The 57,671-nt window shown below is 39.5% G+C and carries 44 protein-coding genes (2 of these 44 running past the window's edge); 10 read left to right on the forward strand and 34 right to left on the reverse strand.

All coding sequences use genetic code 11. The features are described from left to right. The 8 genes from BMY50_RS18600 to ispG all read right to left on the reverse strand — a co-directional run. Positions 1-973, reverse strand: the 5' portion of a protein-coding gene (locus BMY50_RS18600) for a complex I subunit 4 family protein (RefSeq protein ID WP_093327353.1). It extends 632 nt beyond the left edge of the window; the window shows 973 of its 1,605 coding nt (coding positions 1-973); it begins with the start codon at positions 971-973; its stop codon lies beyond the left edge, outside the window. A gap of 18 nt (positions 974-991) precedes the next feature. Next, positions 992-3,043, reverse strand: a complete 2,052-nt coding sequence (gene nuoL, locus BMY50_RS18605) for an NADH-quinone oxidoreductase subunit L (RefSeq protein WP_093327355.1) — start codon at positions 3,041-3,043, stop codon at positions 992-994. Then, positions 3,044-3,349, reverse strand: coding sequence for an NADH-quinone oxidoreductase subunit NuoK (gene nuoK, locus BMY50_RS18610; RefSeq protein WP_093327357.1), 306 nt, complete (start codon positions 3,347-3,349; stop codon positions 3,044-3,046). It abuts the gene before it with no gap. Continuing rightward, complete coding sequence (locus BMY50_RS18615; RefSeq protein WP_093327360.1) at positions 3,346-3,897, reverse strand: NADH-quinone oxidoreductase subunit J family protein; 552 nt, start codon at positions 3,895-3,897, stop codon at positions 3,346-3,348. The genes nuoK and BMY50_RS18615 overlap by 4 nt, the downstream gene beginning before the upstream one ends. Beyond that, positions 3,897-4,457, reverse strand: a complete 561-nt coding sequence (locus tag BMY50_RS18620; RefSeq protein ID WP_202907883.1) for a 4Fe-4S binding protein — start codon at positions 4,455-4,457, stop codon at positions 3,897-3,899. Before BMY50_RS18620 ends, BMY50_RS18615 begins: the two co-directional genes overlap by 1 nt. A 109-nt stretch (positions 4,458-4,566) precedes the next feature. Beyond that, positions 4,567-5,643: an NADH-quinone oxidoreductase subunit NuoH gene (gene nuoH, locus BMY50_RS18625; protein ID WP_093327365.1), complete on the reverse strand. Its 1,077-nt coding sequence runs from the start codon at positions 5,641-5,643 to the stop codon at positions 4,567-4,569. A 421-nt stretch (positions 5,644-6,064) separates the two neighbouring features. Continuing rightward, complete coding sequence (locus BMY50_RS18630) at positions 6,065-7,798, reverse strand: thiamine pyrophosphate-dependent enzyme (protein WP_093327367.1); 1,734 nt, start codon at positions 7,796-7,798, stop codon at positions 6,065-6,067. Positions 7,799-7,889: 91 nt separating this feature from the next. Next, positions 7,890-9,896 (reverse strand): (E)-4-hydroxy-3-methylbut-2-enyl-diphosphate synthase, encoded by a 2,007-nt coding sequence (gene ispG / locus BMY50_RS18635; RefSeq protein ID WP_093327370.1) that lies wholly within the window; start codon positions 9,894-9,896, stop codon positions 7,890-7,892. Between the two features lie 47 nt (positions 9,897-9,943). On the opposite strand from ispG, the gene BMY50_RS18640 reads away from it, so the two are divergent. After that, positions 9,944-10,600 carry a YceH family protein gene (locus tag BMY50_RS18640; protein ID WP_093327373.1) on the forward strand — a complete coding sequence of 219 codons (657 nt, stop codon included), beginning with the start codon at positions 9,944-9,946 and terminating at the stop codon, positions 10,598-10,600. Positions 10,601-10,640: 40 nt separating this feature from the next. On the opposite strand, the gene BMY50_RS18645 is transcribed toward BMY50_RS18640, so the two are convergent. The 6 genes from BMY50_RS18645 to sov form a co-directional block, all read right to left on the reverse strand. Then, positions 10,641-11,252, reverse strand: a complete 612-nt coding sequence (locus tag BMY50_RS18645; RefSeq protein ID WP_202907887.1) for a SprT family zinc-dependent metalloprotease — start codon at positions 11,250-11,252, stop codon at positions 10,641-10,643. A gap of 158 nt (positions 11,253-11,410) precedes the next feature. Then, a complete protein-coding gene (feoB, locus tag BMY50_RS18650; RefSeq protein WP_093327379.1) occupies positions 11,411-13,513 on the reverse strand; it encodes a ferrous iron transport protein B in 2,103 nt (700 codons plus the stop codon). 17 nt (positions 13,514-13,530) lie between these two features. Beyond that, the gene (locus BMY50_RS18655) at positions 13,531-13,764 is read right to left on the reverse strand and encodes a FeoA family protein (RefSeq protein ID WP_093327381.1); all 234 of its coding nucleotides are present in this window, start codon (positions 13,762-13,764) and stop codon (positions 13,531-13,533) included. A 283-nt stretch (positions 13,765-14,047) separates the two neighbouring features. Further along, entirely contained in the window at positions 14,048-14,422 is a 375-nt protein-coding gene (locus BMY50_RS18660; protein ID WP_093327384.1) for a VanZ family protein, read from the reverse strand. A 173-nt stretch (positions 14,423-14,595) separates the two neighbouring features. Continuing rightward, entirely contained in the window at positions 14,596-14,976 is a 381-nt protein-coding gene (gene gcvH / locus BMY50_RS18665; RefSeq protein ID WP_093327387.1) for a glycine cleavage system protein GcvH, read from the reverse strand. A gap of 187 nt (positions 14,977-15,163) precedes the next feature. After that, a complete protein-coding gene (sov, locus tag BMY50_RS18670; protein ID WP_449406639.1) occupies positions 15,164-22,195 on the reverse strand; it encodes a T9SS outer membrane translocon Sov/SprA in 7,032 nt (2,343 codons plus the stop codon). 664 nt (positions 22,196-22,859) lie between these two features. Between sov and BMY50_RS18675 the strand changes: the two genes are divergently transcribed. The 3 genes from BMY50_RS18675 to BMY50_RS18685 all read left to right on the forward strand — a co-directional run bounded on the left by BMY50_RS18675 (position 22,860) and on the right by BMY50_RS18685 (position 25,403). After that, entirely contained in the window at positions 22,860-23,894 is a 1,035-nt protein-coding gene (locus BMY50_RS18675; RefSeq protein WP_093327390.1) for a c-type cytochrome, read from the forward strand. A 59-nt stretch (positions 23,895-23,953) separates the two neighbouring features. Further along, positions 23,954-24,421, forward strand: a complete 468-nt coding sequence (locus BMY50_RS18680; protein ID WP_093327393.1) for a DsrE family protein — start codon at positions 23,954-23,956, stop codon at positions 24,419-24,421. A 70-nt stretch (positions 24,422-24,491) separates the two neighbouring features. After that, positions 24,492-25,403 carry a molybdate ABC transporter substrate-binding protein gene (locus tag BMY50_RS18685; protein WP_093327396.1) on the forward strand — a complete coding sequence of 304 codons (912 nt, stop codon included), beginning with the start codon at positions 24,492-24,494 and terminating at the stop codon, positions 25,401-25,403. 59 nt (positions 25,404-25,462) lie between these two features. Here BMY50_RS18685 and BMY50_RS18690 read toward each other — a convergent pair whose 3' ends face one another. Both BMY50_RS18690 and BMY50_RS18695 read right to left on the reverse strand, forming a co-directional pair. Continuing rightward, entirely contained in the window at positions 25,463-26,272 is an 810-nt protein-coding gene (locus BMY50_RS18690; protein WP_093327399.1) for a DUF4249 family protein, read from the reverse strand. A gap of 165 nt (positions 26,273-26,437) precedes the next feature. After that, a complete protein-coding gene (locus tag BMY50_RS18695; RefSeq protein WP_093327401.1) occupies positions 26,438-28,762 on the reverse strand; it encodes a TonB-dependent receptor in 2,325 nt (774 codons plus the stop codon). Positions 28,763-29,207: 445 nt separating this feature from the next. Here BMY50_RS18695 and BMY50_RS18700 point away from each other — a divergent pair, with 445 nt between their 5' ends. Then, a complete protein-coding gene (locus BMY50_RS18700) occupies positions 29,208-29,669 on the forward strand; it encodes a hypothetical protein (RefSeq protein ID WP_093327404.1) in 462 nt (153 codons plus the stop codon). Between the two features lie 27 nt (positions 29,670-29,696). Here the strand turns inward: BMY50_RS18700 and BMY50_RS18705 are convergent, their stop codons facing one another. Both BMY50_RS18705 and BMY50_RS18710 read right to left on the reverse strand, forming a co-directional pair. After that, entirely contained in the window at positions 29,697-30,344 is a 648-nt protein-coding gene (locus BMY50_RS18705; protein WP_093327407.1) for a response regulator transcription factor, read from the reverse strand. A 423-nt stretch (positions 30,345-30,767) separates the two neighbouring features. Next, complete coding sequence (locus BMY50_RS18710; protein ID WP_093327409.1) at positions 30,768-31,538, reverse strand: hypothetical protein; 771 nt, start codon at positions 31,536-31,538, stop codon at positions 30,768-30,770. Positions 31,539-31,968: 430 nt separating this feature from the next. On the opposite strand from BMY50_RS18710, the gene BMY50_RS18715 reads away from it, so the two are divergent. Then, positions 31,969-32,352: a hypothetical protein gene (locus BMY50_RS18715; RefSeq protein ID WP_093327588.1), complete on the forward strand. Its 384-nt coding sequence runs from the start codon at positions 31,969-31,971 to the stop codon at positions 32,350-32,352. Positions 32,353-32,562: 210 nt separating this feature from the next. Here BMY50_RS18715 and BMY50_RS18720 read toward each other — a convergent pair whose 3' ends face one another. Beyond that, the gene (locus BMY50_RS18720) at positions 32,563-33,030 is read right to left on the reverse strand and encodes an SDR family oxidoreductase (protein WP_093327411.1); all 468 of its coding nucleotides are present in this window, start codon (positions 33,028-33,030) and stop codon (positions 32,563-32,565) included. 246 nt (positions 33,031-33,276) lie between these two features. Beyond that, entirely contained in the window at positions 33,277-34,221 is a 945-nt protein-coding gene (locus tag BMY50_RS18725; protein ID WP_093327413.1) for a DUF6268 family outer membrane beta-barrel protein, read from the reverse strand. Positions 34,222-34,359: 138 nt separating this feature from the next. On the opposite strand from BMY50_RS18725, the gene BMY50_RS18730 reads away from it, so the two are divergent. Both BMY50_RS18730 and tssD read left to right on the forward strand, forming a co-directional pair. Beyond that, complete coding sequence (locus BMY50_RS18730) at positions 34,360-34,737, forward strand: Ada metal-binding domain-containing protein (RefSeq protein ID WP_238383819.1); 378 nt, start codon at positions 34,360-34,362, stop codon at positions 34,735-34,737. Positions 34,738-34,976: 239 nt separating this feature from the next. Next, positions 34,977-35,492, forward strand: a complete 516-nt coding sequence (tssD, locus tag BMY50_RS18735) for a type VI secretion system tube protein TssD (RefSeq protein WP_093327415.1) — start codon at positions 34,977-34,979, stop codon at positions 35,490-35,492. Positions 35,493-35,499: 7 nt separating this feature from the next. Here tssD and BMY50_RS18740 read toward each other — a convergent pair whose 3' ends face one another. From BMY50_RS18740 to BMY50_RS18755, 4 genes are all read right to left on the reverse strand, one after another. Then, positions 35,500-37,983, reverse strand: a complete 2,484-nt coding sequence (locus BMY50_RS18740) for a DUF1963 domain-containing protein (protein ID WP_093327418.1) — start codon at positions 37,981-37,983, stop codon at positions 35,500-35,502. A 139-nt stretch (positions 37,984-38,122) separates the two neighbouring features. Beyond that, the gene (locus tag BMY50_RS18745; RefSeq protein ID WP_093327421.1) at positions 38,123-38,896 is read right to left on the reverse strand and encodes an HAD-IIA family hydrolase; all 774 of its coding nucleotides are present in this window, start codon (positions 38,894-38,896) and stop codon (positions 38,123-38,125) included. 178 nt (positions 38,897-39,074) lie between these two features. Next, a complete protein-coding gene (locus BMY50_RS18750; RefSeq protein ID WP_093327423.1) occupies positions 39,075-39,443 on the reverse strand; it encodes a DUF2784 domain-containing protein in 369 nt (122 codons plus the stop codon). A gap of 459 nt (positions 39,444-39,902) precedes the next feature. Next, positions 39,903-40,337, reverse strand: coding sequence for a hypothetical protein (locus BMY50_RS18755; protein ID WP_093327425.1), 435 nt, complete (start codon positions 40,335-40,337; stop codon positions 39,903-39,905). Positions 40,338-40,554: 217 nt separating this feature from the next. Between BMY50_RS18755 and BMY50_RS18760 the strand changes: the two genes are divergently transcribed. Further along, on the forward strand, positions 40,555-40,734 hold the full coding sequence (locus BMY50_RS18760; RefSeq protein ID WP_093327428.1) for a hypothetical protein: 180 nt from the start codon (positions 40,555-40,557) through the stop codon (positions 40,732-40,734). Between the two features lie 392 nt (positions 40,735-41,126). Beyond that, positions 41,127-41,813: an aquaporin Z gene (gene aqpZ / locus BMY50_RS18765; RefSeq protein ID WP_093327430.1), complete on the forward strand. Its 687-nt coding sequence runs from the start codon at positions 41,127-41,129 to the stop codon at positions 41,811-41,813. Between the two features lie 307 nt (positions 41,814-42,120). On the opposite strand, the gene BMY50_RS18770 is transcribed toward aqpZ, so the two are convergent. From BMY50_RS18770 to BMY50_RS18815, 10 genes are all read right to left on the reverse strand, one after another. Continuing rightward, complete coding sequence (locus tag BMY50_RS18770; RefSeq protein ID WP_139202292.1) at positions 42,121-43,098, reverse strand: terpene synthase family protein; 978 nt, start codon at positions 43,096-43,098, stop codon at positions 42,121-42,123. Between the two features lie 74 nt (positions 43,099-43,172). Beyond that, complete coding sequence (locus tag BMY50_RS18775; RefSeq protein WP_093327436.1) at positions 43,173-44,114, reverse strand: terpene synthase family protein; 942 nt, start codon at positions 44,112-44,114, stop codon at positions 43,173-43,175. A gap of 46 nt (positions 44,115-44,160) precedes the next feature. Beyond that, entirely contained in the window at positions 44,161-45,072 is a 912-nt protein-coding gene (locus tag BMY50_RS18780) for a UbiA family prenyltransferase (RefSeq protein WP_093327439.1), read from the reverse strand. An 18-nt stretch (positions 45,073-45,090) separates the two neighbouring features. Next, positions 45,091-46,290: a 4-hydroxy-3-methylbut-2-enyl diphosphate reductase gene (locus BMY50_RS18785; RefSeq protein WP_093327441.1), complete on the reverse strand. Its 1,200-nt coding sequence runs from the start codon at positions 46,288-46,290 to the stop codon at positions 45,091-45,093. Beyond that, positions 46,277-48,223: a 1-deoxy-D-xylulose-5-phosphate synthase gene (dxs, locus tag BMY50_RS18790; protein ID WP_093327444.1), complete on the reverse strand. Its 1,947-nt coding sequence runs from the start codon at positions 48,221-48,223 to the stop codon at positions 46,277-46,279. Before dxs ends, BMY50_RS18785 begins: the two co-directional genes overlap by 14 nt. Before the next feature lie 52 nt (positions 48,224-48,275). After that, entirely contained in the window at positions 48,276-49,247 is a 972-nt protein-coding gene (locus tag BMY50_RS18795) for a polyprenyl synthetase family protein (RefSeq protein WP_093327446.1), read from the reverse strand. Between the two features lie 324 nt (positions 49,248-49,571). Next, positions 49,572-51,452, reverse strand: coding sequence for a cellulase family glycosylhydrolase (locus BMY50_RS18800; protein WP_202907884.1), 1,881 nt, complete (start codon positions 51,450-51,452; stop codon positions 49,572-49,574). Between the two features lie 191 nt (positions 51,453-51,643). Further along, positions 51,644-53,218, reverse strand: coding sequence for a RagB/SusD family nutrient uptake outer membrane protein (locus tag BMY50_RS18805; protein WP_093327452.1), 1,575 nt, complete (start codon positions 53,216-53,218; stop codon positions 51,644-51,646). Between the two features lie 32 nt (positions 53,219-53,250). After that, positions 53,251-56,631 carry a TonB-dependent receptor gene (locus tag BMY50_RS18810; RefSeq protein ID WP_162276630.1) on the reverse strand — a complete coding sequence of 1,127 codons (3,381 nt, stop codon included), beginning with the start codon at positions 56,629-56,631 and terminating at the stop codon, positions 53,251-53,253. Positions 56,632-56,835: 204 nt separating this feature from the next. Next, positions 56,836-57,671 carry the 3' portion of a FecR family protein gene (locus BMY50_RS18815; RefSeq protein ID WP_093327457.1) on the reverse strand. It continues 307 nt past the right edge of the window, so the window shows 836 of its 1,143 coding nt (coding positions 308-1,143); the start codon falls outside the window, past its right edge; the stop codon is at positions 56,836-56,838.

Here is a 57,671-nt window from a genome sequence, read left to right on the forward strand (position 1 = left end):
ATGCATTCAAAGCGCCGTACAGAATGGAGACGACACCAATAAGCCCTAACCACCAAGCGCTGATCCACGCGATATCAGGAAAAATACTGAAGCAGATACGTAAGATACCATATCCGCCTACTTTTAATAGTATGCCCGCTAAAATAATAGATATAGGTGTGGGAGCCTCCACATGAGCATCCGGCAACCAAGTATGTAAAGGTACTATGGGCACTTTGATAGCAAAAGCTATAAAAAGGATAATGAAGCCCAATAATCTCGCTGAAACACCAAATAACTCATAATTTACCAGAGGAGAAAAGATAGATCCCTCACTAAAATTGGCCGGATTCATCATGTGCAACATATTAAAAGTATGATGCCCTGTACTTGGATCTGTCACTGAAAAATAGAGCCCGACCATTACCAATAACATAAATACAGATCCTAGCAAAGTATATAAGAAAAATTTAATAGCAGCATACTCTCTTCTCGCACCTCCCCATATTCCAATTAAAAAGTATAAAGGCAATAACATCACCTCGTAAAACACATAAAACAAGAAAAAATCGAGTGCGACAAAAACGCCCATTATGGCGGTATTCAGCAACATAAGTAAAGCAAAAAAGCCCTTTAACTGTTTATCAATATGCCACGATGCTATTACAGCAATGAGCATAACGAGCGCTGTTAAGAATAAAAACAGAATAGACAAACCGTCCACACCAACAAAATAATCAACTTCAAGTAGGCCTAAACTACCAAGGTTCAATCTTATCCACGGTAATTTTTCCACATATTGGTAAGTATCAACTGTGTTAACTCCTGCTAAGGCCCCATTGAACTGTCCATATAGATAAGCAGCAATCACCAATTGAACAACACAGGCGCCCAAAGCGAAATACTTATACATCGTTTTCAGCGATGTGGGCAGTATCAGCACAAAAACAGCAGCCAATAAGGGCAAAAAAATTAAAATGGATAACCAGTTCATATTAATTTATAAAAGAACCTAAAAAAATTTAAGGCAGAACAGTAACACAATTAAAAAAATCAAAAACATACTCAGCATATAGTGTTGTACCTTCCCATTACGAGAGCCTCTCAAGAAATTGCCTATTGCAAAAGACCATTTACCTGCTCCGTTCACCAGACCATCAATTAAATACCTATCCAGCCAAGCAGCAATGCTTGAAAGGGTTAGGGTTATCTTTCCCAACTTGTCGACGGTACCATCCACTAACTGCCGATCAACTCCATATAAAAACTTCGAGATAAGAAGAATAGATTTTACCACTAAATGGTTATATGCAAGATCTACATACCATTGCGATACTGAAAACCTATACAAAAACCCTGAGGACAACCTTATAGGATACTTTAGCCGCGCATACCATCTCCAAGCAACAAAAATGACAACAATGCTTAAGCCGTTTACCGCAGCGGGAACAACCGTATGATAAATATTTACCCGTTGAAGAGATTCTGTTATGTCAAAACCCTTGAGCACCCACACGTCTTCGAAGAGAAAAGGATTATATGAAAACAAGGGAAAGAGTGAACATATCCCCAAAAAAAACATAGGGTAAAGCATCCATTTAGGTGCTTCATGTAAATGCAGATTCTTAGTAAAAATTCTTTTCAATTGAAATTCTCCAAAGAATATTTTAAAGACAAATCTCGCTATATAAAACGCTGTCAAAGCACTCGTTAACAGTAAAGACAAGGGCAATATAATCCAAATTCCCTGATGAAGCTCTGCCCATTCGAAAGAATAAATCAAGATTGCATCCTTTGATAGATAGCCTGCAGATAATGGTAGACCAGCTAGCGCTAACGCTGCAACCAATGTTAAGCAGAAGGTTTTGGGCATAAATTTGCGTAATCCACCCATATTATTGATATCCTGTGTATCAAAATCCAGTCCGCTAATCCCTTTTAAATGATGCATTTCATGAATAATAGCCCCTGCAGCTAAGAACAATAAACACTTAAAGAACGCGTGCGTAACCAAATGAAAAATAGCCGTCCCAAACTGACCTATCCCAATGGCAACCATCATAAAACCAAGTTGCGAGATGGTGGAAAAGGCCAAGATCTTTTTTATATCCCGTTGTGTAAGTGCAATGGTAGCCGACATAAATGCCGTGAATGCACCAACGGCACTTATTAGCATGAGTACCACATCATCAAATAATGGCGATATACGAACGAGCATGAATACACCCGCGGCAACCATCGTGGCGGCATGTATCAGAGAAGAAACAGCCGTAGGGCCCTCCATCGCATCAGGTAGCCAAATATGAAATGGAAATTGAGCAGACTTGGCCATCGCCCCTAGAAAGAAAGCAATTCCAGCGATACTTAGCCAAGCAGCAGGCATTTCTCTGCCAGAAAAACCCCATGTCACACCATCATTTATAGCTTGTTTAACAACTCCATTGTCGCCAAATAACGTTAACAGGTCTAAAGTACGAAACTGACTATAAACGATCGCTATTCCAATGAGGAACCCTAAATCTCCTATTCTGTTAATTAGAAAAGCCTTTTTATTAGCCTTAATTGCAGCTTCCTTCGTAAACCAAAATCCTATTAATAAATAAGATGCAAAACCAACCAGCTCCCATCCAATATACATGAGCAATAAGTTATCTGCCAGCACAAGTCCTAACATAGCGAAGCAGAACAGACTGAGATACATCCAATACCGATGAATGCCCCTATCTCCTCTCATATAACATATTGAATAAATGTGAACAGGTAAGGCGATCGTACAAACCAACAGCAGCATCAATACCGATAAATTATTGAGTACCAGGCCCACTTTAAACTCTTGTTCGCCGATTGTAAACCACGAAATCTGCTGATAAACGGCCTCTCTGTCCCAAATGTTAACAAATAAGAAAATAGCTGCTACCAGGCTAATGCTTATCATTAAGGTGGCAGGCAGACCACTTTTGATACTTTTCCCGCCTATTACCGAAATAAAGAAAGAACATAAGGGTGCAAATAATGCAAGTAACGCAATTAAAATCGGCAACGATATATAAGTTGAGTCTCCCATTTAATCTTTCAATTCGTTTATATCGTTCGGATCAATGCTTTTATAATGTTTATATACGTTCAGTACAATTGCCAATGCTACTGCTACTGCTGCCGCTGCCAACACAATAGCGAAAAGAGCAAATGATTGCCCTCCGTATAAGGTTTTATCATATCTTCCAAAGGCAACAAAATTTAATATAGCGGCATTAATCATCAATTCTATACCAACTAAAACCATAATGGCATTATTTTTTGACAAGGCAGCATATAATCCGATAGAAAAAAGCGACGCACTTACGACTAGGAAATGAGTTAAGGTAATCAAACTTTTTGCTCCTCCTTTCTAGCCAAATGAGCAGCTCCCATTAATGCCATCATTAAAAACACAGAAATCACCTCAAATGGAAGCACATATCGTGTCATGAGATTTATACCTAAATGATGTATCGTATTATCAGATGACAGGATAAGTGTTTGTTCAGACTTTGAACGAGTAATCCATTGTGGTTCATGCCCATTAAACTGCATGGCTATGGAAAGTAATAAAAAGAAAATTGCAAGCGAAATGAGTAATCCCTGCCATTTCGGCAAGGCAAACACCCCTTTAAAACCTTGTTTTACGTCACTCAATAAGACTCGATTAGATAACATAAAAGCAAATAACATGAGTACTAAAACACCTCCCACATACACGATAACCTGTGTTATAGCAATAAAGTCTGCCAAAGCGAATACATATAAACCCGCTAAAGAAAAAAGCGTAACGAAAAATAAAAAAATACTTCTTACTAAATTTTTCAAAGAAACAATCAATAGGGCAGAACCAATAGCTGTTGCCGCAAGCAAATAAAAGAGAATCAAGCTTATCATCATTATTTGCGTTTGGCTGCCTCCTTTTCAGCTTGTGAACGGGCCAATGCTGCGCGTTTCTCTTCTATTTCAGCTTCACTCATTTCAGAGAATTCATAAACCAAATCAGAGAGCTTAGCGAAACTACGATCATAATTATCAGTCATCGTGATACACTCGGTTGGACAAACAACTGTACATAATCCGCAATACATACATTTTGCCATATCAATATCAAATTTAGCAGCATATAAGCGTTTTACACTTCCGTCAGAAGTCTTTCCGATTACTTCAGTTGCTTTAATTGCTTCAATATCGATACAATCGACTGGACAGGCTTTGGCGCAAAGATCACAGACAATGCAATCATCTATTTCTACATCTAACTGATATCTTGCTATTTCAGGAATCGGTATTTCCTGCTTAGGATATTGTATCGTTGTTACACCCTGTTGTTTTTCAAAGTAATTTTCCTGTTTTATATCTAATTCCTCACGTGCTTTACGAGCAGCAAAAAGATGCTTAAGAGTTAAACTCAACCCTTTCGCTGCTGTAATAAATGCATGTAAAGTTCTCTTTAACATATTTATTTAACTTTCAGTTTCCTACAGCCAGCTTCCGGTCCCATAATCGTTCTCTGGTTGCCAGCTGCAAAACCTAATCAACAAACAACTATTTCGCTACTAAATCCCATTATCCCACCATCACCATAATTCGCCAAACACCAGAAATGGCCATACATAAAAAGGCTAATGGTGTTAATACCTTCCAGCAAAGGCTCATCAACTGATCAACTCTTAATCTTGGCAAGGTCCACCGTATCAATATTTGAAGGCCTACAATCAACAAGGTTTTTATTAATATCCATGCAATTCCCCACCACATACCAGTTGTCCATTCGGCCAATTTTACCGTCCCTATATTTGGCAAAGGGGTATTCCACCCGCCTAAAAATAATACCACGCCAATCATCGACACCAGAAACATCATACAATATTCTGCCAAAAAGAAAAAAGCAAAACGGAGTCCGCCATATTCCGTATGATATCCCGATACTAACTCAGATTCTGCTTCAGGAATATCAAATGGTGCCCGATTACATTCTGCAAGTGATGCTATGAAATAAATTATATAGGCGAGCATCAGATGTGGTGCCTGGAAAATATTCCAAGCTAAAAATCCTCCTACCTTGCTTACATCCCACAGTCCTAAAAAGAGTAATCTTTCATTACTTAAAACCCCCTGATTAATGGTAAGTTCTTGCATATTGAGCGTCTGGGTGATCATTACTGCAGCTATTAAAGCCAATCCGGCTGGTATTTCGTACGAAACAATTTGCGCTACAGCACGTAAAGACCCCAATAGAGAGAATTTATTATTAGATCCCCAGCCAGCCATTAGTACCCCGATGGCTTCGATTGAAATAATAGCAATCACGTAAAACAAACCTAAATTTAAAGCCGCAGGTGCTAAATCTGGAGCCCATGGCATCGCAGCAAAACCTAAGTAAACAGCAACAAATACAACAACAGGTGCAGCGGCAAATAAAAGCTTATCTGAATTTGCTGGTGAAATAAACTCTTTTTGTAATAGTTTTAAAATATCGGCTATGGTTTGTAAGCTTCCGAACTTACCCGTTTCCATAGGTCCTAACCTATCTTGTACAAATCCGGCTACCTTTCGTTCGGCATATACTGCGAACAATGTAAAGGCAGCCAAAAAACTAAACAAAATAATGGCGACTAAAATATATATGATGTAAAAGTTCAAGGCAAATCTTCACAATTGTATTAAATGCAAACTTAAGGATTAAGCTTGAAATTATTAAACGGAAAACAAACTTATTTTGAATGATTCTAATATTAGTTGTGAGTTGCCGGTTATGAGTTGTGAGTTATTAGTATCAAGACGTAAGACATAAGTATCAAGACTATATTCTATATTAGTTGTTAGTTGCCAGTTATTAGTATCAAAACGCAAGTAGCAAGACAGTTATTATTCACAATAAACCTATTTATTTGTTCAACTATTTAGCTACCCAACGATTCGACCATTTAACTATTCAGGTATTCAACTATTTAACGATTCAACTACTTAACTATTCAACCATTTAACTACCTATTAGGCCTGAGCGATCGGTATCAAGAGGTAAAACACGGGCTTCAAGAATTCATCACTCATCATTCACAATTCATAACTCCTTCAAATGTTTATAATTGCTTTTCACCGTCTCCAACACTTCATCCATTCGTCCATTTAAGATTAGTTTGCCCATGGTTATAGCATATCCTTTCATTTGAGAAAATTCAATTTTTGGCGGCATTGCTAGGGAGTTCGGGTTCGTTTTTACATGAATTAATACCGGTCCTTCATAAGTAAAAGCTTCTTCCAATATCTCGCCCACCTTTTCGGGCTCGCTAACACATAACCCTTTCATTCCCATAGCCATTGCTACCGTTGCAAAGTCAGGGTTGTACATATCCGTTTGCCATTGAGGTAAACCTGCCACTTCCATCTCCAATTTCACCATTCCTAATGATCTGTTGTCGAATACCACCACTTTAATTGGCAAATTATACTGAACAATGGTTGCCAAATCACCTAATAACATGGACAAGCCCCCGTCCCCACAAAAGGCAACGATTTGCTGGTCAGGACGAGCCAAAGCTGCTCCAATAGCTTGCGGCATAGCATTTGCCATGGAGCCGTGGTTAAAAGATCCTAATAGCTCTCTTTTGCCTGTGGCATTAATAAATCGAGCACCCCAAACACAGCTCATACCCGTATCAACGGTAAAAATCGCATCATCAGCTGCAATTTTATCAATTGTATCGGCCACAAACTCCGGTGAAATATTATCAGGTCGGCCTTGATCCTTCACAAATGTTTGTTGCGTTTCTTTAACTTTCTCATAAACTTTCAGTTGTGCATCTAAAAAGCTACGATCATTATTTTGGTGTATTAGTGGTAATAACGCTTCCAGTGTGTCTTTTATATCTCCCGTTAAACCCATTTTAAGTTTAGCTCTTCTCCCCAAGCGTTCGGTTTTCTCATCAATCTGGATAATTCCACAACTTTCAGGCATAAAGTCCTTATAAGGAAAATCTGTACCCAGCAAAAGAAGTAAGTCAGATTCATGCATTGCATGATAAGCCGACGGCAGCCCCAACAAACCAGTCATGCCTACTTCGTTTGGATTATCATACTGAACATACATTTTACCTCTAAAAGAATAGCCCACAGGAGCGTTTACTCTTTTTGCAAGCTCGACCACTTCATCATGAGCATTTTTACATCCAATTCCACAAAATATAGTGATGCGTTTATGGCTACTTAACAGATCAGCTAATTCCTGTAACACTTCTTTTCCAGGTCGTGATATGGATGTGCTACGCATTAATTTTGTCTCGGTTTGAATTTCTTCCGCCTTCGCCATGGCCACATCACCGGGCATGCCAATAACAGCTACTCCTTTTTTACTATAAGCATGCTGTAGGGCGGCTTGTAACATCCGTGGAAATTGCTTAGCAGTAGTAGCTATCTGATTATACACACTGCAATCATCAAAAAGTTTAATGGTATTTGTTTCTTGAAAATAATCGGATCCCATTTCATCTGTATGCATGGTAGAAGCAATGGCTAGCACAGGTGCTCCCGACCTATTTGCATCATACAGCCCATTAATTAAGTGCACATGCCCAGGCCCCGAGCTGCCCGCACAGCAGGCGATACCATTAAGCTCAGCTTCTGCCGCCGCCGCATAGGCTCCCACCTCCTCATGTCGAACATGTATCCATTGTAACTTACCATTCCTTCGAACAGCATCATTAAATTCATTTAAACTATCGCCTGTTACTGCATATACGCGCTTGATTCCAGCATCTAGAAGGGTTTCGACCAATTGATCGGCTACTTTTTTTGCCATAATAAATATCAAAGATTACGAGGATTATCTTATAAAAATCTATTACATAACAATAGAGCTTGGATTAAGTTTTTTATATACAAGCTGTTTCTCAGTTCACCTCCACCCAGTTGCCGTCGGTACGTATAATTTCAATAAGTTCATTTAAGGCCTCAGCAGATCCCACGTTCTTCTTAACCACTTCCTTTCCTCTATATAAAGTCACCTTATCTGGCCCGGCGCCCACGTATCCATAGTCAGCATCAGCCATTTCGCCCGGACCATTTACAATGCAGCCCATGATCGCTATTTTTAAACCCTTCAAATGATTCGTGCGATTTCGTATCATCTGGGTTGTTTCTTGTAGATCGAACAATGTTCTACCACAGCTTGGACAAGAAATATATTCCGTTTTAGATATTCGTGAGCGGGTCGCTTGCAAAATAGCAAAAGAGGCTGAAACAAGTTTATTCGTTGGGGTTGCAGCAGCATCTATCCAAATGCCGTCACCCATACCGTCAATTAAGAGCGCCCCCAGGTCTGTTGCCGCATATAACTGTAATTTAGATATAGGTTCTTCTGCGCTTTGAATATCTCCCACAGGACCTTTAAAATCATCCGGATGATAACTTCTCTTTATAATTACCGGCACGTCCAAGCCCCATTCCTGTAGTTTGAAGAAAAATTGTCGCTGATCGGCCATCCCATGTTCTTTAGTCGTTTCTAACAAGAAAACCAGTGTTTTGTCTAATGGAATTTGCTGAAATAATTCAAGTTCAAGATCGCCGTAACTTAACCTTATTAAATTTAGATGACTATCATGAGTGCTAGCATCAAGGTATTCCTGCAATGAATATAAGGGATGAGCATTTTCTTTGTTTTGTAAGGCTAACCAAGTCGGATAATTATACAGTTGCTTTAAATTCCCAGGCATTGTAAAGGATGGCAGGCTATCTCCGAAATAAACAAAATCTACCGATTGATCACCCATATGGAATTTATCCAAAAGCGGATCGTAAATATAACCCACGTCTTTTAATACCATCGGATCTACTAAACGTTTTCCGGAGAGGTCAACTACTACCCTTGGCACCATAGAGCCCCCAATGAATGCATTTACCTCGGTAGTATCCCGGCGGCCATTTAAGTTGTGAGTTGTGAGTTGTGGGTTGTGCGTAGTGAGTTGTGGGTTATGCGTTGTGGGTTGCGCTCTTTTTACATACCTATTTACCAATGCTTGGGCCACAGGTGCCTCTAATTCCGGTTCTTCTGTTAAAGAGACCCGAACTGTATCCCCCAACCCATCTTCTAAAAGTGTCCCAATACCCACGGCCGATTTTATCCTTCCATCTTCGCCATCCCCAGCTTCTGTTACTCCAAGATGCAATGGATAATTCATTCCTTCAGCCACCATTTTCTCAACCAAAAGCCTATAAGCCAATACCATCACCTGCGGGTTGCTCGATTTCATCGAAATTACCAGATTGTAGTACTGCAAATCTTCACAAATTCTAATAAATTCCAATGCCGATTCAACCATGCCTTCCGGTGTATCGCCATAATGGCTCATAATTCTGTCAGACAGCGAACCATGATTCGTTCCGATTCTCATGGCGGTACCGTATTCTTTACAGATTTTAACTAAGGGAGCAAATTTTTTGTGAATTCGTTCTAGTTCTGCCTGATAGGCTGTTTCCGTATACGACAATTGGTCGAATTTCTTTTTATCCGCATAATTACCTGGATTTATACGCACTTTTTCAACTATCCGCGCCGCCACTTCTGCCGCATTGGGAGTAAAATGTATATCAGCAATCAAGGGTACTTTACAACCACTTTTTAGCAGCTCTTTCTTTATTTCAGCTAAATTATTTGCCTCTTTAATGCTAGGGGCCGTAATGCGCACATATTCACAGCCGGCATCCACCATACGTAGCGTCTGCTCCACGGATCCCTTTGTATCCATCGTATCAATTGTTGTCATACTCTGAATACGTATAGGATTGTTCCCACCCATGGGAATATCACCAATAGTAACTTCCCGTGTTAACCAACGCTCATAGCTTGTCAATGATCTACAATATTTACCAGGAAGTGTGGGTGCCTTTGCTAAATCCATAATGCGCAATGTTTGGACAAAGTTAGGTATTTTTCCTATCTTTAACCATGGAACAACATATAACCTTACCTATATTAACAAATGAAGAGCAGCGGGTATTGGGCGCTTTAATGGAAAAAAGTAAAACCACTCCAGAATATTACCCATTAACATTAAACAGCTTGACCGCGGCGTGTAACCAAAAATCGGCACGCAAACCAGTGGTTCAATACGATGATAATACGATTGTGGCGGCCTTAGATACACTCAGAAAAAAGGGACTGGCGGCTACAGCCACAGGTGGTTCTAGCAGAACCATTAAGTACCGACATACATTAAGTGTTGTTTACCCTATCATTCCCGCGGAAGTAGCTATTTTATGTTTGCTACTTTTAAGAGGCCCTTTAACAATAGGGGAAATCAATAGCAATTCCGGCAGGCTTTATGAGTTCGAATCGCTGAGTGAGATTCAGGGCTTTATTGATAAGCTTAGTCATGAGGAGCCCGCGATGATTATTCAGGTGCCAAAAAGAACCGGCCAAAAAGAAGTGCGTTATATGCACCTATTCGGTGGTATTCCCGACTTCGATAGCTTCGAATTTAATGAAGCCACATCTACATTTTCAGCGGACACAACTGCGCTTGAAAGCCGCTTATCCAAAGTTGAACAAGAACTCACCGAACTGAAGGAGGCCTTTGAAAAATTGATGAAAGAACTTTATTAGATTAGTTGTGAGTTGCCAGTTACGAGTTTTGAGCAACTACTTACCCCATTACCTTCACTTCAGCTACTGGGCTGAAAAGATAAATGCGTCCAGAACCAATTTCCTCACAACGGAAACGGGTTCTCAGTTTTTCGCCCTTTTTAAACATCCTTCCATTTGGTAATATAAAAGAGGTTCCGTGGGGTAGCTCCTCTACCCTTGAATGTCCGGTTTTCGGTTTATCATAAAACTGTAAGGCACGAAATAAACCGAGATCACTACAGCTCGATGCCGCTGGGTTGTTTAGGTAAACATGTACCGCTTGCTGTATATCCTTTGGAAAAACTCCCAATTTAAAGAAAGGCTCCATCAACAACTTGAAGTTTTTCTTCCATTCGCTGCCATGTGGTTTTGCTTTTGCCTTATGTTCGTTCCACGTTTTTAAATGGGCGAATTCATGCACAGTTGTTACGAGGAAAGCATAGGGGTTTAGGTTATGGTTTATAGAAATCCGATGTCCTTTATCTTTAAAGGGTGAACGGTAATCCCCAAATTTAGACAATCTGCTTTTGCTAATTTTGAACATACAGGGTGCCTGATGAATCCAACGGGCAATAATAGGTGCCGCCTCTTTTGGCACATACTTTTCTAATGCACGAGCAGTTTTTTCGATCACCTCGATACTTTGTTATTAGTTATTGGTTTTTCGTTATTAGTTATTAGTATTAAGAGAAGCAAGACATAAAAGATGTAATTACCATTGTGAGTTCGAGTAGCACTTAACTATTTAGCTACTCGACGATTCAACTACCTAACTCTTCTCATTCATCACTATTTTAAAACTTGATAAACGATCAGTGATGCAAAATAGGCCAATGCTGTCATATAAGACAATTGAATAACGGGCCATTTCCAGCTTTTAGTTTCGCGATAAACGACAGCAACAGTACTTATGCACTGCATAGCAAAAGCATAAAATATCATCAGAGAGAAGGCTGTAGCAACTGTATAAACAGGCTCACCAGTTATTGTGTCCCGTGCGTTAAGCATCTTCTGTCTAATAGTAGACGTGTCCTCTTCAGGTTCCGCCACACTGTAAATAGTTGCCATTGTCCCAACAAAAACTTCCCGTGCTGCAAACGATGTAATCAGTGCAATTCCTATTTTCCAATCAAATCCCAACGGACGAATAACGGGTTCAATAGTTCTCCCTAAAATTCCAACATAAGAGTTTTCAAGCTTTTCTGATGACACCATATATTCTATTTCTTCAGGTGCAAACTTATCTGAATAGGTAGCCGACTGATATTTTTCCTCAATGGCATCCATGCGGCCCGGGGGCCCGTAAGTTGCTAATACCCAAAGTACGATTGACATCGCAATAATTACTTTTCCTACCTGCAGCACGAATGTTTTTACTTTTTCATACATCGTTAAAAACACACTTCTCCACCTAGGTGTCCGATATACCGGTAACTCTAAGATAAAATAAGAACGTTCTTTACTTTTTATTATTTTCTTCATCACCCACGCCACCACCACTGCTCCTATGGTACCGATCAAATACATGGCCATTAACGCTAAGCCTTGCAAATTGAAGAAGCCCCACAGCTTATCATTCGGAACAACTAATGAGATTAACAGGGTATACACCGGCAGTCTTGCAGCACAGCTGATGAGGGGAGTCACCATAATAGTGATAATACGATCTTTCCAGCTTTCAATGTTGCGGGCGGCCATAATGGAAGGTACTGCACAAGCTAAACCGCCAATCATAGGCACTACCGACTTTCCGTTTAGTCCTACTTTGCGCATTATTCTGTCCATCAAAAACGTTATTCTTGCCATGTATCCCGTGTCTTCCAGTATGGCAATGAAACCAAATAATATAGCTATTTGCGGGATAAACACTAATACCCCACCTAATCCTGCCAAGATCCCATCAAAAATTAGGTCAGCCAAAACACCTTCCGGCACATAATGCCTTCCCCACTCATCTAACCACGCAAAAAAGTTTTCGATAAGGCCCATTGGATATTCAGCCCAGGCAAAGATCGCTTGAAATATAAGCAGCAAAATTGCTATAAACGACACGAAACCCCAAACTTTGTGTGTTAGAAACTTATCAATTTTACCAGTAGGAGTGTCTGCAATATTTTTAGGTAATTGTGTTACCGTATCATTTAAAACACGGCTAATGAAATCATATCGCTCAATAGTTTCTCGCGTTTGAGATTTTTCAGAATGGAAGGCATTAACCTGTTCTAAAGACTCAATATGATTACTTTCATCGTCCGTGAGATAATCTAAAATTTCATGTTGATGTGCTAATAACAGCGCTACATAGTCTTGTTTTACCTTTATGTCATTCTTAATCTGTGCAATTAATTCCGGCGCTATTCCATTTACCGCAATACTTTCCTTTTGCAGCGCTATCGCAGGGGCATCGGCAATTGATTGTTTCAATAACTCGATGTTTTCATTTTTCCTTGCACTAATAGGAACGACCTGTACCCCTAGTTTTTGAGACATTTTATCGATATCAACCACGATTTTCTCTTTTCTCGCGGCATCTGTCATATTTAGCGCTAAAATTACGGGGATCTTTAAATCGGCAACTTGGGTAAACAGCAAGAGGTTTCTTTTGAGATTAGTTGCATCTACAACCACTACGATCAAGTCTGGATAGGAACTATTTTTTGGATTGGTCAGCACTTCCAGCACAATAGCTTCATCCTTGCTTTTAGGATAAAGGCTATAACATCCCGGCAAATCGATTACCTCCACTTGTTGTCCGTTAGAAAGCTTACAATGACCTGTTTTTTTATCTACCGTAATACCGGGAAAGTTTCCAATCTTTTGATTTAAACCCGTTAAACTATTAAATAAAGTCGATTTTCCCGTATTAGGATTCCCTACTAGAGCGATTTTCATGAATTAGCGTACCTTAACTAAACTGTTTTGATCAATTCTTCAACAATAATAGTTGCAGCCTCTTCTTTGCGTAAACTTAATTGATATCCCGACACAGAAATAGCAATCGGATCGCCCAAAGGCGCAACTCTTTCGAAAGTTATACGTTCGCCGGGTAAACACCCCATCTCCATTAACTTTACGGAAAGGTTGAGATCAGTAAAATCTTTGATGATACCAGATTTACCTGGTTTTAATGCTGTCAACTTCATTATTCACTAAATTGGCTCAAATGTACACTTTATTTAGAATGATTCAAAAAAAGAAGCATTAGATATGTTTTACCGGTGCCGATAATGACTTCGAATGGGAGGACACTTACATCCTTTTTTAAAGATACCACATGCCGTTAAGCTTAAAACTACGCTGAGCATGAAGAGAATGGTATAAATACGTTTCATATCCTTATTATTGGTTATTCGTTGTCAGTTATTAGCTCAGTAGCAAGACGTTAGTAGCAAGTATCAAGACAATTCATCATTCATTCGTCATTCATCACTTACTAAAATTTCTATGAAGCACAAGGTACGAAAAAAGCCCCATTCCAGTACCTACAACATCCACAAAAAAATCCCACCAGTCGCCGCTCCGATACGTAAAAAACTGGTATTGTAAAAACTCTGTCAAAAGACCAAAACCTGTAGATATGATTGCCACTACAATGAGCGTAGACCATTGTGGCCTTTGCGTATTATTTTTACTTGAAAAACCCAAACAAAGCAATACTGAAAAGACAAAGAAAAAACCTGTGTGCACCAACTTGTCCATACCGGGAAAGGCAGGTACTTTTTCCACAGTACTTTCCATTGGCAGACAGGTTAATAAGAGCACTACTATTGCCCATAGTATCGCCAAAACAAAATGCTTCATAAACAATCTTTCAAATTAAATTATATAGATACCCTCAAAACGGACGTATTATTGAGGTGAATAAGAATCTGCTTCTAAAAGGTAGGCCACGTCTTTACAAAACAATTAGGTTGCCCACACCACGCGTAAGCAACCTAATTGTTTATACAAAGTGGTTTTAAACGCCACCCGACTTAAGCATCAACAAGCTCTTGGTAAGCCTCAGCAGACAATAAACTCTCCAATTGAGTGGTGTCGCTTATTTTTACTTTCACGATCCAACCGTCGCCGTAAGGGTCTGCATTCACTAACTCGGGAGCGTCTTCTAATTTTTCATTTACGCTTAATACTGTTGAAGTTACAGGCATGAAAAGATCTGAAACTGTTTTCACAGCTTCGATATTACCGAAAACTTCATTGCCCGCTATTTCTTCACCTGTGGTAGGAATATCAACAAAAACAATATCACCCAATTCGCGTTGCGCAAATTCTGTAATACCGATGGTTGCCTCATCGCCTTCAACACGGATCCATTCGTGATCTTTCGTGTACTTTAATTCAGCTGGAAAATTCATTATTTTTTTGATTAATGCTTTAATAATTCCTCCATGTTATACCATAATATAACAAAGAAAATTAACTAGAATTTTTTTTGCCAAACTTAGATAAATTTGATTTCAAAAGCAATTTTCCTTTCGCGTTAAACGTTGGGCGAAACAGAAACGACGTCCTGTCCAACTTGCAACTCACAACATCCCTACCCTACTGAAGCAATATTCTTAAATTAAAGCCAAAATTACTATAGGCAGTAGCATAGGTCTGTGAAGTATACGGTTTTACCGAATTGCTATCAAAGAACATCCTGAGGTTAAACCGATTGTTGAACATATAATCAATAGACGGTCTATAGGTGATATTACGATTTCCTGAGGCCATTTCTGAGAACTCTGAATCGGAACGGTAAACCAGTGTTTTCATATCGTTAATAGCCACATCTAATTTGAACGTCAGGTCATTCGAAACTTTTCTATTGGCAAACCAACCGAACGGAAATCTAAAATTCGCCACTCGATACCCTGCCCCTAATATAAAACCTTCATCCAACAATTGTGCGAGCTGACTATTTTGTAAACTTAAACTTAATGTCCGTGCTTTACGGTATTCCGCATTCGCTGTTAAATTATTTTTAAAGCGAGCATTAACCCCTAGCAGCGGCAAAAACTGCTCTTGTAAAGTAATTTGTGAGAATTGGTATTGCGGCAAAAAATTACCATTTACATCTTTTACAGAAGAACCACCATTAACCTCTCCATATCTAATTAAAGTGGTGTAACCATTTACATTATATAACGTACGGTAGCCATGCACCAATTCCAATGACGATAGGAACTCGCTAAAGAAAGGATTTTTAGCTAAGCCGTTATACATAATACGCCAGTTAGGGATCGGTATCCGTGGAAAATTACCTAAACTCTGTTTGGATGCATTTTTTCCTGTATAAGCGGCCAAGAAAGCAGCCACTACCACATCTTGAGAAGCCCTGCCATACCCGTCCGCAAAACCTTCTGTCTCCCCCTGTGAGTTGGGATTCCGTTCTCCTAAACGTTTTGAAATAATCCCTCTATTTCTTTCAAAGGTTCTAAAAAGACCATCCTTGTTCGAGAAGGCTGTTAGTAAAGAGAAGAAAGATACGCTGTAATCTCCAGCAGTTACAGGCGTAACCTGTTGAAAGGTGCTCGTATTTTCGTCAAACAATATCTGTGTAGTAAAATTTTTATTCTCAACACGAGTAGCTGTCAGGTCCACGCGCAGATCCCTTATCGGCTCCAAAGTTGCTCGGATGCTTAGGTCTTCACGCAAAGATTTGGCATAAAACTGCGTCTGTAAGCTGTCCCTACTTAACCATCCATTGGCAATCGCTCGCCCAACAATATCGCTTTGACTACCAAATAGGAAACCTAATCCCGGTGCATTCATATCAAAATCATATCCAAACAAATTAGTTTTACCTAAATAACCTGGTAAAAACATACCATCTACCCTTGTATAGGCCGCATTTATATCTTTGAAACCCGAAATAAAATTGGCTAGGAATGTCGTTGCGTTATTTCCTCCATTTCCATTTTTCGCATTTCTGAAGAAACTAAATTTATTAAACAATCCAACTAAATTAAACCGCGGATTTAACTGTATGGTTCTGGAATTTTGTATGCTGTTACCAATATTTAAATTAGGATCGTTTATTGCTAAAAGTGGTTGGGTCTGCCAAACAAACTGACTCCCGTATCGGGCGGCAACATTAATCCAATCCAGACCCGGCAATTTATTTATTGGCACATCATATGTTAGGTTCATCATATGGTTATAATCGGTCGTCCTTCCCAGTCGCCAGAAATTCTCCCATAAAGTGTCTCGCTTCAATCCATCCAATCTTCCCTCAGGTTCATCAATGATGGAATAGTTAGTCGCGTTAAAATCGAGTTTTAATGAACGTGTAAGATTCCAGCTAATACCATAGAGCCTTGTCATCGTGAAATTTTTATTATAGAGTGTCCCTATATTTCCTGCTGGCAAATAGTTATCCGGAGAACTTCCCGTACGAAGTGTATTCTCCGTATAGAGACGTTGCACATCTATTCTAAAGTTTATAAAAGAAGGGAGCAGATTAAAATTTAGATCGCCTAACAGTCTAGTGTATTTATTTTTAAAAAGCTTCTTTAACGGCTCAATATATTTCTCTTTATTCTGTACATAATCATAGGAAAAAGAGGCCCGATAATTATTCTGTACCGATTTCTCCGTAAGATAATCGCGGTGATAGAATTGTGAAAAGGCATAAGAAGCGCTAAAATTCTCAATATCCCATAGTTTTACAGGTTTTTCATTATCCAATCGAAGCTTTCTAACATTCATAAAACTGAAGCTCTTACGTGTAGTATAATCTTGCGTAAGGCGCAGTAGCGAATCCCGCTGATCAGCATTCAACCCCGCCAAAGCCGACTTCATCTCAATATCAGGCATCAAAGGATTATATTCAGGCGTACGCTTTTGGTTAGAATAATTGAAGAAGAATGGGATTCTGATTCCTGTCCTTTCCGGAAAGAATTTTCCTAACTCCACTGTACTGGTAACATCAAAAAACTGATCGTCCGACCGATTGCGCTCTCCTATACGTTGATCTATGGCACCAAATCCTATAGTACTTTTGCTTCCCATTAAGGTAACATCTGCAAAATCAGCCAGCTTCGCATTTAATCGGGCTGTAGCGGCCCAACCGCCCTTATCATCATAATCCGTTAATCGCAGTTCATTGAACCAAACAATACCGGATTTCTCCAGGCCATCATCACTTGGATCTCCTTCTTTCTTCAAGGGATTTCTTACCCCTAACATGTAAAAACGGATTTTACTAATATCGGGCTGCCCCTTGATAGTAACTTTATTCGCTCCATCTGTAAAGCTATATGGAATATCAATCGGCCATGGACTTCCATCGGGCAACCTCGCTTTATTTCGTGCCTCCTTTGCGTCCTGAAACAACTTAATTTCAATATTCATTCTATTAGAAACTGGCCAGATAGCTTCCGGATCACGACTGCCGGGGATGGTTATCTCCAGTGGTATGTCATATTCATAGTAGTTATCCAAACCATCAATTCCCATCCGTAAAAACCCGTGTAAATCGCCCCCTTTCAACTGCTCACCTTCCGCATGGATAAACATCTGCAATCTCTTATAAGCCCTAAAATCATTGGTGGAAGTGCGATATGCCCCCTGCCCATATCCATCACTCAATCGATCAACCGTGAGTGATAATGCCTGTTCATTCAACTTCACATTGGTATTATAGTTACCATAATCTATCTGTCGCTCTATACCTGGAGGCACTACATAGGGTATTGGCTGCCTATTTCCATTTTCTTCTATATTTACCGCCGCTACTTCCAAAGTCGACTTATCTAATCCCGGTGTACCTAATTCAGGATCAGCAATCACTTTTGTAGGGGATTTCTCAGCATTAAAACGCCTCCACTCCCCTCTTACTAATTGTAATCTTGCCATACGCAGTACCGTCGTATCAACAAAGTTTGTCATAAACATTCTCACAAAACGGATAGACTTGAAATCTTGCACATCCCCCACTCTTGATTCAAAAGCGGTAATAGGAATTCTAAACTGATACCATTTTACTGTTTCTTTACTTCCATTAGCCAGTTCTACAGGTGCGTCGATCATATCCACAATAAAGTTTTTCCCCACCATCATGTCTTGTGGTTTAACAGAAACTTTATACTGGTAATATTCATCCACCTGGTTCATGGTATTATCCCTATTTACATCTTCTCCATCTGGCAATAAAGTAGAAGCAGCACCATCCACCCCTGTTTCACTTTGTGATTGCTGGGCTGTTTTACTGTTTCCGTCCGTTCCATTAAATCGCTCATATCGTTTTAAGATACCTGCATTTTGGGCATCCAACTCATTACTTCTATAATAGCTAAAGTTATCACTTGAAGGGTCATTGTTAAGCTCCTGAAAAGGTTGTGGGTTTAACGCTGCACTTGCCTGTCCTAAAAAATTTGAAAAATGATTACGTTCATCACCGTCGTTCAAGGCATCTAAACCTACGTCTTGCAATGCTCTCTGGTCGGGATTGTTAGCAAAAGCCTGCACCATCGGCTGAAGCTTAGGTACACGTCCCCAGTTAGTAAGATCCATCTGTGAATAATCACCATTAACAGGTAATGCATTTTCAACAGACCTTCTACCATCCTTTAAAATATCTTCCGAAATATTTCCCAGGTTGAAATAAAGATCTCCTCCCTGACCATTCTGTTTATAAATAAACGGATCCATCATCCACATCTCTATGAATTCAATGTTCTGCGATTCAAAATCAGGCGTTTGTATCTGCCTAAACATCCCTCCCCAGCGAGATTTAGGATTGGTTAACGTTCCATCATTATTCAGACCAGACGTAGTGTAATTATAAGGCCCTCTTATGTTAGGGTAAAAACTTAAATCGAGCGTCGACAGAAATAAGGGTTGCCCTGTAACTGTCTCTTTAAACGGAAACACTTCCTGCTCCAGCACTTCCCGTACATAGTGATTAGACAATTCCTGTAAATTGCCCCTAATATTAGGAGGTGTTAGGTTATTATTTCTATAAAATATAGGATCGATGTTATAAAAGGCTAGTCTTGCCCGGTTAAAACCGTATCGTAGATCATTATCAAATTGAGCTTCCGGAAACAATTGTGGCGTTCCTGAAATCTGCCAGCTGATTGCACCTTTTAAATCGATCAACGATCGGCTATTTTCAAAATCATCAATATAACTAGCACCATTACTTGATCCAGCGATATTGGTGGCCTTCGAATGCCCAGGTGTCAGGTTTGCAAACTCACCATAAAAAGAGATAGAAGATTCTTCCTTCGTGTTGATGAACGGAATTTTATCCACCATCCTCGTTAACCATCTAGAAGGAGCATTGTAATTTACATCAAAACCCCACATCGTATTTGAAATAGGCTCCTGCGCTAAATTTACCTTTTGTGTCAGCGGCCTTTCAGACAAGTTCATGATCGTACCACCTACTTGCAAATTATCATTTACAGTATAGTCCAAGCGTGTACCAAACATAGAGCGTTGCTGCATACCGAACAGTTCATTATTCTCCATTTTGATTCTAATTGCTTGGCCCGAACGCAGCATCGCTTCATTTAAAATTCGCACACGTCCGATGTCATAATCCACTGTAAAGTCAGCTCCTTCCTGTAAAGGGATACCACCTGCAAATACCTGTACAGAACCACGTGGAATGTTGATGGCACCCAATTGAAATTCAGAACCCGCTTCCGACTCATAGGTACCTTTCATAAGATACCTATTCTTATTAACGAACAGCTGTTGCGCGACCACTTTAACCGAGTCGTAAAGTTCTTGGAAGGCATATTTCTCAGCCAGCGTCTCCTCTCCAGGAGCGAATAGTTTTTTTAAGTCATTACCAAAAGGTTCCACTACCGGAAAAATCACTCTACCATTCTCCGGATCAATTGTTATACCTTCTAAAAAGTCAAAAACTCCGTCCGATTGCTTATCATTCTGTGGATTCAATCGATCAAACCCAGTCAGCTGTGTCCAGAGTTTATTAGTCGTATTTCTACCCTCAAACATGACAGGGCGTTCCACTCCGGTTTCATCTTCTAGCCTGAATATATTTAATATAAAGTTATTTCTTCCTACGCGATACGCTCCAATGGAATAGATGTTTTTCATCATCAAATCCCATATTGGCAAATTTGGTTTCAATACTTCATTTTTCAAGAGCTTTGTAAAGAGTACCTGCGGATTAGAGGGAGTAATCGGAATGTCTGTAGAAAATTCACCCACCTGATATTCTCTTCCATTAGCTGTATAACGATAAGCCACTGTCAACACCTGATCCGCATTGAGTGGCGTATTCAAAGAGATGTAACCTAGCCGAGGATTCAATGTAAACTCCCTTTCAGTTAGTTTTCTAGCATTCGTCAGGCGTGCAAAATTATCATTCGCCCCGCTGCTCTGAAACATACTGGCCACAGCATTTGAAGAACTGTACCTGGCATCCGGATATTGCTGTTGTAAAATTTGCAAGAGTCGGTTAGATTGTTCTGGGAAAGCAGGATCACCTACTACACCGGCTGCCGGCAGCGGAGAACCTCCAGGCTGGTTAAACATCGGATTCCAAGGTCTGTTCTCACCGAGGTCCATAAAACCTAATACATCGCGACTATTTTCAATGGCATTACTTCGATTCGTCACCCACACCTCAATCTGTGTAATGTTAACGTTCGTTAGTATCAAGGGAGCATTTGCCAATACCCTGCTATAATTATCACGAAAATATTGAGCAAGAAAATAGTGCTTGTTCTGTTCGTAATCATCCGCCTTCAAAGCGAATTCATTTTGTTGTGCTCCATTGGAAATAGTAATCTCTTTACTTTGAGAGCGCTGTTGTGAGAATACGCTCGTTACACCCAACTTTCCAAACTGTAATTGTGTTTTTACCCCAAAGAGTGCTTGTGTACCTGAAATCAGGGTGGAATTTAAGGGCATGCTTACATTTCCCACCTCTATCCTGCGAATAATCGCATCATCCTTCCCTACATAATCAAGTTTTATTTGATTTTCAAAGTCGAACTGTGCTTCTGTATTATAATTGGTTATCAGTTTTAATCGATCACCTATTTGCCCTGTTAGGTTCATTTGAATCCGTTGGTCAAAGTCGAACCCTAGTTGTTTTCGCTGTCGCTCATTAAACATAGGGTTATCATTTTTGTTGTACTGCCCCATAATGGTAGCGTCAACACTTCCACGCGGTATAATATTGATCGTATTTCCGCCAAATATCTTTTCAAAAGTCGGACTGTTTACTTCAATGCTGGGAAAGAGTCCTTCTTTTCTTTTCCTTTGTGAAAATTCATCAGAAAGTTCCCGCCAGGTTCTATCTTTTAATGATCTGTTTTCATATTGTTGGTACTCATCAATGCTAAGATATTGAGGAGGGCGGTACATACTATTTCCAATATTTTCCCTTATGATATACTGTCTGCTGATAGGATCAAAATCTACTTCTCTTTTAATGCTCCCCGGTTTCCGTAGATGGATACCATTTTCCCTTGGATATAGGTCTAAAAAAGGCTTGTCCTTAATGGGATATAAAATTTTTGTACTATCAATATCTGCTTTAGCGCTATCCTGTTTTTCGGGCAAAGCCTTCCTACTCTGGGCGTTTGAAGTCGGCAGCCCCAAGGTTAATAAACAGTTTATAAATAGCAATAAAAAAGTATAAGTGTTTCTCACATCACAGATAAATGAATGCACTTTTTTTTCTTAAGTAATAATATGATTGAATGTAAGTTTTGGTCTTTTTTCAAATTTAAATTGACCTTTATTTCAGCAGTACAAACGAACAAAAAACTACAGACTTGCAACTCGTTCATTTTGTTCAGATTTTGTTTAATAAATTAGTTATGCATTGATGCTTACTCATTAATCACCTCAGTCTTCAGCAAAAAATTCAGGCTTTCAACAGCCTTTACGTTCTATTTATAAAGAACAGTTTGAACAAAAATATTATTAAATTGCGTAGAATATACGCCTTACATTTAATGAACAACCTGAACAGAATTAACATCAAAAGGACTCATCCATAACTTTTGGTTATAGGCTATAATAAAGTTTAGTTTAATATTTTTTTATAGTACTACTACATTTGGACTATGAAACCATCATGGTTTATTCAAATCACCACGCAGGGGGATGAACTAAGCGTAGCGCTCTCTTGAACGCCGTTGAAAAAATACAGAAAGTGAAAAATAAATATGATAGCTTCATCACCTTTAAAAAGCAAACTTAGCGAAGCGATCTCATTGATACCGCTATAAATAAACAATATATCAATAATTATATACAGATGAAAAATGCAGACACAAACGGAAGCGGCCATCAGCGTACAAGGCAAGAGATACAAAAGCTCTTGAGTTATACAAAGGTGCTTGCGGCTATTATTGTATTACTCCTATTCTCTTGTGTTTATATTATAAATGGTAAATCTGTTAACAAGCTCGCAGACGGCCTATCGGACGAAACGAATGTTCCAAGTATAAAGAACCTTGCCGATTTCCCTATCGAGCCTTTTCCTGACGGGAAAGAAGGAGAGATGGCCTCATATGGGCATAAATTAATTACCGAAACCTATAAATACTTAGGTCCTGAAATAAAAGAAGGGATGGTGGCGGGCAATAACCTTTCCTGTTCTAGCTGCCACCTTAATGCAGGTACAAAAGCTTATGCTGCTCCTTATGTAGGTTTATCAGGCATATTCCCAATCTATATTGGTAGAGAAAATAAAATTGAATCCTTAGAAGAGCGTATTAACGGATGTTTTGAACGCAGCATGAATGGCAAAGCACTTCCTACTGATAGTAAAGAGATGCGTGCCATCATCAGCTATATAAAATATCTCAGCAAACACATCCCTATTGGGGAGCGTATAACGGGGCAAGGTTTTGTCAAAATTACCGTACCCGAAAGGGCCGCCAACACCAAAAGTGGTGCTGCTGTCTTTCAACAATATTGTATCTCTTGTCACGGTGAAAATGGCCAAGGACATCGTAAAGGAAAGGCAGGTGACGGAAATGGTTATACCTACCCTCCACTTTGGGGAAGTGATTCCTTTAACAACGGAGCAGGGATGGCTCGTTTACTTACGGCGGCTAAATTTATAAAAGGAAATATGCCTCTAGGAGCAACAGCAGAGAACCCTATATTGACAGATGAAGAAGCCTACGACGTAGCCGCCTACATTAATAGCTTTGATAGACCAAAAAAGGCTAATAGAGAAGCAGATTATCCTGATTTATCAAAAAAACCAAAAGATTGTCCCTATCCTCCTTATCTAGATAATATCAACATAAAACAACATACATTGGGCCCATTCAACTTTTAAATATCAGTGCCCATAGAAAGCATGAATTCCCTCAATTTAAAAACAAATAAAATAAACAAATGAAAACATTCATCTTTATCATCGCCGCATTTCTTTTTAATTTAGGCTCATACGTCTACGCACAAGACAATCAAGCTATCACTCATAACAAGGCGTATCAAGGAGCAGAAGCAACAGCAAACAAGTATCGGGCAATCTATCAGCTTGATAGCAATATACCCGCTACTATTGAAAAAGCGATACGAAACATCAATAATGTACTGCAAGACCCACGCATAAAAGGTAAAATTGAAATTGAGCTGGTGGCCTTTTCCGGTGGTACCGAAGCCTTTCTCAAGAACGGTAAATACGAAAATGCATTGAGAGACTTAATAGATAAAGGCGTTATTGTGGCACAGTGCCTCAACTCTTTAAAAGAACGTAATCTAAAAAAAGAAGCTTTATATGATTTTATTGCTTATGTACCCAGTGGCAATGGCGAGTTGGTAATTCGCTCCTCAGAGGGTTGGACCATCATAAAACCATAGGGTCAACATGGCGACTTCTAACCTGCATATGCTCCGAGGAAAACATACAAGAACAAAATAAAACAAACAGATGAAAAAATCCATTTTTTACACATTAATGCTCTTAGTCGCTACAATAGCCAAGGCTCAACAAAACCATCGTTATGATCCACCGTGGAACACGCCCCCCAGTTCAAGCGTGAATTTTACCGTTCCGGGCATTAATAATGTACCAGATCTTTTTGGAGACATCGAACACCCGCAACTCGTCGTGTTTTTTGCCGGTAATCAGTTTATGTGTATAGATGAGCTGATCAATGGCTTTAAGAAAAAATACCCTCAGTATGATCGTGTTTTTGCCGAAACACTACCTCCAGGAATACTGGCGCAACAAATAGAAGGAGGATCTTTAACCTTAGGCAATTTACGAATTACGCATAAGCCAGATGTTTACACCGCCGGAAAAGGACGGATAACACAAATGAAAGATTACTTTGATAGAACCGAAGTATACGCATATAATAAATTAGCGCTCATGGTTCCAAAAGGAAATCCAAAAAACATCAGCGGGATTAAGGATCTTGGTCAGCAAGCATTAAGAGTAAGTATGCCAAACCCGGCATGGGAAGGTATTGGAAAACAGATTGAAACAGCTTATGTAAAAGCCGGAGGAAAAACATTACATCAAACGATTATGCAAACGAAAGTTGCTGATAGCAGTACTTACCTAACCCGTATCCATCATAGAGAAAGCCCTATGCGAATATTATACGGACAAAGTGATGTAGCCCCTGTTTGGTATTCAGAAGCATATTACCAACAGCTGATCGGTCATCCCATTGAAATGATAACAATTGCTGAAGAGCAAAATATCCGGGCCACTTACATGGCTGGAAAGCTAAAGCAGGCACCGCATCCGGAAGCAGCTACTGACTTTATGGATTACCTAAGCTCTAACGAGGCGAAGCTCATCTATAAAAAATATGGTTTCGACACTGAATAATTACAAACAAAAGGCCTATCAGCTTTAAAAACTGATAGGCCTCTCTTATATGTTTTTGCCTATGGAACCCTGACCTCCATACTTTGCAAAGTATGCACACTAAAATAGCCTAAAGCACCGCCCTGTATGTTACTAACAGGATTCGCTGGAGTGGCAGAATTACTATCTCCGGTAGCACTGTTTTCCAAACTGAAGAAATATTTATAAATAGGTGCATCAATAGTTAACATCTCTACCTTTACCAAATCACCTGTCTTTATTTTCTCCTCGTCTTCCACATCATCCTGATCGACATCTACAAATAATCGCGTTGCATTTCGGTTACCGTCAGTTAATTCATCATTGAACGCAAAGATTTGCTTCTTTTTTGTTCCATTTACATATACCATAAAACGGTAAAAATTAAGCGCCCCTACCGGATCCATGTAACTAATTGTAGGCAATTTATACTTATCTCCAAAAAACATTTCTTCGGTAATATATAAGCTATCCATTTTTACCAGAGAAGGCATGGTAGATCGCGCTGTAAAAGTTTCCGATTCAATATTTACCTGTAGATTATAGGTCGTACCTGGTATTCCTTTTAAAGCACTAGACTCGTACACACCAGGGGTATTTTCTACGAGCATCACACTGCTGTCACCTGTACCAATCTGCACCCTCGCACCGCTTACTGTGATCGGGGTATTGTCTTCATTAAAATCTTTCGTTTGACTTATCAGCACCCTGCAACCGCCAGCTTTATCTGTAACAACGGCCTCTATAACATATTTTTTTGCCGCTCCCTGCAGCTTTACATCGATTTCTTTTTCGCAAGAGCATAGTACTCCCGCGGTTAAGATGATGATATATAAAATGATATTTCGCATAGTATTCAATATTATTTAAATGGCTATCTATTATATTGTCTATTAGTAAAAACGCCTCCTCTAACCCGCGATGAAATGTAATTAAGCTGCTTGAGATGCCTCGATTACCTTCAAATATCTGGTTACACTCGGCATAACATTTTTAAGCAATAAACTAGGATACATTTATTTAAATTTAAAATTATAAGATACTGAAGGGATGAACTTAAAAATTGCCAGCTGATTAGCAACTGTTTTATTTGGATCATCTTTGCTATCTTGAAACTCAATTGTATAAGCATTTTCTCGTCCATATGCATTATATAGCGAGAACGTTAGCTCCGAACTCCATCTTTTTCTTTGTTTGAGCTGCATGGTAGCACCAAGGTCCAAACGGTGGTAATTCGGCATACGGTATCCGTTCCGTTCCGTATAATAATAAGTTGTCTGATCGTCAATAATATATTTTCCGGCCGGAAAAGTAACGGCATCGCCGGTATAATACACCCAGTTCGCAGATAAGGTCCATTTTTTGTTCAATTGATACATTGCTACAATAGCAATATCATGTGTTCTATCTTGACGGGCATTATACCAATCTCCATTATTGATACCGTTAATTTGCCGCTCGGTTTTGGATAACGTATAACTAATCCAACCACTTAATCTTCCCGTCCGCTTTCTCAATAGCCACTCGACACCATAGGCTCTGCCTTTCCCGAATAGCAGTTCACTTTCTATGGCATTATTTCCATTGTATACATCTGCACCATCCCTGTAGTCGATTTGGTTTTGCATCGTTTTATAATAAGTTTCCACGTTCAGTTCGTAAAGGCCATCACGCAGATCTTTGTAATAACCCAATGAAAATTGATCGGATATTTCCGGTTTAATAATATTTGTGCTAGCAACCCACTTATCTGTAGGAGTAGAAGATGTGCTGTTGGCGATCAAATGTAAATTCTGCGTATTACGTACATAAGAAGCTTTTACCGAAGAACTGTTATTAAACTGATAACTAGCAGCCAAACGAGGTTCTAAGTTTAGATAGGTCTTCACCACTTCCCCGCTTTTATAATGGACAGTATCAAGAACCTTTCCTTCTCCATCAATGTTATAAAAATCGCCTTCACCCAAAATACTAAAAGCACTCAATCGCAAACCATAGGTTAAGCTAAACTTATCAGAGGCCTTCCACGTATTCGTGGCAAATACAGCATTATCTAGCGAGTAACGCTTTTGCATCAGTTTATCATTTACAGATGATGAGTCGGGCGACGTTACCTCACCAGGTCTAATGGTATGGTATGTCGAGTTTAAGCCAAAACGTAAACTATTTTTGTTATTTAAATACCACTGAAATTCCTGTTTTAAATTATAATCCCTGATATTGGAAAAGATATCAAAAATATCCGCGCCACTGTTAATGCCTATCTTGTACTTATAATTACTATAAATTAATGATGTATTAGAAAAAAGCTTATTGTTAAAAATGTGGTTCCATCTTAGTGTACCCGTCGTATTTCCCCAATCTAGACCAAAAAGATCTCCCACACCTAAATGATCGTTTCCTAAATATCCCGATATATATAAGCGATCTTTCTCACCTAATTGGTAATTCATCTTGGCATTAAAATCATAAAAGTAAAGTTGATTGGTGTTTATGGACGAATCGTTTGAAAGTTTTAGAAACATGTCGGCATATGTTCTACGCCCCGACACTAGGAACGAAGATTTACCTTTCTGTATAGGCCCCTCCACGTTCAATTTCGCTGAAATTAGGCCTACCCCTCCACTTACGTTAAAATCTTGATTATTCCCATCATTCATTTTAATATCCAATACGGATGATAATCTTCCTCCATATTGCGCGGGCATACCTGCTTTGTAAACAGCTATGTCTTTTACCGCATCCGAATTGAAGGTAGAAAAGAAACCCAGCAGGTGGGAAGCGTTGTAGACGGTAGCCTCATCAAGTAAAATCAAATTTTGATCGGCAGCACCACCACGTACATACATCCCGCTATTGCCCTCACCGGCCGACTTGATGCCCGGAAGCAATTGCAGCACTTTGATGGCATCCTTTTCTCCCAATAACACGGGAACATTTTTAATATCTTGTGGGCTAATTTTTTCCATTCCCATCTGTGGACTGCCTAAGCTTCTGCGATTAGAAGCGGTGGACGAAATCACCACCTCCTCCAGCGTTTGTTCTGCATCCAATAAATCAATATTCACAACTGTGTTTTTACGCAAATTTAAGCTGTCACTGTAAGCCGTAAAAGAAACTGAGCTTATAACTAAAGGGTAAGTGCCCTCCGGAAGTGTAAGCGAATAAAAGCCATATTCATTCGTTCTTGTTACATGGTTAGCTCCTGCACTAACAGTTGCTCCAATAATTGTTTCTCCCTTGCTGGCGGATTTGACGGTGCCGCTGACCGTAAATTTGTTCTGGGCAAAAGAGGTTGTACCCATTAAAAGTACAAGTGCTCCCAGTAAAAGTATCTTCATAATTTTACGCTATTTTAAAGGAAGACACCTATCTTTTAACTTACCCCTATGTCCTTTGTAAAAAAAAATTACCCGACAGACCTGCGCTAGATGCGGCAGCATTAGACGGTTATCGTAATCAACATCGGCTCATGCTTTTTTCTTCTTCAAGGGTAACTAACAAATCTTTTCTTTTCCCCTCATTCTTAACGGGTCATTACATTGAAATGAGTGCCTAATAAATCAGAAAATTTAAAAAGGTTAACCGGTAGGTTTTTATAAAGGATGTATTAATTCAATTACCCTGTTAATTTCATTGCAAAACCACAAATTATTTAATAGCTTGCACGCTTAAATTATAATCATAGTTTAAGCAGATGGTTTATTTTTTGGAAAAGCCTATTAAAACTCCCAAATGCCAGACAAGGTCTAAAAACAACATATTAGTCCTTAACCGTAAAACAACATGAGAGAACTGAGAATTAAACAGCAGTCAAGTAGCACTTTTATTGATTTTGACCCCGTAAACCAACAAAACCAGCTGCTCGTTGTTGTAAACGAGTGGAACTCTGATGAAATGAAAGTTTCCAAAATAACCTTTAACCTCACACAAGTTAAGGCGATACACGAATATTTAGGCAGTTTTCTTCAAGAAAAAGAAAATGATCTGAACGAAATACAGTCTAGGCGAAAGCGGGTGAAACTATCTTTTGAAAATATATATAAGGCAGCAAAGGATGTCAGTTTCATCACTTTTGAAGATCTTCAAAAAATCAAACAATTAGGCATTCCCATCTTTTCCATTCTGGCCAAAGATTTAAGCATTCCCGTCAGTGAAGTACAACAGGCACTTGAAAACACGCCCTTGCCTTTCATCTTATTTCAAAAACATTATGATAGCTGTATAAAACATATAAATGAAAATTAACCGTGTTGAACAAAACAAAAACCTACATTAAATTGAATCTTTCGCCTGTGGGAAAGCTATCAAATTATGTCTAAGCACCTCCAAAATAAGACCGATTCTATTCCGCACCTGAAATTTATCAAAGAGCGTTGCACGGTATCCATCGATTGTTTTTATCGAAAGACACATAATAGAAGCAATTTCATGATAGGTTAAGTCTGTACAGGCCAACTTTAAAAATTCCATTTCATTCTCTTTCAAATCCATTAACTTTAGATTCGTTTCCTGATAACCCATATCTGTTATGCGCGAATTATAATAACCCTTTGCCCAAATTTCCTCCAATGCAAACTCAAGGTCATCTAAATTCATACTTTTTAATAAATATGCACAGCATCCAGACTTAATCATCTTCACAACACTCATAGAATCATCCAGTCCAGAAAGTGCTACCACTTTAATTGCCGGATAATTCTTTTTCAATTTTACAGCTACTTCCACTCCATCCATAAGAGGCATTCTTACATCAATTAGCAAGATATCGGGAATGGAGAAATGTTGGTCAAGTTTTTCAAATAGATCTAAGCCGTTTGTAGCTGATAATACAACATCAAAATGGGAAAATGAATTTACCAGCATCTCAAGAGATTTCAGTATTAGTTGCTGGTCCTCAACTATACCTATTGTTGCATTCATTTAATAACAGTTTAGATTAAATTACCATTACTGCTATATGCCCATCTTTGTGCCCTGCCTTCATGCTTTACAGCAAAACGACTATTGTTCAATTCTGTTGTTTAGGATTTTATAAACTTGTTGCAATCCTTAAACAACATTGGGTTATTTAGCTGTAGTGTTTTCTTGTATTTATAATTAAGAATAAAATTAACTAAAACACCTTTGAATTTGCAAGAAAAAATCATACAGACCTAGGTCGCCATCTAATAATGAGAAATTTTTGCAACACATAAACAGCTTTTTTGTCAACCTTAACATGTACTTTCACACCCTATCACAGATCATGAACAAAACAAGCTTCTCACTTGATGGACGACACCTAAGAATTCCATTTTATTTAACCATTCAGGATCAACTGATTGATCCTGAAAAAGGTCTATTCTAAAAGTAATCACTTACTTTTGATACACTTTCAACCCAAATACCCGAATTAGCTTGTAAAACGTACTCGCTCATCCCCACATTATTTGATTCAGGTGCCCAGTCATACGTATAGCCTAAGCGTGTCCAAGGATAATGATAATCTGCTGCCGCTGACAACGTTCTGTAATAGGCAAAAACAATGTAACTATTAAACCAGGAGGCAAAGGTTTCAGAACTATTATTACTTAGCGCGGCTCCGGCAGTAGTCGTTGTAACCGCCGGATCCCCTGCTGGTCTGTACAACCGCTCCGGGTTTACCCAAACTTCCGCAATATGCGTATTACTACGCTCATTAGCAGGAGGTAGACCCAATAATTGGCAAATCCGCATGGTCGTATCACTTTCAGCAGAGAAGGATGATCCAATACGTGCCTTCATTTGTTGCGGGATAAATACCCATGACTCACCCCAGGAGTTGTTAATAGAATCACCAACTGGATAACTTGAAGGATAACGCATAAAACTAGCCAGTAAGACATGTGGCTTACCATTAATTGTTTTCCACTGTAAAGAAGTGTTTTCGGGTGTAAGGGCCCAGAGCGAGTCGATCACTTCAGTGCTATCCGCCACCATAGCATCCAAGATGGCACTCTTATATAGATCGTCCATGGAAAGTGAGGGAGATTCAGGTTCTGATGGGATCACATTGTCCTTTTTACATCCAACCAGTAAACCAAACATACATAACACGCATAATAAGGGAAAATAATTAATCTTTAAGGTGTGCATAAAATTTAAAAATTGTTAAAAATGAAGGTTGAAGATAATTAAATATAGGTTCATGAGGAAGTGAGTATATTTTACGCATATAGCAGAAATTACTCATTGGCAGAAGGAAAAACTGCGTTATTTCGCTAATACAGCTAACAATTAAATTATTGTTCCCATAGAGGATAAAACCTATTCATCTTGTTCATTTTTGCTATGACTAAAGAAACAGCAATTGGCAAACCTTTTCTTTAAATGACAGATGGTATTAAGTTAAGATGATATTATTGTAAAATTTGGCATACAAACGTTAGTTTAATTCCTTTTATTGCTCAATGAGCTAAAAAAACAGGATAATCCCTGTACTAATTTGTGCTTTTTCCTATGACAATTGCAATTTTTTTCTCGCTCCTTTGTGTATAAATTTATTACACCAAAAAATGAGAAAATTATGGAAAAGCATTACGGTGAAGTTATAGAAAGAACTGTTAGACGCAATGGTTATAGTATAAGTGCGCTAGCAAGATCCATGAAAGTTAATAGAAGATCTATTTACAACTGGTTTAAACAACCTAAATTTAAAGAAGAAATTATCTTTAAGATAGGTTGCGCATTGAAGTACGATTTTTCAACTGAATTTCCCGAATTATTTGCATCAGAAGAATTTCAAAAAGCCTTTAATTACAATCCGTCGCAACTAACTGAATTATTAACCGAAGAACGAGACAAAATCAATTACTGGAAAGACAAGTACATCAATTTATTAGAAGAATACAATCAAATCCTAACGGTAGCCAAAAATCATCTAAACACTAACGCTTATGTCTCCCTATGAGTATCTTTTACATAAAATACACTTAAAAAAATTTAATTAGTCTTTGCTCGTTATGGGCGTGTAATTGGCTTTATGATCGTTTAGTAACTAAAGCTACCAAGACGCCTAGCCAGTCAAAAAGAGTATTATTAAGAAAATTTATAATTAAATGATATCCATGAAATTTTAATGATAAAAACATAATCAGTACAATTGCTTACATTAAATGCTTTAGCCTAAAAAACCAAATGTTGTATACCGACCTTTACCAGCAATTCCGAACCCACAAATAACAGACATTGGCTGTATGCAAAGTCCTCCATCACGTGATGAAGCAACCCTTCTATGTGGTTTCTGCTTGACCACTTTGGTTGGAACTGGTCCAAAAGATGCTAGCACATCACTAATAGACCTTTTTATAATGTCCCTCTTCTGCTCGGCAACCGGCTTGTAGATCAAAAAATCCACCTTTCCTAACATTACTTGCATAGCTGTAATTGCTTTCCTTAATTCACTTTCACTAGCGGGGTTGGCCACAATAAAAAAACAGTTAATTCCTTTATCAAGCAAACTTGCTTGTTGGCGCTCAAGTCTTCCAAGGTCTCGACCTATTATACCAACTCGATACCCGGCCTTTCCAAACTTCCTTGTTGAGCTAGCGTCAATCATTGTATTTATCAATAGAATTGATTTTTTCATTCGAATAATTTGTTTTTAATGGCAATGAAGCTTGCATGAATTATTCATCTTTTTTGTGAAGAAGGCAGTTCATACAGGTTTCATCCGTAAATATTTAGTTCGTCCGCGTTTATTTTTTTTGCACTCATGAACCGCATAGCGTTTTTCTATCCATCCGTTGGATGGAGCTTACCACATTTAATCCACTAGCTACCAGCGGCGATATGTTGAACAATTGTGCCTATGAGCATTAGTGCTTATTAATTTTTAAAATCGATAGTGGATACCCGTGCGCACAATAATACCGGTTTTATCCAATTCAGCTGAAGGCGCTCCCCTATCATCTAGGTTATTAAATGGAATCCAGTCTATTTTCTGATCTGTTGCATACTGACTTATTTTTTGCGTAAAATTATATCCAGCGGATGCTGCGACAACGAACTTTTTTGATATAGCATACTCATAAAATAATGTGCTACTAAACTGCTGTACCTGCAAATAATCACTGTTCATCTTTTCCGACAGGCGATAGCTACCTCCCCCAATACCTAAATCAAGGTTAACACCGAAAGCACTTTTATCAGAGAGTTGATATTTTATTTTTTCCGATACAGGAAGTGTTCCTGAAAAGTTCAGTTTATCCGTAATATTCCAATCGATGCCCACAATAGGTATTATTACCGACCCAAAAAACTGCTTGGAATAAGCCGCACCTACCGAGTAATTAAAATTATTCGAAACACGTACTTTTAACATTAAAGCACCCGAGTAGATCATATCCTCTCCAGATACATCTTTTAGATCAGAAGAAAGTGTTGGAATAAATGATGCTAGAATTGCATATTTTGGAGAGAGTGCCTTCTGAAAAGCAAGCGGCACCGAAATGGCATGAAATCTTGTGCCTCCAAATTGGGTGCCGGTGCCTGATAACTGTAAACCACTATAGCTCACGCCTGCTAGCAAAAAGTCGAGCTTGCCTTCTTTCATACGGTTTACAACAGGCATTGTCAGTGCGCCGTCTATCTGCTGTATATTTATTTTTTTGCCATTGAGTGTAACCGGCGAATAGCTATAACCGGCAGTAAACGATCCTAATCCTGGAACAGAAGATATTAACAGCTTTTGGTTTGTTTTTAAATGCTTTTGAGCAGCTCCATTCATCGTTATTAAAATCACTGCTAGAAAAGATAAGATGATTGTTTTCATATTCATAAAAAACAGCTTTTTATCAAAGTATCTCCTCATTTGTTAATTCAGTTAAGGAGCATCCTTCCAGCTGTTCAGTTCTTATGACAACGAGCAGTTCGCTTCCCCCCTAAGCGGATTTATTTTTTTTGCCCATTACACCATATGCCAGCAAGGCAAGCCCCCTGTGTTTATCAGCAAGATTCGGGTTTTATTTATGCGTATTCGTTCTTTTTTTTGTACATGTACCATCATTTAAAACTTGCCAACACTATAGAAAGCCGTAGAAAGAAATTAGCCTCATTGATCCACTCAGGAATGATAAACCTAGGAGGATATAAAAAAGCAAAGATTTATGGATTGCTCAGCTGTACAGCCGGAAAACGGATGAAGATAGAAAACAGGGTGTTTTTCAAAGATGAGAAAGAGGCTATTGAAAATGGTTACAGGCCGTGCAACACTTGCTTGCCGCAGCAATATAAATTATGGAAAGCTCAGCAGGAAAACCCAAAGAATAATGATCTTAACAGGTTGATACGTTAATGCGGCCAGTAGATGTATTGTAGTCATTTCTTCTACAACTGGTAGTCTCCCTGTAGCTATACCTTTCTTGGTTAGCTTATCAGGTTAAGATATCTTTGCTTTATTCATTGTATGGCGAAAAAATCTTATAATATGACAATACCTAAAATTTGAAGCCCGTTTTAAAAAACAGATGCTCTTCCTAGCCCCTAGCTACAGAGCATTTAAGTATCGTACTATAATCATTAAACAGAAACACCATGAAAATCAAACATTCCAGCCTGCTTATACTATTAGTATGCCTAGCATGCAATCTGACAACGTTTGCCCAACAAATAAGCCAACGGGTAAAACTAAAGCTTAGTGATCCTAAGACAAAAACAACTCAAACGTATCTACTAAATTCCATTAGTTACTCTCATTCGAATCCCTATCTAGATAGTCTTAATACACCGCAAAACGCCAATCTCTGTACGGTAAATATCGACTTTAAGCAAAATATGGACCCGTTTTTATTAAAATGGGTATCCGGTAAGATGAAGGAAGCAGATGGTGTCATCACCGTAGAAGCTGTTGATGGTGGCAAACAACCCAGAACCATTGCTTTTCAGGGAGGAACAGCAGCTTTCACCTCAGAAAGCTATATTTCCGGTGATAGTTATCTATCTGCACAAATGTCCATCTATATAAACAAACTGGTGATAGATGGCGTCGTTATTTATACGGCGCCAACAAGCAAACCCCAACAAAAGACAGCAGCATTTTCAAGATTATAATCTTGATTTAACTACTTTCTAAGCCACAGAAAATGTTGGAGAAATCACCTTTTGCCAAATCACTTTTATGTATAACAAAATAGATTTCTCCAGCATCCCAGAAGGAAAATCCGGTATTATTGTCAGAGCTTACTCTTAAAAGCACTATATAATCTTCCGGATGACCCTTTAACTTGTTAGATGCTTCTATTTGAGGGGAGCCGTGCTGTTTAAACACATAGCTATTTAGCCCATGCACTGGTTCAACAGCATGAGCAAGCAAGCTGGTTCTAAAAGCTTCGACTTCGTCATAGTTTGTTTCTTCTAGCTCTTTTAAATTTGTGGCATCCCCCTTATATAAGTGATCATCGCCATAGAAAGAAGGAATACTTACGTATTTGGAGACCTTCACACGAAATGGGGTAAAAATTCCATGATCATCATAAATAAATTCTTCGTCTACCGCTAAATCTTTTGCCGATTGTAATGCGCTTAGTTCACCGTCAAAATAAATTACTTTCGCCTCAAATTCTTCCTGATCCGTTATAAAGAAATAGAGAACACCTTCGCGTGGTAAATAAGACTGATAAGGAGCGAGTTCTTCACAATTTAACTGCGCAATGAACTGATATCCCATGATATCTTTGTGGTAAGTGGTAAAGGTAGGATATTCCATAGTTGGAGGAAGATCCGGCAATCCTCCGAAACGTGTATTGCCTTTTTTATTATAGTCATCCTGCTCGGTCGTTTGAAGGGCAACCGCCCAGAGCGCCAACATTTCTAAACCCTTTTTATAGGTAATGAAATCAGTCTCTTTTATTACTTTATCCAATGTATTTATAAGTTCCCTATCCTGTTTTGCAAAAAAGATCTCATTCTTGAAAGCGATTATTCCTTTTCCATCGGCGCCTTTATATTCATAGTCGAGCAAAACCTGTTTTTTTTCCAATTCTAAATCAAGCTTCTCTACTTTTTGCAAATCTGGAGGTAAAGACTCAAAAGGATTTTTTGTTATGTTTAACCATTTGAGATGCGGTAAATTTAAGATAGATGCTGGTAATGTCGTTAGCTGATTATTTTGGAGATATAGCGATTTCAAGCTGGATGATAATGTAGACGGAAGTTCGGTTAAGTGATTGTTAGACAAACTACAAAATTCGAGTTCAGGGAGCATCAAAATTTCGGGCGGAATGGTACGGGCTTTACTTCCAAAAATATTAAGTGAGCGCAGCTTTTTTAAATCGCCTATTTCTTTCGGAATAACATCTACCTGTTCAATACCACTGAAAGACAATTCCTTCAACTGCGTAAACGTATTAATTTTTGAAGGGATTTCCGTTAATTTTATATGTTGAGAAGTATTATCAGTATAAAATAAGCCAAAAGATTCCAAATTGATATAATCAAAAAGTTCCGACGGAAAGGTTTCCCTAGCCAAATCCGTTAAGTGTAAATGATGGACTACCTCCTTTGGTGCAGTACGTATTTCTTCGAGCGAACCGAAACGATAATGTTGCCAGGCCAATCCTTCTAGTGGTATTTTCTTTGCAAAACTTATTGGATAAATCTTCGTCTCCATAATATTTTGGAAATAACCGCTAAAACCTACCCAGCCCTCCTTTAATGTGAGTTCGCCATAAAACTCCAAACTGTAGTGAAAGCCACCTTTCCATAAATATGCCTTGTTAATCACATCTCTATCTTTTTTAAAAGAAACCTGACCTGTTGGAATGCCTGCTTTGTATATATTTTTTAAAGTGAAATTTAAATAGATTTCGCCATCGTCATAGTCGTTTAAAATGTGCCCATGGGTTTTATCATCGTAGTTGCCTACCGTAGCTTTAAGGTTTATTGAAAGGTCATTGCCCGAATTACCCGTTGTGGTTACCAAAAAGGTAGAGCTGGGAAGGTATTCGAACGGTATATTGTCTACCAAAAAAGATTCTTTGCCATCTTCCGGAATCTGAAAGTCTACTATTTCTGGAATTTGCGTTGCTTCTTTTTCAGATTCAACAGTATCGCTTAGGTTCGCAAACAAGGCTGTCAATCCTTTTTGCTGCTCTTCCATCGCTTCCTGCGGATTACCGAAATATTGAAAGGTTCTCCAAGCCTCTTCAAACAAAGGGATGTAAAATGCTTGTTTACCTGTTTCGCAATCTCCTATAAAATCGTAGCTATATGCTTCACTTATATTCAGTACCGCAAAGAAAAAGAAATAGCCCATTGTAGATTTTGCCATGCGTATGTAACTGGTGTGTCCTGCAACCTCTATGGTTTTATCTTCCACAATTTCAACTTCACCCCGTCGTTCCAGACAACAGTTATAAAAGCGTTCGGCAAAATCATTACCTTTAAATTTGTTATAATAGCTATTCTCGTTTAAACCCACCGCAATCATGGCCGCATCGTCTCCATCTTCATGCTCCGCACGAACGCTTTCCCATACCGTGCGAATATTTTCAAAAAGAGAAGGAATATTGATCTGAAATGTTTTTGTTTGAACCGTTTGCATAATAATCTATTTGAATCAATCTTTTATAAGATCATTCAAATGTAGCAAAGCAGTAAGAACATTGGCCTACAAAGAGCGTCTACTTAGCGTCTACCACCTACATAAATTAAGAATAGAAATGGATCATGGCACTGGCAATTTACCACCAATCAAGCGGAAATTTTATTTTATCGACCGAACTAACAACCAAGTCAGGTTTAAATGCGTAGTGTACTAAATCTTCTTTTTTTGCTATTCCTGAGAGCACTAAAATGGTTTTATATCCCATCTGCACGCCCCCCTGAATATCTGTTTCCATGGTATCTCCTATAACGGTAGTTTCGGCGGTTTCCAGCCCCAGAAACTTTCTTGCGGATCGCATCATAACGGGGCCAGGTTTACCTATTACAAAAGCCTTCTTACCTGTTGCTTCTTCAATCATGGCAGTTGTTGAAGCAATGCCCAGATTATTCCATCCTGGTTTCTTTGGAGATGGATCACGATTTGTAGTAATAAACTTAGCGCCTGCCAATATCATATCCACTGCACGTAAAACCATTTCCAATGTAAAATTTCTACCTTCACCTAGCACCACATATTCAGGATCCGTGTCCACCAACGTTATTCCATTTTGATATAAACTGGTTAACAACCCACCCTCTCCCAATACATAAGCTGTACCATTCGGGCTCTGACCGCCCAAAAATTTCCCAGTAGCCATTGCACTGGTATACACATGTTCCTCCGTTACCTTTATACCAAGTCTTTTTAGCTTTCGGACTACTTCAAGGCTGGTTCGCTGACTGTTATTAGTCATAAAAGCAAAGGGGATATCCTGCTCAATCAAATAAGCAATAAATTTATCTGCACCTTGAATTAAGGTTTCTCCGCCATAGATAACCCCATCCATATCAATTAATAATCCGTGTTTCATCTATAAATAATTTTTCGTTCGCGTTTATTTTTTGGCGCTCATGAACCGCATAGCAGTTTTTAATCCATCGGTCAAATGGCACTTACCATGTTCAAAATTACATTTGCCTTCGCAAGGAATCTTCTTCACATTTTTTGAACTGTTTATTTCTTTAAGCCATAGGAGCAAACGAATATCTTTATTTTTTTCGAAAAAAATTCAAATAAACCGATAATAATACGGCTAAGGCAAAGCAAACGGCAGTGCTTGTGTCAATCAAAGCCACACTACTGTCTACGCCCAAAATTTTATCGACCATGTATTTGATAAAGGAATTAGGTAAATCGTGTTCTCCCAATTTATTTTTTACTTCCCACTGCCAATCCGTTATAGGGCAATAGCCTACCCCAAACCAATATCCTAATACGAACCAGGAAAAGGCTGTTGCTGAAACCATATAAAAATGACCTTTTCTGGTAGCCTTCCATATCCAGCCCAATAGGTTAAACCCTATTACAGCAAGATGAAGTAAGGTGAAGAAACCGTCAAGAAAATGAAGCCATAACATAATATGAAAATACAGTTATAACTAAGTAAAAACAAATCTCGGAAATAGATCAATCATAAATTAGATGATTGTAGAAAGGATATTTTCTGTTTAGCCTAAATTGGATGAGTTTGTTTATTAAAGAAATTTTTAAGTTACAACGGGTAGATGTCAGCCTAAGGTAAGCTGTGAAAAAATACTTGTATCAACAATTTTCAATACATACCTTTACAGTGTTGCCCCCCTAACCTTCTATTGTAATGATTGAAAATAAAGATACTTTTCTAAGCGATTCCGCCGTTTGTAGACGCTGCAAAAAAGATTCAGATTATCGGATTCAGCGAGACACACTTGGTCGCCTGATCTCTCTTATCATACCGGTTAAAAGATTCTGGTGTCCACATTGTGATCGCTTTTTCTATGCAAAAAAATAAGCAATTGAAGAATATACAGCAGGTGCAGTAAGTTTGGCTATCAAACTCACTGCATTACTTCCATTGTTTTTAAGGCGTATTCATAACGCCCTCTTATTTTTGTTGCGTCAATGAAGTCGTTTTTTAAAAGATACGACAAACGTACCGCAACTGCCTGCTCAAGCTTACGTGCATCGGCTTTCGGCTGTTCTTGCTGCAATACTTCCAGAATATCTTCTTTGAACCCATTTCCGAGATTATATAAGGCATAACTGATTTTATGATCGAGCTTACTCTCTGGATCAAAAACTTCAACAGGTTTAAGTATTCCTTTGACGCGAGGACTGCTATTACGTGTTAAAATGTGATCTAGACCGAAATATTTAGCAGATTCTATTTTATTTTCTGATATAGCATCAATGGTAAATTGTAAACTTTTTATCTCAGACCTTTTATGATCGGCTAAAGAACTAAGATATTGGACTACTTTCTTTTCAAGCATTTGATTGGTTTTATTTCTTTATGTGGTATATGGCAAATATATATGCAATTTAACAAAATAAAAAACAGCTCTTTATTAGCATGCTTGCTGCTCATTAGTTTCTGGCCAAATAGGTGTAAGGGCAATTTTTGTCATATTTATCTAACATCCCTCCTGTAATGACCAATTTAAACTTATAAATCTTATCTTTAACGTGTACCTCTTTAATATTTAAGTTATGAATGCAAAAGAAACACCTGAAATTAAAGACAACAAAAGTAAAATCAACAATTCTGTTACTGAAAAAGAGTTGATTTCAGTAGCAAAAGGCATGAAAAAAGACGGCTTTTCTACCGAAGAGATCGTCCGGGAAACGGGGCTTCCTACTCAACTTATTAGATCTCTGAAGCGAAAGTGAATAAAATACATCTTCAACAGTCCTTTATTCTTTCTAAATAAAACCAATTCCCTGCTACCCCTAGCCCACGGCACCAATGACGCGGTAGATTACTTTCCTACTGCGTCCTATCGAGTATAGGAAAACAAAGTCGACGCATCTCCCAAACAAAAAATATCGTCAAAAAAACAGATTAGCTATTACTTGAATCGATTATTATTTTCGGGTCAGGTTATTAATCAATAATCTATTTTCCTCAAACCTTAATAGAAATAACCAATATAAAAAATCTTAACATCAACGTATTACATATATAGATTTAAATAATTATTTTTACGTACATTTAAACATGAATGTGGTAGCATATACTCGCTACGCATTCTTTATGTATTACCAAAAAAATAAACCGTATCATGACAAAAAAATTCTCAGCTGAATTTCTAGGCACCTTCTGGCTGGTGCTTGGTGGATGTGGCAGCGCAGTGCTTGCCGCAGGTTTTCCAGACACAGGGATTGGTTTCGTGGGTGTATCGCTAGCTTTTGGTTTAACCGTATTAACCATTGCCTATTCTTTAGGGCACATTTCTGGGGCCCACCTTAACCCCGCAGTGTCTTTTGGATTATGGGCAGGAGGAAGACTCCCTACAAAAGAACTGGTTCCCTACATTATTGCCCAGGTATTGGGAGGGCTTGCAGCAGCGGCAATTCTGTATGTTATTGCTACCGGCAATGGTTCCAGTATTGGTAATTTCGCAGCGAATGGTTATGGAGAGCACTCTCCCGGAAAATACAGCTTAACAGCTGCGCTAATTACGGAAATTGTGATGACATTTATGTTTCTGATAGTAATTTTAGGCGCCACTGATGCGCGGGCACCAAAAGGTTTCGCGGGTCTGGCTATTGGTCTTGCCCTTACATTAATACATCTTATTAGTATACCTGTTACCAATACCTCAGTTAATCCAGCGAGAAGTATCAGTCAAGCTGTCTTTGTGGGCGATTGGGCACTATCTCAGTTGTGGCTATTTATAGTAGCACCTATTATTGGGGCTATCATCGCAGGAATAGTATATAAAGGGCTTTTCACTAAAGAAGATTAACACCTTCTCCGGTTTTTCTCCTCCCTAGAAAAAGTGAAAATTTAAAAAGAACGGATGCAAAAGAATGTTTGCATCCGTTCTTTTTATCAGCCATAAAAATCCTATGTCTTCATGCATTCGCCGACTTGAAGTTTACGAATCCTCCAAAAGCAGAGCGCGCTGTAAAAAGCAAACAATATAATTAAATGGAGTATAGAAGCGAGATTGTGTGAAATGCACGGCTACTACCTCCATGAAAATAGAATCAATCACATAACCATAACGAGTAAAGATAAAAGGTACATGAATGATTAGGTTATTCAAGCACCTATGTAAGCAGTTTTTCCATCACCTGCTCAGTATCCTGATAGCGATTTGTGTCATATAACACCCATTCGTGATTCCCGCTGATCAGTGCCTTTATTGACTTTACATAACAGCTCAATTCTTTGTTGGTTTCTGCATCAAAAAAAGGCAGCGAACGTTCCAATTCCAGCAGACGGGCTAAATCCGAATTATGAATAGCTAAGGTTTCTTTCAGTGCTTCCGTTAAAGACAACTGCCGCTCCTTCATCAGTATGATGACCATGTTCTCCGCACCTTCTTTATCAAGCTCTTTGCCGAAAGAGTGGATATCATTCGCCCAACTAGCGATCCTGATAGCCAATAAAAGCATTTGCCGAATCACATCAAGTTTATATATATAAAAGGATAAATGAAATTCGGTACCCAAAGACAGCAGGCTACAGCAGACGTTCCCTCCTGAAAAATAAGGTCTCATTTGTATATAGTTTTCGAGGTTTAAGCCCTTGTTTGCTTTAATCAGTTTGGCCTCCAGTTGCCAAGCTTTAAGCATTTCTAGCATTTCCTTTACAAACCACTGTTGCCATTCAACTCCTCTATGCTGCCTGATTCTATACCATAAGTCGCTGAAACATGCTCCAAAACCGTCTTCATCAGTCATTAGTAGCATTTTATTATGAACAAGAATATCCACCACATGATGCTTCATCCTCTCCAATGTCTTGTTATTCTCCTCCTCGTTTGCTTCAGCAATTAAATCATCCGCAATAAAAAATAGGGTTGTCCAGCAGCCCACAAGGAAAAACCCCTCTTTATCAGCAAAGGGAAAGGTTCTAGCCGTCCACCAGATATATTTTTCTTCATGATATCGCTGAATAGATTCTTCTGTGGGAAGTAAGCCGAAGCTGCTAATCCATTTAAATATATCATGATGAGCATCGTGCACATAAGACGAAATACCAAAAGAGAAAGGGTACTGAATTTGTTGAAAGATCTTTTTCATTTTATTTGTTTCCTTTAATGCCAACCACTTTTTAAACTTTACAAACGTCAAAAATTTGCTAAAACATACCCGATTTACGTATACTCCCTATACCGTTTAGTCGTCTTATACCAAGAAAGATGTCCTTGCAAGAACACTTTCAAATAGGTTACATACAATTGTATCCCCTTATTCATGGCGCCGAAATCAGGCAATCGGTCACTCAGGCTAATAAATTGTGCGAGATCCAGATCATGTATTTCTAAAGCTTGTATTTTAGCCTCTTCCGCTGAGCATTGCTGCTCGTGTTGAATAACGGAAATAAGATTCATCGCTTCGTGATCATGTCGCTCTTTTTCATAGGAGAAAAAATCGTTTGACCAAGCGGCCATACGAGTAACCAATCGCCGGAGTTGCTGTAAAGAAACATCTCTATATACATCGTCTGACAGCATAACGCCAGTTGCTATCTCCATCAAATCGAGTAAAGGATGTACTAAAACAATTTGTTCTCTAAGCAGTACGTATTCTTGGAGCGTTGGATATTCTATAATGGATCTATAGCTATAATCTGTGCTATCTTTTACCAAGCTTTCAAAATACTTATCATTGCTTTCAATAAAACGACTCATCCACTCAGGTGTTGTGTAAGGTAATAGCTCATTCACGAATAGTTGTAGCTGCTGAAATACCGGAGCTTCCTTGCGTGTCACCTTATCTCCCTTTAAGATGGCCGCGGCTCGATTAGCTACGATTTGTATTTCTTTATGGGGCAATTGTCCATAATAGTCGTCTACCACAAAGGCATACGTTATATACCTTGCAATCGGGCAAAGCAATTCCCAGCTTACCGTAGGATAAAATCGGGCAGTGACATCCCCAAACAAGCCTTTTTTTAACTTTTGCCTTAAAGGCTGAGGGACATTATCGTATTCATCTATCCACTGCGACACCTGGCGTTCAATAGCCTCAAGATGGCCATTAACCAGGTCAGGAAAAGGATAAGACAAGAGTGGCATTGCTTGTTCAGCATTCATGAGATTTGAAATTGACAGTTAAAAAAATTTACTTCTAATACCGCTCTCACCATCGTATTACACCAATTAGAAATATTAATAAACAAAACAGATAAAGAAAAGACGTATAACTCTTATGATCGTCGCTTGCTGTTCTGAACTTCAAAATTCGATAGGCAATAAACCAATTAAATAGTAGGATCAATATAAAAAGTATGTTTAGCACACTACTGCTGATCAGTCGCTCGATTGGGATGTTGGTAGCAAACAGCAGAAGGATGATTAAGGGAGAAAGCACAAGAAAAAAAAGTGCCAAGACAATTCTAGCATTCCTATCTCCAATAGCTAGGGGTAATGTCTTTCTTCCGACAAGCTGATCACCGGCCTGATCGCGCATGTCCTGTATATGAAAAGCGAACCCTGACCAAATAGACAAGACAATAGCATATTGATATATTGAAGCATCTAATGGTTGTATGATCTGCCATTGGGAGCAGAACAATGCAAAAACACCCATGGTCATAAATACCAGATTTTTAGCCCCAAGAAAAATATGCCAACGCATTCGATCGGTGAAGAAAGTTACCAGTTGCCATAGAACAGCGAAATACAATATATTCAGCTGATGGGCCAATAAGACCAATAATATATTGGCAAAAACCCCTCTGCTATAAGTACCTGGAATGGTAACTAAGTTTGAAGGAAGAGGGCGCCAAGGCTTATTCCTACGATCTTCTTCTATCGATAAAAGCTGACTGGATAAGCAGACCGTATAAAGGAACAAAAAACTATAGCTTAAAGAGTACAGAAAATATAGCGGAAGAATACTGAGAGAAGCCCCACTAACTATCCACGAAGCAAACAGCGTGAGCGCACCGGGGACAAAAACTGCAAACAGATCCGACTTAATAAATAAATACGTCAGATTAAACTCTTTTAACAATTTGGAAGAAATCATGGTGGATGTTTCGTGAGACATTTTATCTTATTTAATCATTCAGCTATTCAATGATAATTCATAAAAAGAAAGCAGCCTGCGTATTACATTTTCAATAAGAATATCCGGGCAGGAAGCACCGCTGGTTAAGTGCAATGTGAGTGAGTTCGATGGCAAATAAGCATATGAAGTGGTTAGTCGATGGCGATGAATATCCCAATGTTCTATTTCTGTATCCGACAACAAACTGTCGCTAGAAGAAATAAAATAGGTAGGTAACTTAGCTTCGCATAACTCCACCAAATGAGAGGTGTTTGAACTGTTATATCCACCTACTACAATGGCCAAATCGGCATCAAGGGATAGCATATTAATCACCGCCGTTTGATTGTCATGCGTTGCGTAGCAAAGGGTATCCCGCATATTCGCAAAATGCGCTGCTACTTGATCGTCGCTAAGGTGGTGATGCTCTTGAATCGTCCGTTGCAAAAAATCCGCTATCTGTTGTGTTTCACTGGCAAGCAAAGTTGTTTGATTTACTACACCAATCCGGTTCAGATCGCGTGTCACATCAAAGCCCTCGGAATACCTCCCTTTAAACAGCGCGTAAAAATCCGTAGGAGGCCTTCGGTTTCCGATAAAATCAGCTAACAATCTTGCCTCCCTCAAGTCTTTGATAATGATAGAGGCGGCAACACTTTTACTATGAGAGAAAGTCGCCCGAGTTTCTTCATGATTAGGTTTTCCATGTACAATAACCGTATAACCCTTATCAGCAATCTGCGAAACCCTGGTCCACACCTTTTCTACAAAAGGGCATTTACTCCGGTAATAAATCTGCTCGATTCCTTTTTCCTTTAAAATACGCTCTATCTCCAGCGTGGTACCAAAAGCAGGAATGATCACTACATCAGCCGCTGTGATATCCTCCCAGGAGATCAGCTGATTTCCGAGGGTATCCATAATAAACCGGACACCATTTTCCAAAAGCGACTGGTTTACATATTGGTTGTGGATGATCTCACTTAACAGATAAATCTGTTTATCTGGATTATCCTGAATAGCCGCATAAGCAGTTTCGATGGCATTCTCTACCCCATAACAGAAGCCGAAGTGACGGGCCAAGTGAATTTTAACCTTCCCGAAATCAAGAATAGTGGGATTAAAGTCTCTCTTCAGATGGTCGTCCTCTTGTCTGCTTTTTTTGATGGCACTTATTGTCTCACTTTTATATACTGTAGGGATATCAAAGGCTTTCATGTTTTACCAGTTTTTGTGTTAGTACCAGATCTTGCAGCATTTCTTTTGCCGCTGTTATAATCCCAATTTTGTCAAAACCACATTCCCGATGCAACTCGTTTACTTTACCATGCTCAACAATACGGTCCGGAACACCCAGTATCCGTACATGCGCATGGTATTGTTTCGCTGCCATAAACTCGAGTACAGCACTACCTAATCCACCAATAACACAACCATCTTCCACGGTAATAATGTGCTGGTAGTTTTCGAAAACATAATGCAGGAGTTTTTCATCAATCGGCTTTACAAAGCGCATGTCAAAAAGGGCCGCGCTAAGCCCTTCCTCCTCTAGTTCACTACAGGCTTCCAAAGCAAAATTGCCGGGATGCCCAAAGGAAAGAATGGCGATATCTCTCCCCTCCCGAATTTGTCTTCCCGTTCCCACCTTTATTTTCTCAAAAGGTGTTTTCCAGTTCGGCATCACACCCTGCCCTCTGGGATACCTAATCATAAAGGGTTGCTCCAAACCTGGAAGCTGTGCCGTATACATTAGGTTCCTTAGTTCGGACTCGTTCATCGGCGAGCTAATGACCAAACCAGGCAGGCAGCGCGAGTAGGCGATATCATAGATACCGTGATGGGTAGCCCCGTCTTCGCCTACCAAACCACCCCTATCCAAGCAAAAAATAACCGGTAGTTGCTGCAACACTACGTCATGCACCAGCTGATCGTAACCCCGCTGCATAAATGAAGAATAGATATTGCAGAATGCTGTCATACCCTGCGTGGCAAGGCCCGCGGCTAAGGTTACAGCATGCTGTTCACAGATCCCTACATCAAATGTGCGCTTAGGCATCTTCTCCATCATAAACTTTAGAGAAGAGCCTGATAACATAGCAGGCGTAATCCCAACGATCTTGTCATTCCGTTCTGCCAACTCAATAATACTATGCCCAAAAACATCCTGATATTTGGGAGCTTGCGGCGTATCGTTCGTCGCTTTATGTATCTTGCCGGTCACTTTATCAAAGAGCCCTGGAAAATGCCATAATGTTTTTTCCTGTTCTGCAGGCGCATAACCCTTACCCTTGGTGGTCACCACATGCAATAATTTAGGACCAGGAATATTGCGCATATCCCGTAATGTTTCGGCCAAGTTCAATACATCATGCCCATCCACCGGACCAAAATAGCGTAAATTCAATGCTTCAAAAAAGTTCGCATGTTCTGAGAACATGCTTTTAATGCCCGACTTAGTTCTGTGCAGTAATTCTTTAGAACGCTCGCCAACCAGTGGTAATTTATGAATCGTTTTTCCTACGTTTTTACGAAGGCTATTATACGTTTTCGACAGCGCTAAGTGCGTTAAATATTCTTTTAATGCCCCTACATTCTGATCAATTGACATGCAATTATCATTGAGAATGACGATCAGATTGGTATCCGTTGCACCGGCATGATTCAGTGCTTCAAAAGCCATCCCTGCAGTCATCGCACCATCACCGATTACGGCTATATGCTGCTTATCATGCTCACCCCTATGTTTAGCAGCAATGGCCATTCCCAATGCTGCAGAGATCGAAGTAGAAGAGTGGCCGGTACCGAAAGCATCATATTCGCTTTCGCTTCGACGAGGAAAACCACTAATCCCTTTATATTTTCTGTTGCTAGAGAAAAAATCCCGTCTTCCGGTCAATATCTTATGCCCATAGGCCTGGTGTCCTACATCCCAAACCAATTGGTCGTAAGGCGTGTTCATCACATAATGCAAAGCAGCTGTCAGCTCCACCGTCCCCAAGCTCGCCCCAAAATGGCCGCCATGCTGGCTGACGGTCTCTACTAGAAAGGCCCTCAGTTCATCGCATAATTGCGGTAATTGAGCAGGTTTCAGCTTCTTTAGATCGAGGGGATTATCTATCTGATCAAGTAGGGATAATTTAGTTTTTCTCATGGCAGAAAATTGTTTAACGGTAAATATGAAAAACAGGGGGTTGGTGTCTTTTTTAAGACTGGCGTACCAATAGTGAGCTGGCCAGTTCCAGCAGTTTCTCCTTTTTGAAAACGGGCACATCTATCTCTTCCAATTTATCAAAGGCGATAGCTGTGTAAGACCTAATCGCTTCTACGGCCCACAAATCCACTTCAAGTATTTTATAACAGTCCATAACAGCTCGGATTTTATCTTCGCCCTTACGTTGGAAGGCCTCTTTTAGTCTTATTAGTTGTTCTGACGTTGCTTGTTCAAATGCCTTGACCAACAATGCTGTTTTTTTGTTTTCCAGAATATCGCCTCCTACTTGTTTACCGGTATGTGCGCTAGCGCCAAAAGTATCCAAATAATCATCTTGTATCTGAAAGGCGATTCCTATGTTCTTAGCAAATTCGTATAGACCGACTTGCTGCCCTTCATCTGCACCGCCCATCATTGCGCCGCACTGAGCAGCGCCGCCTAATAGCACAGACGTTTTCAGTGTAATCATTTCAAGATAATCGGCATAATTTACCGTTTCCATTTCCATACCCTCCATATCAATGTCCAACTGCTGCCCTTCACATACTAGCCGTGCCGTATCCGCAAACAGCTCGATGATTTGCGTTCGGTAGATACTTTCAATTTGATTGAGTAATGCATAACATTGGATGAGCAAGGTGTCTCCAGCAAGTATAGCCGTACCTTCATTGTATTTTATATGTAAGGTTGGCCGTCCTCTACGTAAGGGAGAACGGTCCATAATATCGTCGTGAATGAGCGTAAAATTGTGAAAGAGATCAAAAGCATAAGCAACAATATATGTATCAGCATGTATGTTATCAAATAACTCGTTCACCATCAAACACATTGCCGGTCGGACTCTTTTGCCCGGAAGGTCCAAAAAATAATTAATCGACCCATATAGATTTTTGGGGGAAGTCGGAAACACAAACGTATCTCGCTGTTTCTGGTAAAGCTTGCAGATTTCTGAAAAGGAATGCATAATATGGGGATTATGGTGAACGTAAAAAATATAATTTATCCTTTACGAGGATAAATATGGATCTGTATGAATTTATAATTTCTGCTTTGACTAATTTAGCAAGTTCGAGATAAGTGTTTCTTGTTCAAATTGTTCAGTTTATTGAACTTAAATTTTTTCTAGTATGGCGAAGTAAAAATTTGGTAAAGATTACAAACGTATTCAAGAGAAAACTTAAAATGACACGAAGAGTTTTGCCGCGTTGTATATTCCAACACAGCAAAACTCAAATTAGGGATAGGTTGTTTTGCTTAATTCCGTGTATCAATCACGGGCGGTATTCACTTATTGCATAGCTATTAGTTTAATATAGTCCTGACTAAGTTCATATCCTGAGCTACTGGCATTTTTACCAGTTACCTCAAATTTAAAATTTCGGGCACCATCCCAAAGGGTGACATTACTGGCAATCAATAACTCTTTATATTCCACATTAGCACTATATTGGTCGAATATAGCACCCTTTGCGACTCCAGCTTCATATAACTGACACTGCCCACGATTAGGTCCAGCCAGATAACGTAGGTAAACATTATAATTCGTTTGACCGCCGGTGTGGTTGATGGTATATGTTATAAAATCTCCCGCGCCATCGGCGGCAAGCCTAACCCACGCGCCACCACTCGCATTGAGATCGTTAACAGGAGCATAAGAAGCACCATTTGACCACTTGCTTAAATTTTCGGCTTCATTGGGGGTACCACTGCCCGAAACAAATTCTACCCAATTTACATTGTAACCAATGCCTTCAAATTCTAATCGAAGTATTTTATTAGTTCCCGCATTGATGTTCACATTCTCCAATGTAAAGCTCTGATAGGTGTCCCATCCGCCTGTATTAGTTGGCGTAATTGTTCCCAAGGTTACACCATCCAACTTAATAGTGACACTCCTACCCGGCGTTGCATCACCACAGGCTACACGAAGGTTAACATTATAGGTACCTGAATTGATATTTGCTATCGTATATTCCAACCATTCGCCCGGATTTATATAGCCTATTGTATGGCCCCCGCCGTCATCCGTGGTAGTACCAATGTCAACAGGCGTATTACGATACACACCACCTTGATTATCATAAGTAGTTTCGTAAAAGGAAACGTCCTGTCCTCCATTATCGAAATTTTCTGCTTGTATTTTTCCTGGAATAGTTTGCGTGGCAAAAGCCGTTTGTGGGCCAGGGATAAAACCGCCTGCCTGATTATGGTTTTGCTTTTCGAAAAGCCAGTCGCGAATGAATTTACCCTGATTTTCTCCGCTCATCAGATTCCAGTTCCAATCAAACATCTGTGGCTTCCAGTAGTTATCAAAGATATAATTCGCCCAACCAATATGAGGATGATTATCCATATAAGTACGGAACTGCTTACCCCATCCCCCAGAAGTGCCATAAGTAACCCCGTCCGAATAATTAGGATCAGCGTTCCAGCCAAATTCGGTGATCACAATGGGAATACTGTTGGCTGCATTGCCAAATTTTGAATCAAGACTGGAGGTACTAGCCGGCTGGTTGGGATAGATATGATAAACATAGGCCATATTATGATCATCAAAAGGATTCGCAGCCGCCTCATTCACTCTAGTGCTCCATTGTGGTCCGCCCATCAGAATTAAGTTGTTCGGCGCAACGGCACGAATGGTATCAATTACCGGTTGTATAAAATCCTTCCAGGTAGTCCAAGTATCGGGATTAATAGGCTCGTTATAAACTTCAAAAATCACCTGCGGATTATTTGCATAACGAGGTGCAACGTAACTCCAAAAATCCAGCACTTTTGATTGAGGTGTTCCTCCCGTTCCGTAGTTCGATACGAGGTGAAGATCCACAATAACGTACTGGCCAAGTGAAATCGCTTGCTGTACAAAGGGATCTATATGATTAGCAAAAGCCGCTACCGGATCACTGTATGCCTGGTGCACCCCGATCCGGACGACGCGTGAGAACCATCCTTTTGAAGTATCGGCCTGCAGAGCGAGCAACTCACTTATGGGCTTTGTATTACAGGTTCCACATTCGTCGTTACTTTCATTTGGAAGAAGGGAGAAACCTCTAAGGGTAACTACATTCCCTGCCTCGTCTTTGATTTGGTTACCTTCTACATGTAGCCATGGTAATGTTGCATTATTAACGCCATTGGCAAGCATCTTTTTGTTTGCGTCGTTCATTAATTTTACATCTTCTTCTGGAAGCCTTTTGCAAGCCGATATCATAAACACACATGCTAACATAAGCATGAGAAGACTTTTTTCAGTGTACTTGAGTAATTTCATTTTTAATCTAATTTTTGGTTTATAATTATATTTGATATTGGTTTTATTTAACATACTGCCACTCGTCAACCAAACATCCATGCCACTTAATAGCCGGGATTTTGACTAAGATTCGTATTGATGTCAATCTCCTTTTGCGGTATAGGCAATAAACCTTGGTTCGCCTGCAAGCGAGCTATCGGCACATCTGGATGACTTTCTTGAATAAAATGCAGCACATATTGCATACCGGCCCTTCGCAAGGTCCACCACCAAGACATTTCAGCGGCAAATTCATGACGCCTTTCTGTCATAATGATATCGAAGGCTTCTTCTTTTGAAGATCCATAAACATCGGGCAGCGTGTTGGTAAACTCATCCGCCCTATCTCTTATTTCGTTCGCGATATGCAAAGCACCGACTATATTGTCATCTGCCATTAACAGAACTTCTGCATAATTAAGTAATACTTCCGCATATCGCATTAAGATGATATTATTCTCACCGGCAACGTGGGCACAGCCTCCACCACATACATCAGGCAATCTCCAATACTTCACCACGCCATATCCAGTTATCCCCCATGGATGTGCCGTGGTGCCATACGTATTAATTGGATGGCCATTTTCGTCCTTCACGCTTGTTCTTTCGGAAATATCAATATTCGGACTGGGGTGCCCTTCCCCGGGCCTGATGATCGAAGCTCTCCTTCTTAAATCGCCCTCTTCGAATGAGTCATAAAGCGATTTTGTACTGTTGTGTGAACCCCATCCTCCAGCTTCCGTAGGCATAGTAAGCACTTGCATCCAAGAGAGATGATCCTCACGATTCCATGATTGGTTAGCTTCTGCACGATGTTGTATTTCAAATATGGATTCTACACCATTGCGATTTTCCGGTTCATGAATCTGAAAATAGTTCCGCTCGAGTTGGTAAACGCCCTGATCAATAATCTGCTTTAAACTTAGTTTAGCATCGTTCCATTTAGCCGGATTATAATTGGCCAACCACATTTGCGTCTGCCCAAGATAAGCCAGTGCAGCACCCTTCGTAGCCCTTCCTACATTTTCTGCACCATATGTCCACGGCAATACCTCAACAGCATCTTTCAGATCAGTTTCGATACTTTCAAATGTTTCTTCCTCGGTATTTCTTGGAATTTTCATTTCTCCACCCGCCAATTGCTCTTCCAATATGAGCGGTACACCCCCAAAATTAACAGCCAAATAATAGTAATAGATCGCTCTTAAAAATTTAGCCTCTCCGATCAATCTATTGGTCAATTCTCCGTCAATAATACCTTTTTCGGCCATCTCTTGTATTTTGGGTATCGTTGCATTCGCACGGGCAACCCCTTTGTAACAATCTCTCCAAAAACCAAACACGATATTAAACCCCGTAGGCACCTCATATAATGCATAAAATTCGTCAGCGCCCTGATTTCTTATATCTTGCGAAAAATAATTGGCATGGTAATAAATCCCTTTGGATAGAAAATCGTCTTCACCCGTTCCCCCATGGAAGATATCATAAATCCCGGCAACAGCCGCTAAAGCATCTTCAGGCTTATTAAATAATACATCAGGCGTTGAGCCATCTAATTTTTGTTGAGACAAGAAATCCTCTCCACATCGCACGAAAGGAAAAGAGATCAATATTATTATTTTAACTAGTTTTTTCATTATATCGATTTAATCCCCATGATAGGTTACCTTTAAAATGTTACATTAAGACCACATAAAATAATTTTCGGCAATGGATAAGAGCCTACGTCTATTCCGGTCGTTGTTATTTCATTACCGAGAGATCCGATTTCAGGATCCAGACCTGAATAGCCGGTAAATGTCAATAAGTTTTGGCCGCTTATGTAAATACGGGCCCGCTTGATCCGAAGATTATGTGTAATATGCTGGGGTAAGGTGTAGCCAATCTGGATATTTTTCAACCTAATAAACGAACCATCTTCAACAAAATGGTCAGAAACCCTTCCGTTTTGGTTAAAATCGTCCACGGTAGCTCTTGCCATGGTATTGGAAGTTCCTTCACCATGCCAACGATTTTGATAATAGTTTGTTGATATATTGGTAAAACCGACGCTTTTATCAAATCCGATGTTTTCCAGTACATTTTTGGAATAATTGAGGATATCATTTCCAAACGAACCATTAAAGAATACGCTAAAATCAAAATTCTTATAACTGGCTTCAAAATTGATTCCCATAAAAGCGTCTGGGATGGGGCTACCTATAATGGTCCTATCGAGATCATTAATTACACCATCAGGACCCGTGGGGTTTCCGTTTTCATCCAATGGTCCGGCAATATCGATAAACCGTCTATCGCCCGCAACAGTTTGCCCAGATTGGAAAGCGTGGTTAGCTACCTCCTGTTGATTCTGAAAAATTCCATCAGTTTTCCATCCATAGAATGCGCCAATCTCTCCACCCTCCTTCGTGATAGTAAAATTATCAAATTGGCCAAATGCCGGAATAGCCAACGTGCTGGCATTAAATATGGCCCCTCCCCCTCCCAAGCTCATTACTTTATTATTTACGGTGGTTACATTGGCGTTTACGCTCCATTGAAAATCGCCGTCCACATCCTGATAGCCTAGCGTGACCTCAAAGCCATTATTTTGGATAGTTCCAGCATTACGGAACGCAGAAGTTGTCCCTGAAGTACTAGGTAGCGGTATATTGAGTAGAATATCTTCTGATTTTCTATTATAATAATCTGCTACTAATGTTATCCGGCCGTCAAATAGGGACGCATCGAATCCGATATCACTTTGCGTTGACGTTTCCCATTTCAAATCTGGATTGGATAGTCCAGTGGGTGCAATACCCAAATTAACGGTTGGATCATTGCCGAAGATATAAGAATTATTGATAGCGCTCCAGGTAACCAGATACGAGAATGGATTGATATCTTGATTACCAGTTTGCCCCCAGCTACCTCGAATTTTAAAATCATGCAACCACTTAGCGCCCGATAAAAAGGATTCTTCGGACACCCTCCAAGCGAGGGACGCGGATGGGAAGGTACCAAATTTATTATTAGGTCCGAAGTTAGAAGAGCCGTCCCTTCGTATAGTACCTGTTAATATATATGTATCGAGCAATTTATAATTCACTCTAGCAAAATACGAGGCGATTGATTGCGTAACTTGCGAACCGGCAGCGTTTCTGAAAATGCCATCTTGAAGGTTTCGTAATTCGTTGCTTACAAAATCAGACGCATTTCCAGACAACCATCTGTATGTCCATTCCTGACCAGATTGACCTGCCAATAAGGTCAAGTCATGTGCCTGACCGAATTGTTTTTCATAAGTGAGTGTATTTTCTATCAAATAATCGGTGCGTACATTTTGATATTGACTATAAATGGCAGCCGTATTCGAACTTCTTCCTCTATTATAGGAGGGAGTAAAGCTAAATCCATTGTTTTGGATATAGTCTATACCAAGGTTAATCTTGTAAGTAAGCGCTGGTAGAATTTTCCATTCGGCAAATGTGGTATTGATGATCCTGTTTACCTTATTATCCTGATCAAAAGTCTCTATACGCGCTATAGGATTGTCCATCGTATTGGGCACAGCATCAGAAAATGGCCAATACCCATAATTACCATTTAATTTAACGCTACCATTTGTTCCGCCGGCAGTAAGTATTGGTTGCAATTCAATGATTTGTTTCAATGAACCTTCGTTAGCCGTTTCAGAATTTAACAGCTGGATCTTTTGTGATAAAGAAGCGGCCATACTTGTTCCTACCTTAACCTTCGTACCGATCCTATGATCAATATTGGCTCTTATACTATATCTTTTAAAATTGGATGCCTTTACGATGCCATTTTGATTAAAATAACCAAATGACAGGGACGATTGTGTTTGATCATTGCCCCCTGTTAGGGACAGGTTATAGCTTTGTTGAAGTGCTTTTCTGAAAATTTCATCTTGCCAATTTATTGAGGGAAATGATCCCGGGTTTCTCCATTCGTCCAAAACCACCTCCCCTTCTGCATCTCCAACTTGCACGGCTAAGTCGGCAAACGCTCCCGCACTTGCCATTTCATATTCGTTGGGACGTTGTTGAATGCCCCAATAGGAATCAAAATTAATAATAGTTCCACCTGCGGCCCCTCTTTTGGTAGAAACAATAACAACACCATTAGTAGCTCGCGTACCATAAATAGCTGTTGCAGAAGCATCTTTTAGTACTTCAATAGATTCCACATCGTTGGGATTAAGATTCTGTAAAGCATTTCGCGAGGTAGGAAACCCATCAATTACATACAGCGGATCATTGTTTCCCAGCGAGCTAATACCTCTGATCCGAACCGAGACGCCCCCTCCTGGTACTCCGGAATTTTGACTTACCTGCACACCAGAAGCCAACCCCTGCAGCCCTTGATCTAGGGTAGTTACCGCTTGCTTTTCAATATCTTTCCCATCCACGGTGGCAATAGAACCAGTAAGATCACTTCTCTTCATGGTTCCATACCCTACCACCACCACTTCGTTTAGGTTGCTCACAGATTCTTGCATAATCGCATTCACAGTAGATGAATTGTTTATAGACAGCTCTAGAAGTTCGTAACCCACAATGGTAAACACCAGCACATCTTCCCGCTCTGCTGTTACCCGATAATTCCCTTCTTTATTTGTTTTAGTAACTACCGTAGTTCCCTTGACCTTTACGGTCGCCCCTTCCAACGGCATTCCCGCCTGATCGGTCACCCGACCTGTAATCTCCCGCTGTAATTCGATTGCGTTTTTCAGTTTATCCCCATGAGGATCGACCTTCCGCTCTATCAGCACCCGGTTTTCCCGAATCTTGTAAGTAAGTTCCTGTTCATGAAAACAATAATCTAAAATAGTCTCTATGGGTGTATTAATCGAACGAAGGCTCACTGGTTTGGCCAACTTTAAGTCCTCTTCCAAGTATAGAAAATGGTACCCTGTTTGCTGACGTAACGCTGCAAATACGTCTTTCAGACTGACGTTATTAGCTTTGATTGTAGCATTTTGTGCAAATACAGAAGCCCCTGCTTGTGAAACAGTGAGCGCCAGGAGCAATAAAGTAACCTTTAACATAATAAAAAGCCTAAATAGGACACTATAATCAGCACAGATGAGGCATGCTAATTTTTTTTTATACATTTGCATATCAGGTTTAACTCCATTTATTGGTTGGCAAATCAGTAAATAATTAACTTGGTTTATGGCGAGTGAATCGTCTGCCAGAAGTGCCGCGAACACTTCTGGTTTTTTCAACACTGTCTCCTTAGTGTGTCCTTTTTATCGCATAATCACAACCTCCTTTCCTTTTCGTTCAAATGTGAAATTTCCCAACATACTCAGGTCAGCCAACAGCTCATCGAGCGTTGCATCCCTTGGGAATGTCCCACCAAACCGCTTTTTGGGAATAACTCCTTCTACCACAACTTGAATGTCGTACCACCTCGCCACATTTTTCATTATCGATACAATGTCCATCTCCTCAAACACAAAGTATCCATTTTTCCAAGCCAGGGTCTGCTCAATATTGGCCTTCTGTTTAACAATTGATTGCTGGTCTGCATGCGTGACAGCTTTATATCCTGGACGAAGAGAAATCGCTTTGCCATCTTTGTTCACATTTACTCCTCCTTCTAACAAAGTGGTAGTAACCGTTTTATCTGAAGCATAAGCAGTGACATTGAAATGCGTACCTGTCACCCTAATTTGAGTATGATCGGCTGTGATTCGGAAGGGCTTGCTATGATCATGAGCCACTTCAAAATAAGCCTCTCCTTCAAGCGTTACATGGCGTTCGTTCATTCCAAAATGAACCGGATAAGTAAGTGTGCTTGCTGCATTTAGCCATACCCTCGTACCGTCAGCGAGCTTTAATTGAAATTGCTTACCATTGGGTACATGTATGACGTTGTATTTGATCTCTCGCCCCACCTCGACTGCTCCTCCCTGATTAGTCTCATACACCATTTGTCCAGCTTCCTTTTTTAGGATAGAAAAGTCTTCTGTTTCCTGTATGACACCGGTATCCAACGATTCTAAATTAAGTGAAGTGCCGTTAGATAGCGTCAGCGTGATCTCCTTTTGATTCGTTACCGACTCATTAATAACCAAGCGTT

Origin of the sequence: Olivibacter domesticus (assembly GCF_900109575.1) — a bacterium.
In the GTDB taxonomy this organism is placed as follows: Bacteria; Bacteroidota; Bacteroidia; order Sphingobacteriales; family Sphingobacteriaceae; genus Olivibacter; species Olivibacter domesticus.

Coding starts and splice junctions, on each gene's coding strand:
- nuoL (WP_093327355.1), bottom strand. CDS start 3,043: ATGGGAGACTCAACTTATATATCGTTGCCGATTTTAATTGCGTTACTT.
- BMY50_RS18615 (WP_093327360.1), bottom strand. CDS start 3,897: ATGATGATAAGCTTGATTCTCTTTTATTTGCTTGCGGCAACAGCTATT.
- BMY50_RS18620 (WP_202907883.1), bottom strand. CDS start 4,457: ATGTTAAAGAGAACTTTACATGCATTTATTACAGCAGCGAAAGGGTTG.
- BMY50_RS18630 (WP_093327367.1), bottom strand. CDS start 7,798: ATGGCAAAAAAAGTAGCCGATCAATTGGTCGAAACCCTTCTAGATGCT.
- ispG (WP_093327370.1), bottom strand. CDS start 9,896: ATGGATTTAGCAAAGGCACCCACACTTCCTGGTAAATATTGTAGATCA.
- BMY50_RS18640 (WP_093327373.1), top strand. CDS start 9,944: ATGGAACAACATATAACCTTACCTATATTAACAAATGAAGAGCAGCGG.
- feoB (WP_093327379.1), bottom strand. CDS start 13,513: ATGAAAATCGCTCTAGTAGGGAATCCTAATACGGGAAAATCGACTTTA.
- BMY50_RS18655 (WP_093327381.1), bottom strand. CDS start 13,764: ATGAAGTTGACAGCATTAAAACCAGGTAAATCTGGTATCATCAAAGAT.
- BMY50_RS18660 (WP_093327384.1), bottom strand. CDS start 14,422: ATGAAGCATTTTGTTTTGGCGATACTATGGGCAATAGTAGTGCTCTTA.
- gcvH (WP_093327387.1), bottom strand. CDS start 14,976: ATGAATTTTCCAGCTGAATTAAAGTACACGAAAGATCACGAATGGATC.
- BMY50_RS18675 (WP_093327390.1), top strand. CDS start 22,860: ATGAAAAATGCAGACACAAACGGAAGCGGCCATCAGCGTACAAGGCAA.
- BMY50_RS18680 (WP_093327393.1), top strand. CDS start 23,954: ATGAAAACATTCATCTTTATCATCGCCGCATTTCTTTTTAATTTAGGC.
- BMY50_RS18685 (WP_093327396.1), top strand. CDS start 24,492: ATGAAAAAATCCATTTTTTACACATTAATGCTCTTAGTCGCTACAATA.
- BMY50_RS18690 (WP_093327399.1), bottom strand. CDS start 26,272: ATGCGAAATATCATTTTATATATCATCATCTTAACCGCGGGAGTACTA.
- BMY50_RS18695 (WP_093327401.1), bottom strand. CDS start 28,762: ATGAAGATACTTTTACTGGGAGCACTTGTACTTTTAATGGGTACAACC.
- BMY50_RS18700 (WP_093327404.1), top strand. CDS start 29,208: ATGAGAGAACTGAGAATTAAACAGCAGTCAAGTAGCACTTTTATTGAT.
- BMY50_RS18705 (WP_093327407.1), bottom strand. CDS start 30,344: ATGAATGCAACAATAGGTATAGTTGAGGACCAGCAACTAATACTGAAA.
- BMY50_RS18710 (WP_093327409.1), bottom strand. CDS start 31,538: ATGCACACCTTAAAGATTAATTATTTTCCCTTATTATGCGTGTTATGT.
- BMY50_RS18715 (WP_093327588.1), top strand. CDS start 31,969: ATGGAAAAGCATTACGGTGAAGTTATAGAAAGAACTGTTAGACGCAAT.
- BMY50_RS18720 (WP_093327411.1), bottom strand. CDS start 33,030: ATGAAAAAATCAATTCTATTGATAAATACAATGATTGACGCTAGCTCA.
- BMY50_RS18725 (WP_093327413.1), bottom strand. CDS start 34,221: ATGAATATGAAAACAATCATCTTATCTTTTCTAGCAGTGATTTTAATA.
- BMY50_RS18730 (WP_238383819.1), top strand. CDS start 34,360: ATGCCAGCAAGGCAAGCCCCCTGTGTTTATCAGCAAGATTCGGGTTTT.
- tssD (WP_093327415.1), top strand. CDS start 34,977: ATGAAAATCAAACATTCCAGCCTGCTTATACTATTAGTATGCCTAGCA.
- BMY50_RS18740 (WP_093327418.1), bottom strand. CDS start 37,983: ATGCAAACGGTTCAAACAAAAACATTTCAGATCAATATTCCTTCTCTT.
- BMY50_RS18745 (WP_093327421.1), bottom strand. CDS start 38,896: ATGAAACACGGATTATTAATTGATATGGATGGGGTTATCTATGGCGGA.
- BMY50_RS18750 (WP_093327423.1), bottom strand. CDS start 39,443: ATGTTATGGCTTCATTTTCTTGACGGTTTCTTCACCTTACTTCATCTT.
- BMY50_RS18755 (WP_093327425.1), bottom strand. CDS start 40,337: ATGCTTGAAAAGAAAGTAGTCCAATATCTTAGTTCTTTAGCCGATCAT.
- BMY50_RS18760 (WP_093327428.1), top strand. CDS start 40,555: ATGAATGCAAAAGAAACACCTGAAATTAAAGACAACAAAAGTAAAATC.
- aqpZ (WP_093327430.1), top strand. CDS start 41,127: ATGACAAAAAAATTCTCAGCTGAATTTCTAGGCACCTTCTGGCTGGTG.
- BMY50_RS18770 (WP_139202292.1), bottom strand. CDS start 43,098: ATGAAAAAGATCTTTCAACAAATTCAGTACCCTTTCTCTTTTGGTATT.
- BMY50_RS18775 (WP_093327436.1), bottom strand. CDS start 44,114: ATGAATGCTGAACAAGCAATGCCACTCTTGTCTTATCCTTTTCCTGAC.
- BMY50_RS18780 (WP_093327439.1), bottom strand. CDS start 45,072: ATGTCTCACGAAACATCCACCATGATTTCTTCCAAATTGTTAAAAGAG.
- BMY50_RS18785 (WP_093327441.1), bottom strand. CDS start 46,290: ATGAAAGCCTTTGATATCCCTACAGTATATAAAAGTGAGACAATAAGT.
- dxs (WP_093327444.1), bottom strand. CDS start 48,223: ATGAGAAAAACTAAATTATCCCTACTTGATCAGATAGATAATCCCCTC.
- BMY50_RS18795 (WP_093327446.1), bottom strand. CDS start 49,247: ATGCATTCCTTTTCAGAAATCTGCAAGCTTTACCAGAAACAGCGAGAT.
- BMY50_RS18800 (WP_202907884.1), bottom strand. CDS start 51,452: ATGAACGACGCAAACAAAAAGATGCTTGCCAATGGCGTTAATAATGCA.
- BMY50_RS18805 (WP_093327452.1), bottom strand. CDS start 53,218: ATGAAAAAACTAGTTAAAATAATAATATTGATCTCTTTTCCTTTCGTG.
- BMY50_RS18810 (WP_162276630.1), bottom strand. CDS start 56,631: ATGTTAAAGGTTACTTTATTGCTCCTGGCGCTCACTGTTTCACAAGCA.